Source organism: Curtobacterium sp. MCLR17_055 (assembly GCF_003234305.1).
GTDB lineage: Bacteria > Actinomycetota > Actinomycetes > Actinomycetales > Microbacteriaceae > Curtobacterium > Curtobacterium flaccumfaciens.
Genome location: NZ_QKSX01000014.1, coordinates 1 through 57671 on the forward strand (window position 1 = coordinate 1; position 57671 = coordinate 57671).

At 72.1% G+C, this 57671-nt stretch carries 49 protein-coding genes and 1 tRNA gene (1 of these 50 running past the window's edge); 11 read left to right on the forward strand and 39 right to left on the reverse strand.

Translation table 11 applies throughout. The annotated features are described in order from the left end of the window. The coding region (locus tag DEJ09_RS18180; protein WP_111088847.1) for an Ig-like domain-containing protein at window positions 1-2162 on the forward strand (2162 nt) is incomplete at its 5' end. Window positions 2163-2402: 240 nt separating this feature from the next. Further along, complete coding sequence (locus DEJ09_RS12815; protein WP_111088905.1) at window positions 2403-4124, forward strand: class I adenylate-forming enzyme family protein; 1722 nt, start codon at window positions 2403-2405, stop codon at window positions 4122-4124. Window positions 4125-4191: 67 nt separating this feature from the next. Here DEJ09_RS12815 and DEJ09_RS12820 read toward each other — a convergent pair whose 3' ends face one another. From DEJ09_RS12820 to DEJ09_RS12855, 8 genes are all read right to left on the reverse strand, one after another. After that, a complete protein-coding gene (locus tag DEJ09_RS12820; protein ID WP_027464496.1) occupies window positions 4192-5532 on the reverse strand; it encodes a threonine/serine exporter family protein in 1341 nt (446 codons plus the stop codon). A gap of 284 nt (window positions 5533-5816) precedes the next feature. After that, a tRNA-Leu gene (locus DEJ09_RS12825) sits at window positions 5817-5890 on the reverse strand. A gap of 71 nt (window positions 5891-5961) precedes the next feature. Then, the gene (locus tag DEJ09_RS12830; RefSeq protein ID WP_017886746.1) at window positions 5962-7437 is read right to left on the reverse strand and encodes an NAD(P)/FAD-dependent oxidoreductase; all 1476 of its coding nucleotides are present in this window, start codon (window positions 7435-7437) and stop codon (window positions 5962-5964) included. 40 nt (window positions 7438-7477) lie between these two features. Further along, window positions 7478-8026 carry a DUF501 domain-containing protein gene (locus DEJ09_RS12835; RefSeq protein ID WP_071406119.1) on the reverse strand — a complete coding sequence of 183 codons (549 nt, stop codon included), beginning with the start codon at window positions 8024-8026 and terminating at the stop codon, window positions 7478-7480. 76 nt (window positions 8027-8102) lie between these two features. Continuing rightward, complete coding sequence (locus DEJ09_RS12840) at window positions 8103-8636, reverse strand: septum formation initiator family protein (RefSeq protein ID WP_111056958.1); 534 nt, start codon at window positions 8634-8636, stop codon at window positions 8103-8105. Between the two features lie 341 nt (window positions 8637-8977). Further along, window positions 8978-10261, reverse strand: coding sequence for a phosphopyruvate hydratase (gene eno / locus DEJ09_RS12845; RefSeq protein WP_027464494.1), 1284 nt, complete (start codon window positions 10259-10261; stop codon window positions 8978-8980). A 123-nt stretch (window positions 10262-10384) separates the two neighbouring features. Further along, the gene (hisS, locus tag DEJ09_RS12850) at window positions 10385-11629 is read right to left on the reverse strand and encodes a histidine--tRNA ligase (protein ID WP_111088848.1); all 1245 of its coding nucleotides are present in this window, start codon (window positions 11627-11629) and stop codon (window positions 10385-10387) included. A gap of 270 nt (window positions 11630-11899) precedes the next feature. Next, window positions 11900-12625 carry a MazG family protein gene (locus DEJ09_RS12855; RefSeq protein WP_111088849.1) on the reverse strand — a complete coding sequence of 242 codons (726 nt, stop codon included), beginning with the start codon at window positions 12623-12625 and terminating at the stop codon, window positions 11900-11902. A 90-nt stretch (window positions 12626-12715) separates the two neighbouring features. Here DEJ09_RS12855 and nhaA point away from each other — a divergent pair, with 90 nt between their 5' ends. Continuing rightward, window positions 12716-13894 carry a Na+/H+ antiporter NhaA gene (gene nhaA / locus DEJ09_RS12860; RefSeq protein WP_111088850.1) on the forward strand — a complete coding sequence of 393 codons (1179 nt, stop codon included), beginning with the start codon at window positions 12716-12718 and terminating at the stop codon, window positions 13892-13894. A 159-nt stretch (window positions 13895-14053) separates the two neighbouring features. Here nhaA and mfd read toward each other — a convergent pair whose 3' ends face one another. The 15 genes from mfd to DEJ09_RS12935 form a co-directional block, all read right to left on the reverse strand. Continuing rightward, complete coding sequence (gene mfd / locus DEJ09_RS12865; RefSeq protein ID WP_111088851.1) at window positions 14054-17662, reverse strand: transcription-repair coupling factor; 3609 nt, start codon at window positions 17660-17662, stop codon at window positions 14054-14056. An 82-nt stretch (window positions 17663-17744) separates the two neighbouring features. Next, window positions 17745-18329: an aminoacyl-tRNA hydrolase gene (pth, locus tag DEJ09_RS12870; protein WP_111088852.1), complete on the reverse strand. Its 585-nt coding sequence runs from the start codon at window positions 18327-18329 to the stop codon at window positions 17745-17747. A 29-nt stretch (window positions 18330-18358) separates the two neighbouring features. Then, complete coding sequence (locus tag DEJ09_RS12875; protein WP_071405234.1) at window positions 18359-18982, reverse strand: 50S ribosomal protein L25/general stress protein Ctc; 624 nt, start codon at window positions 18980-18982, stop codon at window positions 18359-18361. Between the two features lie 328 nt (window positions 18983-19310). Then, window positions 19311-20285, reverse strand: a complete 975-nt coding sequence (locus DEJ09_RS12880; protein ID WP_111088853.1) for a hypothetical protein — start codon at window positions 20283-20285, stop codon at window positions 19311-19313. Between the two features lie 8 nt (window positions 20286-20293). After that, a complete protein-coding gene (locus DEJ09_RS12885) occupies window positions 20294-20950 on the reverse strand; it encodes a response regulator transcription factor (RefSeq protein WP_111088906.1) in 657 nt (218 codons plus the stop codon). Further along, window positions 20947-22200 (reverse strand): sensor histidine kinase, encoded by a 1254-nt coding sequence (locus DEJ09_RS12890; RefSeq protein ID WP_111088854.1) that lies wholly within the window; start codon window positions 22198-22200, stop codon window positions 20947-20949. Before DEJ09_RS12890 ends, DEJ09_RS12885 begins: the two co-directional genes overlap by 4 nt. Before the next feature lie 84 nt (window positions 22201-22284). Continuing rightward, the gene (locus tag DEJ09_RS12895) at window positions 22285-23193 is read right to left on the reverse strand and encodes a hypothetical protein (RefSeq protein WP_111088855.1); all 909 of its coding nucleotides are present in this window, start codon (window positions 23191-23193) and stop codon (window positions 22285-22287) included. A 31-nt stretch (window positions 23194-23224) separates the two neighbouring features. Then, window positions 23225-24577, reverse strand: a complete 1353-nt coding sequence (gene manD, locus DEJ09_RS12900; protein ID WP_241660452.1) for a D-mannonate dehydratase ManD — start codon at window positions 24575-24577, stop codon at window positions 23225-23227. After that, on the reverse strand, window positions 24574-25857 hold the full coding sequence (locus tag DEJ09_RS12905) for a mannitol dehydrogenase family protein (RefSeq protein ID WP_111088856.1): 1284 nt from the start codon (window positions 25855-25857) through the stop codon (window positions 24574-24576). Before DEJ09_RS12905 ends, manD begins: the two co-directional genes overlap by 4 nt. Next, the gene (locus DEJ09_RS12910; RefSeq protein ID WP_111088857.1) at window positions 25854-26741 is read right to left on the reverse strand and encodes a sugar phosphate isomerase/epimerase; all 888 of its coding nucleotides are present in this window, start codon (window positions 26739-26741) and stop codon (window positions 25854-25856) included. The genes DEJ09_RS12905 and DEJ09_RS12910 overlap by 4 nt, the downstream gene beginning before the upstream one ends. After that, window positions 26738-27949 (reverse strand): Gfo/Idh/MocA family protein, encoded by a 1212-nt coding sequence (locus DEJ09_RS12915; RefSeq protein WP_111088858.1) that lies wholly within the window; start codon window positions 27947-27949, stop codon window positions 26738-26740. The genes DEJ09_RS12910 and DEJ09_RS12915 overlap by 4 nt, the downstream gene beginning before the upstream one ends. Continuing rightward, window positions 27946-28782: a sugar phosphate isomerase/epimerase gene (locus tag DEJ09_RS12920; RefSeq protein ID WP_111088859.1), complete on the reverse strand. Its 837-nt coding sequence runs from the start codon at window positions 28780-28782 to the stop codon at window positions 27946-27948. Before DEJ09_RS12920 ends, DEJ09_RS12915 begins: the two co-directional genes overlap by 4 nt. Before the next feature lie 93 nt (window positions 28783-28875). Next, complete coding sequence (locus DEJ09_RS12925) at window positions 28876-29835, reverse strand: carbohydrate ABC transporter permease (RefSeq protein WP_206647628.1); 960 nt, start codon at window positions 29833-29835, stop codon at window positions 28876-28878. Beyond that, window positions 29832-30854, reverse strand: a complete 1023-nt coding sequence (locus DEJ09_RS12930) for a carbohydrate ABC transporter permease (RefSeq protein WP_111088860.1) — start codon at window positions 30852-30854, stop codon at window positions 29832-29834. Before DEJ09_RS12930 ends, DEJ09_RS12925 begins: the two co-directional genes overlap by 4 nt. Continuing rightward, window positions 30854-32209, reverse strand: coding sequence for an ABC transporter substrate-binding protein (locus DEJ09_RS12935; RefSeq protein ID WP_181433361.1), 1356 nt, complete (start codon window positions 32207-32209; stop codon window positions 30854-30856). The genes DEJ09_RS12930 and DEJ09_RS12935 overlap by 1 nt, the downstream gene beginning before the upstream one ends. A 120-nt stretch (window positions 32210-32329) precedes the next feature. On the opposite strand from DEJ09_RS12935, the gene DEJ09_RS12945 reads away from it, so the two are divergent. From DEJ09_RS12945 to DEJ09_RS12955, 3 genes are all read left to right on the forward strand, one after another. Then, window positions 32330-33454 carry a LacI family DNA-binding transcriptional regulator gene (locus DEJ09_RS12945; protein ID WP_258373894.1) on the forward strand — a complete coding sequence of 375 codons (1125 nt, stop codon included), beginning with the start codon at window positions 32330-32332 and terminating at the stop codon, window positions 33452-33454. Window positions 33455-33517: 63 nt separating this feature from the next. Next, window positions 33518-35014, forward strand: coding sequence for a glucuronate isomerase (gene uxaC, locus DEJ09_RS12950; RefSeq protein WP_111088862.1), 1497 nt, complete (start codon window positions 33518-33520; stop codon window positions 35012-35014). A gap of 119 nt (window positions 35015-35133) precedes the next feature. Then, window positions 35134-35742 (forward strand): class I SAM-dependent methyltransferase, encoded by a 609-nt coding sequence (locus DEJ09_RS12955; protein WP_111088863.1) that lies wholly within the window; start codon window positions 35134-35136, stop codon window positions 35740-35742. Between the two features lie 32 nt (window positions 35743-35774). Here the strand turns inward: DEJ09_RS12955 and DEJ09_RS12960 are convergent, their stop codons facing one another. From DEJ09_RS12960 to DEJ09_RS12970, 3 genes are all read right to left on the reverse strand, one after another. Further along, on the reverse strand, window positions 35775-36152 hold the full coding sequence (locus DEJ09_RS12960) for a type II toxin-antitoxin system death-on-curing family toxin (RefSeq protein WP_111039997.1): 378 nt from the start codon (window positions 36150-36152) through the stop codon (window positions 35775-35777). Continuing rightward, a complete protein-coding gene (locus DEJ09_RS12965) occupies window positions 36149-36406 on the reverse strand; it encodes a ribbon-helix-helix protein, CopG family (protein ID WP_254699648.1) in 258 nt (85 codons plus the stop codon). Before DEJ09_RS12965 ends, DEJ09_RS12960 begins: the two co-directional genes overlap by 4 nt. A 122-nt stretch (window positions 36407-36528) precedes the next feature. Next, window positions 36529-37068: a gluconokinase gene (locus DEJ09_RS12970; RefSeq protein WP_111088864.1), complete on the reverse strand. Its 540-nt coding sequence runs from the start codon at window positions 37066-37068 to the stop codon at window positions 36529-36531. A gap of 112 nt (window positions 37069-37180) precedes the next feature. Here DEJ09_RS12970 and gndA point away from each other — a divergent pair, with 112 nt between their 5' ends. Continuing rightward, window positions 37181-38638, forward strand: a complete 1458-nt coding sequence (gndA, locus tag DEJ09_RS12975) for an NADP-dependent phosphogluconate dehydrogenase (RefSeq protein ID WP_111088865.1) — start codon at window positions 37181-37183, stop codon at window positions 38636-38638. 79 nt (window positions 38639-38717) lie between these two features. On the opposite strand, the gene DEJ09_RS12980 is transcribed toward gndA, so the two are convergent. After that, window positions 38718-39473: a hypothetical protein gene (locus DEJ09_RS12980; protein WP_146245721.1), complete on the reverse strand. Its 756-nt coding sequence runs from the start codon at window positions 39471-39473 to the stop codon at window positions 38718-38720. Between the two features lie 109 nt (window positions 39474-39582). On the opposite strand from DEJ09_RS12980, the gene DEJ09_RS12985 reads away from it, so the two are divergent. Further along, window positions 39583-41217: a molybdopterin-dependent oxidoreductase gene (locus DEJ09_RS12985; protein ID WP_111088867.1), complete on the forward strand. Its 1635-nt coding sequence runs from the start codon at window positions 39583-39585 to the stop codon at window positions 41215-41217. A gap of 540 nt (window positions 41218-41757) precedes the next feature. Here DEJ09_RS12985 and DEJ09_RS12990 read toward each other — a convergent pair. The 10 genes from DEJ09_RS12990 to DEJ09_RS13035 all read right to left on the reverse strand — a co-directional run bounded on the left by DEJ09_RS12990 (window position 41758) and on the right by DEJ09_RS13035 (window position 53616). Next, window positions 41758-42537: a putative protein N(5)-glutamine methyltransferase gene (locus tag DEJ09_RS12990; RefSeq protein WP_111088868.1), complete on the reverse strand. Its 780-nt coding sequence runs from the start codon at window positions 42535-42537 to the stop codon at window positions 41758-41760. Then, window positions 42534-43511: a ribose-phosphate diphosphokinase gene (locus tag DEJ09_RS12995; protein WP_027464468.1), complete on the reverse strand. Its 978-nt coding sequence runs from the start codon at window positions 43509-43511 to the stop codon at window positions 42534-42536. The genes DEJ09_RS12990 and DEJ09_RS12995 overlap by 4 nt, the downstream gene beginning before the upstream one ends. A 61-nt stretch (window positions 43512-43572) precedes the next feature. Beyond that, a complete protein-coding gene (glmU, locus tag DEJ09_RS13000; RefSeq protein ID WP_111088869.1) occupies window positions 43573-45000 on the reverse strand; it encodes a bifunctional UDP-N-acetylglucosamine diphosphorylase/glucosamine-1-phosphate N-acetyltransferase GlmU in 1428 nt (475 codons plus the stop codon). A gap of 150 nt (window positions 45001-45150) precedes the next feature. After that, the gene (locus tag DEJ09_RS13005) at window positions 45151-46533 is read right to left on the reverse strand and encodes an MFS transporter (RefSeq protein ID WP_071405221.1); all 1383 of its coding nucleotides are present in this window, start codon (window positions 46531-46533) and stop codon (window positions 45151-45153) included. Between the two features lie 665 nt (window positions 46534-47198). Further along, window positions 47199-48230, reverse strand: coding sequence for an NAD(P)-dependent alcohol dehydrogenase (locus DEJ09_RS13010; protein ID WP_111088870.1), 1032 nt, complete (start codon window positions 48228-48230; stop codon window positions 47199-47201). After that, window positions 48227-49495, reverse strand: a complete 1269-nt coding sequence (locus DEJ09_RS13015) for an ROK family transcriptional regulator (RefSeq protein WP_111088871.1) — start codon at window positions 49493-49495, stop codon at window positions 48227-48229. The genes DEJ09_RS13010 and DEJ09_RS13015 overlap by 4 nt, the downstream gene beginning before the upstream one ends. Window positions 49496-49534: 39 nt before the next feature. Further along, a complete protein-coding gene (locus tag DEJ09_RS13020) occupies window positions 49535-50584 on the reverse strand; it encodes a sugar phosphate isomerase/epimerase (RefSeq protein ID WP_111088872.1) in 1050 nt (349 codons plus the stop codon). A 34-nt stretch (window positions 50585-50618) separates the two neighbouring features. Continuing rightward, entirely contained in the window at window positions 50619-51731 is a 1113-nt protein-coding gene (locus tag DEJ09_RS13025; RefSeq protein WP_111088873.1) for a Gfo/Idh/MocA family protein, read from the reverse strand. Beyond that, the gene (locus tag DEJ09_RS13030; protein WP_111039984.1) at window positions 51716-52423 is read right to left on the reverse strand and encodes a ThuA domain-containing protein; all 708 of its coding nucleotides are present in this window, start codon (window positions 52421-52423) and stop codon (window positions 51716-51718) included. Before DEJ09_RS13030 ends, DEJ09_RS13025 begins: the two co-directional genes overlap by 16 nt. Beyond that, window positions 52420-53616, reverse strand: coding sequence for a Gfo/Idh/MocA family protein (locus DEJ09_RS13035; RefSeq protein ID WP_246521439.1), 1197 nt, complete (start codon window positions 53614-53616; stop codon window positions 52420-52422). Before DEJ09_RS13035 ends, DEJ09_RS13030 begins: the two co-directional genes overlap by 4 nt. 97 nt (window positions 53617-53713) lie before the next feature. Here DEJ09_RS13035 and xylA point away from each other — a divergent pair, with 97 nt between their 5' ends. From xylA to DEJ09_RS13050, 3 genes are all read left to right on the forward strand, one after another. Continuing rightward, entirely contained in the window at window positions 53714-54907 is a 1194-nt protein-coding gene (xylA, locus tag DEJ09_RS13040) for a xylose isomerase (RefSeq protein WP_111088910.1), read from the forward strand. Beyond that, window positions 54900-56384 (forward strand): xylulokinase, encoded by a 1485-nt coding sequence (xylB, locus tag DEJ09_RS13045; protein WP_111088911.1) that lies wholly within the window; start codon window positions 54900-54902, stop codon window positions 56382-56384. Before xylA ends, xylB begins: the two co-directional genes overlap by 8 nt. An 82-nt stretch (window positions 56385-56466) precedes the next feature. Beyond that, window positions 56467-57468 carry an acetylxylan esterase gene (locus tag DEJ09_RS13050; RefSeq protein ID WP_111088874.1) on the forward strand — a complete coding sequence of 334 codons (1002 nt, stop codon included), beginning with the start codon at window positions 56467-56469 and terminating at the stop codon, window positions 57466-57468. Here the strand turns inward: DEJ09_RS13050 and DEJ09_RS13055 are convergent. Next, window positions 57461-57655, reverse strand: a complete 195-nt coding sequence (locus DEJ09_RS13055; RefSeq protein WP_111039981.1) for a hypothetical protein — start codon at window positions 57653-57655, stop codon at window positions 57461-57463. The genes DEJ09_RS13050 and DEJ09_RS13055 overlap by 8 nt on opposite strands. Before the next feature lie 10 nt (window positions 57656-57665). Then, window positions 57666-57671: the final stretch of a helix-turn-helix transcriptional regulator gene (locus DEJ09_RS17955; protein WP_146245722.1), read on the reverse strand. The gene runs 957 nt beyond the window's last position; the window shows 6 of its 963 coding nt (coding positions 958-963); its start codon lies off the right edge, out of view — the gene reads right to left on this strand; its stop codon occupies window positions 57666-57668.

Below are 57671 nucleotides of genomic sequence, written 5' to 3' on the forward strand. Positions count from 1 at the left end.
GCGATGGTGGGCCGAACGGCCGGCCGGGCGCCCCGACGCCCACCCCCACGCGTCCGGCCGTTCGGCCCACCATCGCCGACCCGGGTGACGTCACGACGGGGACGACGCGCTTCCACGGCACCGGCACCCCCGGGCACACCGTCCGGGTGACCGGCCCGGCCGCGACGGGCTCGTCCGGGTGCACGACCCGGGTGGCCCCGAACGGTTCCTGGGCCTGCCTCGGCACCGTCCGCTCCGGCCCGCAACAGGTCTTCACGGTGCGCGACCTCGTCGCCGCACTGCCCGTCGCGAGTGCACCGGCCTCGGACGTCATCGTCCCGCCGACCCTGGCAGCCGCCGGGCCCACCGGCGGCACGGTCTCCGGCACGGGGTATCCCGGATCGACGGTGCTGCTGTCGGTGTCCGGCTCCTCGGCCCAGCAGACCGCCCGGGTCGGTGCGGACGGCCGGTGGGTGGCCGCCCTCGGGTCGCTCGCCGACGGCCGGTTCACCGTCACCGCGTCGCAGACCGCCAGCACGGCGCGCGGCTACCGGTCGGACCTGCGGAGCGCGGCCTCCGCTCCCGTGACGATCACGGTCGACCGCACGGCGCCCGCTGCCCCGCGCATCACGACACCGGACGACGGCCAACGGATCGGCACCCGCTCGACGACGGTGGCCGGGACCGGTGAGCCGGGCGCCCGCGTGACCGTGTACGTCGACCGTGCGCCGGTGTGCGGCGTGGTGGTCGCGTCGGACGCCTCGTGGACGTGCTCCACCGCGGGGTCGACGCTGCGCGCCGGCGGGCACCAGCTCACCGCGACGCAGCACGACGTCGCCGGTAACTACTCCCGGTCGTCGGCCGCCGTCCGGGTCACGGTGTGGTCCACCACCACGGCCCCGACCGCCACACCGACCCCGGGCGCCACGGACACCCCGGGGACGCCGGGCACGTCGACGCCGGGATCCGGCGCGACGACGGGCACCCCCGGCGCGACCGGCCACGGCGGAACCGGCACCGGTACCGGCACGAACGCCGCCGGCCACGGGGGCGACGGCGGCAACGGCAACGGCAACGAGGACGGCGGCGCAGCAGGCAACGCCAACGGCAACGGGTCCAACAACGGCGACGGCACCGGCACCGGCACCGGCAGCACCCCGGCCGGCGTCGGCAGCGCCGGAGGCCACCCCGACTGGTCCGGCCCCGCCGGCGACTGGACCGCGGCGACGACGTACGACCGCACCGTCCCGACCATCCAGGCCGCGTTCTCGTGGCGGACCGTCCTGGTCGCCACCGCCGTCGCCGCCGGGTTCCTCCTGCTGATCGCCGCGCCGCTCGCCCTCGTGGCCGCGGTCACCCGGGGTCGCCTCCGCTCGCCGTTCGCCGGGCTGCTCGGCCGCAACCGCTCGCGGTCGGACCGCGCACGCGGCGACGACGTCCTGCCGACCTGGGCGTCGATCACCATCGCGGTGTCCGTCGCGGCGCTGTGCACCCTGCTCGGGGTGGGCGTCGAGCTCGAGGCGCGGTACGCCCGTCTGGCGATCGCCGTCCTCGCCGGGACCGGCGTCCTGACCGCCGCCGTCGTGTTCGCCACGCGGTGGGCAGCCGGCAGCGACCACCGCACGATCGGGTTCCGGGTGTCGCCGTGGCTCGTGCTCGCAGCCCTCGTGGCGTGCGGCGTCACCCGCGCGGCGGACCTGTCCCCCGCACTCATCGTCGGGGTCGTCCTCGTGCCGTCCGTCCGCCCCGGTCTGGGGACCGGACCGCTCCGCCTCGGTACCGGGATCGCCGCGAGCGCCCGGGGTGCGACCTGGCGGGTGCTGGCGCTGCTCGGACTCGCCGCGGCCGGCTGGGTGCTGCACAGCCTGCTCACGGGCAGTGGCTTCTGGGTGTCGCTCGGGTCGGAGTTCGCCATCACGCTGTGCGTCGGCGGCCTCGGTGCCGTCGTCGCGACCCTGCTGCCCGTCGCGGGGTCCGCCGGCAGCGCGCTGCTCGCCGCCTCCCGCGGTCGGTACGTCGCGCTCGCGGTGGTCGCCGTCGCGCTGACCACCGCGGTCTACTCGGGGACGACCGGCACGCACGCCGCACCGGCCCTGCTCGTCGGCATCGCCGCGGCCTGCGTGGCGGCCGCGATCGCGGCCCTGGTCTGGCTGCGCACCGACCGGCGCGCGGCCCGCGTCTGACCCGCGCCGGGCCTCCAGAGCGGCGCACCGCACCGCCCCCGGGACAGAAGACGCACTTCCGGGCCGGTTCGCGGACAGCGGGCTAGTGTGACGATCGGTGCTGGTCGCACCGCACGGAGGACGCTCGCCGTCCCGCACGGACGACCGACGCCGCACCGGACCAGCGGTGCAGCAGTGCCGCGCGACCGGTGCCCGCGCAGCATCGACGGTGTGCACCGCACGACCGCGGCAGGAGCGATGATGACCGACACCCGACCCGACCCGGAACCCCACGCCGACACCCGGTCCGATTCTGAACCCCGCACCGACACCCGGTCCGACTACGACGCGACGCGCTTCCGCGAGGTGTTCGAGGGCAGCTTCACCTACGCGAACGGCTTCGCCCGCAACACCCACCGCTTCGCCGGCCGACCCGCGCTGCGCGAGCCGGAGACGGACCGCTCGTGGACCTACGCCGAGCTCGGCGACGCCGTCGACCGGGTCGCCGGGTGGCTCGTCCGGCACGGTGGCGGACGGGGTTCGGTCGTGATGGTCGAGCTGTTCAACACACCCGAGTTCGCGATGCTCTACCTGGCCTGCCACCGCATCGGCGCGGTGTTCTCGCCGACGAACTTCCGGCTCGCACCGGACGAGGTCGCGTTCATCATCGAGGACTCCGCACCCGCCGTCCTGGTGCACGACACCGAGCGGACGAGTGCGATCACCGCCGCGATCGAGTCCTCGCCGCACCGGCCCGACCACGTCGTCCCGGTCGGCGGCGACCACGACCGGTTCGTCGAGCTGCTCGCGTCCGATCCCGTCTCCCCCGAGGAACTCGCGGCGATCGGCCCGCGCAGCACCTACGACGAGTCCACCCGGCTCTACACCTCGGGCACCACCGGTCGGCCGAAGCCCGTCCCGCTGCCGAGCCTGGTCGAGGTGCTCAGCGCGCACGACGTGGTCATGCACTTCCCGCTCAGTCCGTTCGACAAGACGCTCAACATGTCGCCGCTGTTCCACCGCGGCGGCCTGTACTCCGGCGGCCCGAACCCGGTGTTCTACGTCGGCGCGGAACTCACGACGCTGCGGCACTTCGACGCCGACCGGGTGCTCGACCTGGTCGAGTCCGAGCGCCTGACGTTCCTGATCGGGGCCCCGCCGAACCTGGTGCAGCTCGCCGACGCGCAGGAACGCCGGGCGCGGGACCTGTCGAGCCTCAACGGCATCGTCACGATGGGCGCACCGCTCGACCGAGCCGCGGCGCTGCGGTACCAGGAGCTGCTGTCGCCGCGGATCTTCAACGGCTACGGCACCACCGAGACCTTCTGGAACACGTTCCTGCGCCCCGAGGACTTCCCGGACGGCGCCGGCTCCACCGGTCGCGCATCGACCGACGACGACGTCGCCGTCGTCCGCGTGCACGACGACCGTCTGGCCGACCCCACCGACACGGTGGCGAAGGACGGCACCGAGATCGGCGAGTTCGCCGTGCGCACCGTGAAGTCCGGCTACTCGTACCGGAACCCCGGGCTCGAGGCCGAGAAGTTCGCGAACGGCTGGTTCTACCCCGGCGACCTCGCCACGTGGGACGAGCACGAGCGTGTGACGATCGTGGGCCGCAAGGACGACATGGTCATCTCCGGCGGCGAGAACGTGCACCCCGTCCAGGTCGAGGCCGCGCTGCAGGAGCACCCCGGGGTCGCCGACTCCATCGTGGTGGGCGTGCCGGACCCGCGGTGGGGCGAGGTCGTCACGGCGTACGTCGTCCGTGCCGGCGACCGGCTGCCGGCCGACGACGCCGAGGCAGCGGCCGCGCTCGAGGAGTGGACCGGCTCCCACCCGGGCCTCGCCCGCTACAAGCGCCCGCGGCGGTACCGCTTCGTCACGGACCTCCCCTACAACGCCACCGGCAAGAAGGTGCACTACCTGGCGAAGGACACGGCCGCGGCGGACCAGGCAGCCGGCCGGCTGATCGAGCCGTAGCGGGCCCGGTACCCGGCCGGTGACGGCCTGGAGGCCCGTGGCGGCGCCGCCACGGGCCTCCCGTCCGTCAGCTGGTCGCGTCCACCGCGCGCCGGGGCGCGTTGCGGGCGAAGAGGCCGGGCAGGAGCCCGCCGATCTTCGTCCCGATGCACAGGCTGACGAAGGTCGCGAGCGGGGTCGCGAGCGCCTCGGGATCGAAGGTGGCCACCGCCACCAGCCCGACCGTCCCCGGCACGAGCAGCAGGAACGCCGGGAAGAACGACACCGTCGCCGGGATCGCCGGCACGAGCCGCTCGAGCAACCGGGTCGCGACGAACAGCAGCGCCGCTGCGGCCCCGGTCGCGACGACGCTGCCCCAGAGCGGCGTCGTCGTGCTCACCACGGCGTAGGCGGTGACCATGACCGCCACCGACACGAGCGTCAGCCGCCACCCGGACCGGAACACCAGACCGAGCCCGACCGCGAGCACCACGACGGCCACCCACGACACCCAGTACGCGGGCACGGACTCCCAGCCGGCCAGGTCGGTGCCGACCCCCGCGACCTCGCCGACGAGCGCGGCCGACGACGGGTCGACGTGCAACCCGGTCAGGGCGCTGCCGGACGCGATGCCGGCGGCCATGAACCCGAGCATGATGAGCCCCTGCACCAGTCGCGACGACCCGGTGACGATGTCGGCGGCGGTGAGTTCGAGCAACGCGTTGGTGATGAGCGCGCCCGGGACGAACACCGCCACCGGGGCGCAGACCGCGAAGAGCGGGACCTGCTCGAACCCGGTGCCCGCGGCGACCAGGCCGACGATCGCCGTCGACACGAACGCGGCCAGGAACGGGATGATCGCCACGGCCTCGCGGAAGCGCCGGAGGACCAGTCCGATCACGCCGACCAAGCCGCCGACGACGAGCGCCAGGACGATCGCCCACCAGGGGCAGCGGAAGACGACGGCCAGGCCGGCCGAGGTCAGGGCGTTGCCGAGGATCCACGGCAGCGCGGGCGGCGGGACGGTGCCGGCCCGGATGGCCCGGACGCGGGCGGGGATCTCGGCGAGGGCGATGGAGCCGCTCTCGAGCCCGAGCACGACGCGGTTGGCGCGGGCGGCCTGGCGGGAGGACAGTTCGACACCCTCGGCGTTGACGATGGTGGCGGCGCCCGTCGAGACCTCGCTCACCATCACCAGGGCGGGCAGGACGCCGATCGCGAGCGTCGGTCCGACCCCGGCGGCGTCCCGGGCCTTCTCGAGCGCCGACCGGACGTCGGTGACGGAGCTGCCGGCGTCCAGGAGCAGGGCTCCGAGGGTGCCGAGGAGCATGCCGACCGGGACGCTCTCGCCGTCGACGACCTCGACGTGGGCCTCCGGTCGGCGAAGGGCGTTCTGCAGGTTGGCGAGTGCGCTTCCGAGTCCGACCACGATCGTCGATGCTACTGGGCGGCGAGCCGGTCGTGCAGTCGCGCCGTCTTCGCGGGAAGGCGACGGTCCGCGGGCCGGGAGGCACGTGGCGGGCCGGTCCCGCGCCTCCAGTCCGATGCCCAGGGCGACCCGATCCCACCGTCGAAGCGACAGATGGCAGGACCATCGCTCGGACTGTGCGGCCGGAGCGACAGAACGACGCGAACTGTTCGCAGAGTTCTGTCGCTTTCGCAGCGGCACGCGGCGGGCGCCACGCGGCGGGCGCCGCGCCAGAGCCTCGGCGGTACCCCCGGTGGGACTCGAACCCACAACTCAGCGATTTTAAGTCGCGTGCCTCTACCGATTGGGCCACGGGGGCGGGCCGCAACAGCCTACCGATGCACGAAGGCGGCCACCCTTCGCAGGTGACCGCCTTCGTGACGAGCGTTGCTACTTGGCGTCGGCCGGGGCCGTCACCGGCTCGGGGGCGTTGGAGACGTCCTTCGCGGGCTCGCCGTAGACGGGGCCGGCGGCACCGGCGACCTTGCCCTCTTCCGGAGCCGGGGCTGCGGCGGGCGCGGCCGGGGCCTCGGCAGCGGGCTTCGGACGGGACGCGAACGCCTCGAACGCGGCGCGCGGGGTCTCGCGGTCGTCGAGCGACACGATGTCGCGGCCCAGGAAGAAGCCACCGACCCAGTCGCCGATGACGCGCCACTTGCGCTCCCACGACGGCATGGCCAGGCCGTGGTAGCCGCGGTGGGCGCCCCAGGCCAGGAAGCCCTTCATGGCGAACTTGCCGGACTGGAACACACCGGTGCCGAGGCCGAGACCCGCGACGGCGCCGAGGTTCTCGTGCTTGTAGTCGGTCGTCGCCTCGCCACGGATGGTTGCGACGACGTTCTTCGCGAGCTGCTTGGCCTGGCGCACGGCGTGCTGGGCGTTCGGCACGCAGAACCCGCCGACACCGCCACCGGTCAGGTCCGGCACGGCTGCGACGTCGCCGCAGGCCCATGCGTCGGCGATCACGCCGTTGTCGTCCACCACGCGCAGGTCGGGCTGCACGCGAATGCGGCCACGCTGCTCGAGCGGGAAGTCGGTGCCCTTGACCATCGGGTTCGCCATGACGCCGGCGGTCCAGATGATGAGGTCGGACGGGATGGTCTCGATCGCGCCGTCGCTCGTCTTGAGCTCGCAGACGCCACCGACGGCCGAGGCCAGCTGGGTCTCGAGGTGCACGGTCGCGCCACGCTCGGCGAGGTTCTTGAGCACCCAGTGCGAGGTCTCGAGCGAGACCTCGGGCATGATGCGGCCCATCGCCTCGACCAGGTGGAAGTGCGTGTCGTCGAAGGACAGCTGCGGGTGGCTCTTCAGCAGGTCGGTGACGAAGGAGCGGAGCTCGGCGAACACCTCGATGCCGGCGAAGCCACCACCGACGACGACGACGGTGAGCAGGCGGTCGCGTTCGGGACCGGCCGGCAGGTTCGCCGCCTTGTGGAAGTTGCTGAGGATGCGGTCACGGATCGACGCGGCTTCCTCGATGGTCTTCAGGCCGATGGCCTCGTCCGCGACGCCCGGGATCGGGAACGTGCGCGACACCGCGCCGGCGGTCATGACGATCTGGTCGTAGGACTCCTCCCACGCCTCGCCCTCGGTCGGGGTGATCGTCGCCGTCTTGGTGGCGTGGTCGACCTTGGTGACCTTCGCCGTGACGACGCGGGTCTTCTTGAGGTGACGACGGTGCGCGACGACCGCGTGACGCGGCTCGATGGAACCGGCGGCGACCTCGGGCAGGAACGGCTGGTACGTCATGTACGGCAGCGGGTCCACCATGACGACCTCGGCTTCGCCCTGGCGAAGGTGCTTCTCGAGCTTCCATGCGGTGTAGAAACCGGCGTAACCGCCGCCGACGACGAGGATCTTGGGCACGGGGGATGATCTCCTTGGATGGGGGTGTGCGGGAGTCGGGTCAGACTTCGCCGCCACCCGCCCCGACTCCAGCGTCTGCACCGTCATCATACGCCCGGCACTCACACCGGGAGGGCGACCAGTCCGCGCGCTCGAGCGCGAGGTCGCCGATGGGGTTGACGCCGGGTCCGGCGGCGAGGGCGTGGCCGACGAGGGCGTGCAGGCACTTCACGCGGGTGGGCATGCCACCGGCGCTGATGCCGTCGATCTCGTCGACGTGTTCGATCGACTCGCGATCGGCCAGGTAGGACTCGTGGGCCGCGCGGTACTGCGCGGCGACTTCGGGGTCCTCGAGCAGGGCTGCCAGCTCGGGCATCACCTGGTTGGCCTCGAGGGTGCTGACCGCAGCGGTGGCCGCGGGGTGGCACAGGTAGTAGAACGTCGGGAACGGGGTGCCGTTCGACAGCCGGGGCTTCGTGGAGACGACGGTGGGGTTGCCACAGACGCAGCGTGCCGCGATCCCGATGACGTCACGTGCCGGTCGGCCGAGCTGCGCCGACACGACCTGGACGTCGCGGTCGGAGGGCGGGTCGAAGGGAGGGGTCGTCACGGGAACGTGAGCCTACCGGAGAAGCGGAACCCCTCGCACCGTCGGGCCGGACGGCTCCGCGCCCTGCGGTCCGGGACTACTTGCTGTCGCCCGTGCCGGAGACGTCGGGGGCGACGAGGTCGGCGGCACGCTCGTCCGTCAGTCCGGACTGCAGCACCGACGAGAGCATCGCCTGCACCCAGTCGACCTTGGGCGTCTGCACCTTCGCGCTCACGGGGGTGCCCGAGTCGGTGGTCGGGGTCTTGTCGGCGGCCTCGTCCTCGGCGCCCATCACGAGGTAGCTCTCCTCGCCCGGGTACACGTAGAGCAGTCGGTCGCGGGCCTGCGCCTCGATGTACGCCGGGTCGTCCCAGCGTGCGACGTCCTGCTTCTTCTGCGCGACGTCGGCCTTCTGGCTCGCGACCTCGTGCTGCTGCTGGGCGATCTGCTCCTGCTGCTGGATGAGCGTCCGGAGCGACGGCGCGAGCACCACCACGAACAGCACGATGATCGCGAGCATGAGCAGGCTGAACCCGGAGAAGTGGATCGAGCGGTACCAGGGCTGCGCGGGCGTGCTGCCGTCGGGCATCGCCACGGGGACGCGGCGGACGCGGGGCTTCTGGCTGGGCACGGTCCGACGATAACCCGGCACGGTCGGTCGGTGCGCCCGGCACGCGGCCGTTCGGCGCCCTCTCAGCGTCTCGCGTCGTGACGTCGAGGCAGCCGGGAGGCACGGCTCCGGCCCGCCCCCTCCGTCCCGCACCCGGAGTGGTCACCACACACCGCCAGACGCACGTCCGGTGGTCACGTCCTGTCGGCCGGGCCCGGGCCAGCCGACGACTCGTGACCACTCGACGCAGCGCGCGCGGCACGTCCTGACCGCTCGGCGCTCCGGGGCGGCACACACGACGAAACGCCGTCCTCCTGGAGGAGGACGGCGTCTCGGTGGTGCGGGTACTGCTGAGCGGCTGGTTACAGCGACGCGGCGCGCGGGAAGGCCGAGCGACCGGCGTACACCGCGGCGTCGCCGAGCTCTTCCTCGATGCGGAGCAGCTGGTTGTACTTCGCGACGCGGTCCGAGCGGGCCGGGGCGCCGGTCTTGATCTGACCACCGTCGACCGCGACCGCGATGTCCGCGATCGTGGTGTCCTCGGTCTCGCCAGAGCGGTGCGACAGGATCGAGGTCAGGCCGTGACGGTGCGCGAGCGAGACCGCGTCGAGGGTCTCGGTGAGCGTGCCGATCTGGTTGACCTTGACGAGGATCGAGTTCGCGGCCTTCTCGTCGATGCCCCGCTGCAGACGCTTCGGGTTGGTGACGAACAGGTCGTCGCCGACGATCTGGACCTTGTCGCCGAGCTCGGCGGTCAGGTGCGACCAGCCCTCCCAGTCGTCCTCGGCCAACGGGTCCTCGATGGTGACGAGGGGGTAGTTCGCGACGAGCTCGGCGAAGTAGGAGGTGAACTCCTGGCTCGAGAGCTGCTTGCCCTCGAACTGGTACTTGCCGTCCGAGAAGAACTCGGTGGACGCGACGTCGAGGCCGACGGCGATGTCCTTGCCGGGCGTGTAGCCGGCCTTCTCGATCGCGGTGAGCAGGAAGTCGAGCGCAGCGCGGTTCGACGCGAGCTCCGGCGCGAAGCCGCCCTCGTCGCCGAGGCCCGTGGCCAGGCCCTGCTTCTTCAGCTCGCCCTTGAGGGCGTGGTAGGTCTCGACGCCCCAGCGGAGTGCCTCGGAGAAGGACTCGGCGCCGTAGGGCACCAGGAAGAACTCCTGGATGTCGACGTTGGTGTCCGCGTGGGCACCACCGTTGACGACGTTCATCAGCGGGACGGGCAGCGTGTGCGCGTTCGGGCCGCCGAGGTAGCGGAAGAGCGGCAGGTCGACCGAGTCGGCCGCGGCACGGGCCACGGCGAGCGAGGCACCGAGGATCGCGTTCGCGCCGAGGCGGGACTTGTTCTCGGTGCCGTCGAGCTCGATGAGCGCGGCGTCGACGAGGCGCTGGTCGGTGGCGTCGAAGCCCTCGAGCGCCGGGCCGATCTCGTCGAGGACGGCGTCGACGGCCTTGAGGACGCCCTTGCCGCCGTAGCGCGAGGCGTCGCCGTCGCGCAGCTCGTACGCCTCGAACGCGCCGGTGGATGCACCGGACGGGACGAGCGCGCGGGACACGACGCCGTCGTCGAGGAGGACCTCGACCTCGACCGTCGGGTTGCCTCGGGAATCGAGGACTTCGCGTGCGCCTACGGCATCGATCAGGGCCACGGGGTACTCCCTACACATTGGTTGTGGTGATTGCGGTGTCGATCCTAGCGAGCGGAGGTGAACACGACGTCGGCCGTGACGCCCCGCTGTGGACGAGTCCGTGCTGGAACGAGGACTGGGTGCTCAGTCGAGCGGGCGGAACTCGACGCCCTCGAGCGACGCGGTGTCCGCCGAGACGGTCGCGAACGCCGTGAAGCCCTGGGCGGCGAGGCCGGCGAGCAGGTTCTTGGTGTTCTTCGTGCGGCGCTCGAGCCGGACGCGTCGGTGGGACGCCAGCGCCTCGGTCTTCAGCGCGGCGAGCCGGACCGGGTCGACGTCCTTGTCGTACACGAGCACGACGGCGTCGGCCTCGGCGGACTCCGGGAGGGTCACGAGGTCGACGAGCCGCTCGAACCCGAGCGAGAACCCGACCGCGGGGACGTCCTGCCCGAGGAACCGGCCGATCATGCCGTCGTACCGGCCGCCGCCACCGAGGCTGTAGCCGAAGTCGGGGTGCGCGACCTCGAAGATCGTGCCCGTGTAGTACCCCATGCCGCGCACGAGCGTCGGGTCGAAGCGCAGGTCCACCCCTGGGAGCGCCTCGCGCAGGCGGAGCAGGTCGGCGAAGGCCTCGGCGTCGAGCCACGGTGCCCCCTCGACGGACGTCCAGTCGGCGGCCTCGAGCGCACGGATGGTGTCCTCGAGCCCGGGCAGGTCGGCGCCCACGGTGCTGCGGAGTTCCGCCGCGACGCCGTCCGCACCGATCTTGTCGAGCTTGTCGATCGTGATGAGCGCGCGGTCGGCGGCGGCGGGCTCGGTGATCCCCCACGACGCGAGGAGCGCCAGCAGGATCCGGCGGTCGTTGATCCGGATCGTCGTGCCGCGGACCCCGAGGGCGTCGAGGGCCGCGGTCGTCGCGCGGATGAGCTCGATCTCGGCGAGCTGCCCGGACTCCCCCAGGATGTCGATGTCGCACTGCACGAACTGGCGGTAGCGGCCCTTCTGCGGGCGCTCGGCACGCCAGACCGGCGCGATCTGCACGGACCGGAACACCGACGGCAGCTCCGCACGGTGCGAGGCGTAGAACCGGGCCAGCGGGACCGTCAGGTCGAACCGGAGACCGAGGTCGGCGAGGTCCAGCGGCGCTTCGGCCGCCTGCAGGTCCTCGGTCGTCAGCCCGCGCTTCATCACCGCGAACGCCAGCTTCTCGTTGTCACCGCCGAGCCCGGAGTGCAGCCGCGCGGCGTCCTCCACCACCGGGGTCTCGATCTCGTCGAAACCGTGCCGCGAGTAGACGTCCCGCACGACACCGAGCACGTGCTCGCGCCGGGCCTTGTCCGCCGGGAGGAAGTCACGCATGCCACGGGGTGCCGTCACGGTCGTTGCCATGCGGTCAATTCTGGCAGACGGGCGTCTCCGGCTTGCGCGCCTACCGACCCACTGGCATACTGCATGCAGAACCTCGGTCCGGATCGTGCCTGATCCACGCTCCGGACCGATTCGCGGGGCGACGTGCTGCAGTGCGTCCCGCGGTTCGAGCGGGCTTCCCTGTCGGCCCCTCTCCCTGGTGGAGCCGACGCCCGCTCACGGGCGCCCTCTCTTTTTCGGGTTGGGAGGGCGCCCGTTCTCCCCTGCCCGGAGCGATCTCCCGACCGGGGATCACTCCACGGCGCGACCGGCCTCCTCGAGCGCCGACACCGCGGCACGCAGACTCGCGACCGCGTCCACCCCGCGTCCCGCCGCAGCCGCGACCTCCCCGAGCACCGCCCGCCCCCACTCGGCGTCGACCGTGCCCACCCCGTCGTCCGCAGCGGGCAGGGCGGACGCACCACGGGCCTCCAGGCCGGCGCCGGAGCCGGCCCCAGCCCCGAACCCGCCGCCGGAACCGGCCCCGACGACGGACGCGACGACCGCGTCGGCGTCCCCACGCTCCTCCAGGCGTTCCAGCAGCTTCACCGCGCGCTCCAGCGGCGGCATCGCCCGCGGCACCCCGTCGAACGCACTCCGCCGACTCGCCTTCTCGGCCGCCTTGGCCGCACGCCAGACCCGCACGACGTCCTCGACGGTGTCCGCCGTCTCGTTGCCGAACACGTGCGGGTGCCGCCTGGTCATCTTGTCCCGGACCCCGGCGGCGACGTCCTCGAGGGTGAAGTCCCCCGCGCGGGCGGCGATCCCCGCGTGCAGGACCACCTGGTAGAGCAGGTCGCCGAGTTCCTCGCGGACGTCGTCCGGGTCGCCGTCGTCGATCGCGTCGACGAGTTCGTACGACTCCTCGACGGCGTAACGGGCGAGCGAGGCGTGGGTCTGCGCCCGGTTCCAGACGCACCCGCCGTCCTCGGCGAGCAGGCGGTCGACGACGGTCACGAGGTCCGGTACGGCGGTCATCACGTCATCGTGCCACCCGCGTAGACTGGTCGTGGTGTGTCGGGAAGTCTGGTCGACGGACACTCACCCGACCCCTCGAGACGGAGATCCATGTCGTCCCTCGTCCGCTCCCCCCGCTTCAGCGCCATCGCGCTCCTCACCGCCGCCGTGCTCGGCCTGGTCGTGGCGAACTCCCCGATCGGCCCCGGCCTCGAACGGCTGCTCGACGCGCACCTGCCGCTCGGTGCCCTGGGCCTCGATCTGTCGATCGCGCACTGGATCAGCGACGGCCTGCTCGCGGTGTTCTTCCTGCTCGTCGCGATCGAGCTGAAGCAGGAACTCGTCGACGGCGAGCTGTCGAACCCCAAGACCGCGATCATCCCCGCCATCGCGGCGGTCGGCGGCGTGCTCGTCCCGGCCGGCATCTTCCTGCTCGTCACCGCGGGCACGCAGTACACGCACGGCTGGCCGATCCCGACGGCGACGGACATCGCGTTCGCGCTCGGGGTGCTCGCCATGTTCGGTCGCGGGCTGCCGAGCGGCATCCGGGTGTTCCTGCTCGCGCTGGCCGTGCTCGACGACCTCATCGCGATCATCATCATCGCCGTGGTGTTCGCCCACGACACCGACTTCCTGGCCCTCGCCGGTGCCGTCGTCACCCTCGCGGTGTTCTGGCTGCTCGGCCGGATGCTCCGTCCGGGGCGCAGCGGGCAGACGTTGATCATCGTGGCCATGATCGTGGTCGGGCTCCTGACCTGGTGGCTCGTCTACCACTCCGGTGTGCACGCCACCATCGCCGGCGTCGCCCTCGGGCTCGTGCTGACCCGCCGCCCGGGCCACACCCTGCACGAGAACATCGAGCCGTGGTCGAACGCCATCGTGCTGCCGGTGTTCGCGTTCGCGTCGGCAGCCGTCATCATCCCCTCGGTCGGCATCAGCGAGCTCTCCCCCACGTTCTGGGCGGTCGTCCTCGCCCTGCCGGTCGGCAAGGTCATCGGCATCACGCTGTTCGGCACGATCGCCACGCGGATCTTCCGCTCGCCCGGCCGCTCGTCGCTGTCGTTCTTCTCGATCATCACCGTCGGTGTGCTCGGTGGGATCGGGTTCACGGTGTCGCTGCTCATGAACGAGCTGGCGTTCGCCCGCAACGAGGAGATCCTCGACGAGGGCGTCCTCGCCGTGCTCGTCGGCTCGGGCATCGCCATCGTCGCGTCGGCGGTCGTCGTCACGCTGCGGGCGCGGGCGTACCGCGCGCGCCGCGAGCTGTCCGAGGCCGAGGACACCGAGTAGCGGCTCGCGGGCCGGGGTTCACACCCGTTCCGCGACAGGGCACGCGTCGTTCGACGCGTGGATCGTCGCGAAGGGCGTGCGTGCCGTGGACGTGGCCATGGACGGCCTGGAGGCACGGTGCGGGCCCGCACCGTGCCTCCAGGCCGTCTCCGCTCGCGTCTACGCGGCCGGCGCCTCGGCCGGGGTCGTCGCCCCGTACACGGCGGTGAGGATGCTCTCCACCCACTGGATGAGGGCGTCGTCCGGCAGCGCCTGGTCGTGCGGACGCGGCATCGGGATGCTCGTCGCGTTCTGCTGCGGGAACCAGCGCGCGCCCGGGAACATGCGCTTCAGGCGCACCTGCGACGAGTCGGCGAGCTCCTTGCCGGCGACCCGCAGGTTCGAGCCCATGACCACGACGTCGGACAGGCCGACCTGCTGCGCCATGCGACGGAGGCGGGAGACCTCGACCAGGGTCTGCACGGCCTGCGGCGGCTGCCCGTAGCGGTCGGTGAGCTCGTCGAGCACCATGTCGATCGCGTTCGGCTGCGCCGTCGGGGCCGAGGCCGCCGAGAGCTTCTGGTACGCCTCGAGCCGGAGTCGCTCGGACTCGACGTAGTCCTCGGGGATGTGCGCGTCGACGGGGATCTCGAGCCGGAGCTCGGTCTGCCCCTCGGCGACGTCGCCACGGAACTGCGACACCGCCTCGCCGATCATCCGCAGGTACAGGTCGAACCCGACGCCTGCGATGTGGCCGGACTGCTCCCCGCCGAGCAGGTTACCGGCCCCGCGGATCTCGAGGTCCTTCATGGCGACCTGCATGCCCGCGCCGAGCTCGTTGTTCGCGGCGATGGTCTCGAGGCGGTCCTGCGCGGTCTCGGACAGCGGCTTCTCGGAGTCGTAGAGGAAGTACGCGTACCCGCGCTCCCGCCCGCGGCCGACACGACCACGCAGCTGGTGCAGCTGCGACAGGCCGTACTTGTCCGCCTTGTCGATGATGAGCGTGTTCGCGTTCGCGATGTCCAGGCCGGTCTCGATGATCGTCGTCGAGACGAGGACGTCGAAGCGGCGCTCCCAGAAGTCGACCATCACCTGCTCGAGGGCGGTCTCCGACATCTGCCCGTGCGCCACGGCGATGCGGGCGTCCGGCACGATCTCGGCCAGGTGCGCGGCGACCGACTGGATGTCCTTCACGCGGTTGTGCACGTAGAACACCTGGCCCTCGCGCAGCAGCTCGCGGCGGATCGCCGCCGCCACCTGCAGGTCGGACTGCGGTCCGACGAAGGTCAGGATCGGGTGGCGGTCCTCGGGCGGGGTGGCCAGGGTCGACATCTCACGGATGCCCGTGACCGCCATCTCGAGCGAGCGCGGGATCGGGGTCGCCGACATCGCCAGGACGTCGACGTTCGTCTTGAACTTCTTGAGCTGGTCCTTGTGCTCGACCCCGAACCGCTGTTCCTCGTCGATGATGACGAGCCCGACGTCCTTGAAGGTGATGCCCTGCGACAGGATCCGGTGGGTCGCGATGACGATGTCGACCGTGCCGTCGGCGAGCCCGGCGATGGTCTCCTTCGACTCCTTCTCGGTCTGGAACCGGCTCAGGGCGCGCAGGTGGACGGGGAACCCGGCGAAGCGCTCCTGGAACGTCTCCATGTGCTGGCGGACGAGCAGGGTCGTCGGGACGAGCATGACGACCTGCTTGCCGTCCTGCACGGCCTTGAACGCGGCACGGATCGCGACTTCGGTCTTGCCGTAGCCGACGTCGCCGGAGAGCAGGCGGTCCATCGGGATCGGGCGTTCCATGTCGCGCTTGATCTCGTCGATCGTGGTGAGCTGGTCGGCGGTCTCGGCGAACGGGAACGCCTCTTCCAGCTCGCGCTGCCACGGGGTGTCCGGACCGAACGCGTGCCCCTTCGACGCCATGCGCGCCGAGTACAGCTTGACCAGGTCGACGGCGATGTCGCGGACGGCCTTGCGGGCCTTCGACTTGGCGGCGGACCAGTCCGATCCGCCCATCTTCGACAGGGTCGGGGACTCCCCACCGACGTAGCGCGACAGCTGGTCGAGCTGGTCGGTCGGCACGAAGAGCTTGTCGCCCGGGTAGTTGCGCTTCGACGGCGCGTACTCGAGCACGAGGTACTCGCGCTGCGTCTTCACGGCGTTGCGGCCACCGCTGGAGACCTCGCGGCTGACGAGCTCGACGAACTTGCCGATGCCGTGGGTCGCGTGCACGACGACGTCGCCCGGCTTGAGCTGCAGCGGGTCGACGACGTTCTTGCGGCGGCTCGCGAGCTTCTTGACGGTGCGGGCACCCTGCTGGACGCTGCGGCCGTAGAACTCCGCCTCGCTCAGGACCACGATGCGGGGGTCGGGGATCGCGAAGCCGTGCTCGACGGTCGCGGTCGTCACGACGGCGAACCCCGGCTCCGGCGGCGCGTCGACTACTGCGGCACGGGCGGCGACCCCGGCGTCGGCGAGCACCTGCACCGCCCGCTCGACGAGGCCCTGGCCCTGCGCGGTCACCACGACGGCCCACCCGTCGTCGGTCAGCGACTTGACGTGCGCGATCGCCCCGTCGGCGCTGCCGGCGAAGCTCGGGACCGCCTCGGCCCGGACGCGGATGTACTCGCCGGCCTCGGCAGCGGCCTCGGCGTCGGTGAGGACGCGCTCGGTGTCCCCTTCGTCGAGGCCGGAGTCGAACGGCGACACCGTCCACCAGGTGCGCTGGCCGCGGGTGTTCTTGAGCTGCTGCACGGTCAGGAAGTTGCCGGCGTCGAGGTCGATCGGGGCCTGGGCACCGGCGACCGCTGCACTCCAGGCCGCCTGCAGGAACTCGGTGTTCGTCTCGGCGAGGCTGTTCGCGCGGCCGTTCACCCGCTCGGGCGAGAACACCGCGATGGTGGCGTCGTCCGGCAGGTAGGAGGTCATCGGCACGAGGTCCTGCACGAGCGCCGGGGCGAGGGACTCCATGCCCTCGACCGGGATGCCCTCGGCGATCTTCGCGAGCATCTGCGACAGGTTCGGGAACTCGTGCAGCATCTCGCGCGCCCGCTGCCGGACGTCGTCGCTGAGCAGGAGTTCGCGCGAGGCCGTCAGCTCGACCGAGCCGAGGTCGTCCTCGGTCGTGCGCTGGTCGGCGACGGAGAACGCCTTGATCGCCTCGATCTCGTCGCCGAAGAAGTCGACGCGTGCCGGGTGGTCGGCCGTGGGCGGGAAGACGTCGAGGATGCCGCCGCGCACCGCGAACTCACCACGGCGGGTGACGAGGTCGACGCGCGAGTAGGCGAGGTCCACCAGCTGGGACGCGATCGCCGCCAGGTCGTTGCCCCGCGAGTCGGTCCGCAGCACCACGGGTGCCAGTGAGGTCAGGTTGCTCGCGATCGGCTGCAGCGCGGCGCGGACGCTGGCGACGACGATGGTCTGGCGACGCTCGGCCGGGTCCGCCGCCTGCCACGCCGCGAGCTTCCGGAGCGTCGCGATGCGCGTGCCGACGGTCTGGGCACTCGGGCTGAGGCGTTCGTGCGGCAGGGTCTCCCACGCCGGGAACTCGAGCACGTCGGCGTCGGGGACGTAGCTGCCGAACGCTTCACGGACCGCCTCGGCTTCACGCCCGGTCGCCGTGATGACGAGGACGCACTGCGGACCGTTGCGCTCGGCGAGCAGCGCGCCGAGCAGCGGCACGCGCAGGCCGTCCACGACGGAGAAGTCGGCGTCGCGCGGTGCGGCGCGCAGCACGCGATCGAAGGCGGAGGCGCGCGAGAGCGCAGGGATGATGCCCGAGATCGTCACTCAGGAGATGGTACCGGCCGCCACCGACACCGGCCGCGACGTGCGCGACGGGCGAACAGCGCCGACGCCCGGCACGGAGCGCTCAGGACGGAGCGTGCACGCGCTGCTGTGCGGCGAGCAGCCCGACCTCGGCGATCGCCTCGACCGCGTCGGCGGCGTCGGCCAGCAGGATCGGCAGCGTCTTCTTCTCGGCTGCGGAGAAGTCACGCAGCACGTAGTCGGCCGGGTCCTGCCGACCGGGCGGACGACCGATGCCCACCCGGACGCGCATGAACTCGTTCGTCCCGGTGGCCTTGATGATGTCGCGCAGCCCGTTGTGCCCGCCGTGCCCGCCACTGCCCTTCAGGCGGACGGTGTCGAACGGCAGGTCGAGCTCGTCGTGCACGACGACGAGGTCGGCCGGGGTGGCGCCGTAGAACCCGAGCACCGAGGAGACCGGTCCGCCCGAGGTGTTCATGAACGACCCGGGCTTCGCCAGCACGAGTCGGGTGCCGCCAGGCACCAGGCGCCCCTCGGCGACCTGGTTCGGCGTCTTGTGCTTCTTGAACGTCGCTCCCATGCGGGAGGCGAGTTCGTCGAGGACCATCTGGCCGACGTTGTGACGGTTGCCGGCGTAGTCGGGCCCGGGGTTCCCGAGCCCGACCACCACGAGGATGTGATCCGTCACAGCGTCGACCAGATGTCTTCGAAGGGGTGTTACTCGGAGTCCGCGGCGCCCTCGGCACCCGACTCGGCGCCGGCCTCGGCCGAGGCCTCGTCGGCAGCGTCGTCGTCAGCGGTGCCACGCGGGGTGACGATCGCGACGACCAGCGCCTCGGGGTCGGTCTCGAGCTCGGCACCCTCGGGGAGCTCGAGCTGCGCGGCGTGGATCTGCACGCCGTCCTCGAGGCCCTCGACGTTCACGGAGACGTGCTCCGGGATGTCGGTGGCGAGCACGAGCAGCGAGATCGTGTTGAGGTCCTGCACGTGGATGGTGCCGGAGAAGGACTCGCCCTCGATGACGACGGGCACGTCGACCGTGACCTTCTCGCCGCGGCGGAGGACCACGAGGTCGATGTGCTCGATGATCTGGCGCACCGGGTCACGCTGGACGTCCTTGACGAGGGCGAGCTGCGCAGCACCCTCGATGTCGAGGTCGACGACCGCGTTGGCGGTACGGACGAGCAGCATGGTCTCGTGACCGGGCAGCGAGATGTGCTTCGGCTCGGTGCCGTGGCCGTAGACGACCGCGGGGATCTTGTCGGCCGCGCGGAGCTTGCGAGCAGCGCCCTTGCCGAACTTGGTGCGGACTTCCGCTGCGAGCTTGGTGTAGTCGGCCATGGTGCCTCCTGGTGTCGGGGACGACGCCGGGGTGCCGGCATCGTGGGGGTCTGTGGTGTTGCAACTCGAACGCGTGTACGCGTGAGGAACGATCCCAGGGTCTTGCCGGGTATCCCACCGCGTCGATCACGGCCGCGCGTACGCAGCCCTCGCCGAAGTCAGGGACTGAGTCTAGCAGGGCTGTCCGGGCGTGTCGCGCGTCACGATCCGGACGCACACCGGGACGGACGGGAGGCCCGTGGCGGTCCTGCCACGGGCCTCCCGTCCGTCGTCCCCACGCGGCGGGCGCGGGGCGCTCCCCCCAGGACCGCTCCCCGCGACCGCCGCGTCAGTCGACGTCCGTCGGTGCCGCCGGCGCGAGCCGCGCGATCACCCGGTCGAGGCGGGCCTCCACCTGCGGCTGCCGCGTCGAACCCTTCCGGAGCACGGCCGCGTCGGTCGCGGTGATGTGCAGCAGCCGTTCCCACTCCGCCGCGTACAGCGCGCTGCGGTAGCCGGATGACTCCTGGCACGCGACGTCCCGTTCGGCGACGGCGACCTCGGCCTTCCCCGGATCGTCCGAGAACAGGACGACCTGGTCGCCGTCACGGGCGCTGACGTGCATCGAGGGGGTCGGCATGCCCTCCGGACCCTCCGGCAGGTCCGGCACACCGGACGGCGCCATGCAGGTGCGCCACCCGGCCGCGGCCGTGCGGACCGGGTCGTCCTGGCGTGCGTCCAGCGCCGCCAGGTACGTCAGGCGCTGGGCGAGTTCGGACGCGGTCTGCTCGGTGCCGCGCAGCGTGGTGCCGAGCGTCTTCCGGGCCGCCTTCCAGCAGCGGGCGGCCACGTCGTCCGGGAGCGCGGCGAACGCGGCCTGGCGGTCTGGGTCGTACCCCCACTTCCGCATGCCCTCCTGGTTCGCACCGGCGACGGACGGCCCGTGGTAGCCGCGGGCCTCGGCGAGCGCCGTGGTGAGGGGCCGGGTGGTCGCGAGTGCGGGTGCGGGGTTCGCCCGGGCGGCGGTGTCGGCCGCGTCGTCGTCGGCCTGCAGCCCGGCCGCGGTCGCCCAGGGAGCCGGGTCGTCGATGCCGGCCTTCCGCAGGCAGGGCTCAGCCACGAGGTCCTCCGCGTACGTGGTCTTCGACGAGGCCGGTGCGACGAAGGCGTCGAGCGGCATCGCCCACGCCGTGCTGTCCTGTTCGACGGTGGGTGCGACCGCGACGTCGGCACGCTCGGGCAGGCCGTGGACGACGGCGGTGGCCAGTCCGGCGAGGACGACGACGAGGGTGCCGGTCTTCGCGACGCGGTTCGTGATCTGCATGGATCCCCCTAGGCGCGGACGAGGCCGCGTTCGTGTGCGGTGATGACGACCTGGATCCGGTTCCGGAGTCCGAGCTTCGTCAGGACGGCGCGGACATGGGTCTTCACGGTGGCGTCGCTCAGGAAGACCGACTCGGCGATCTCGGCGTTGCTGAGCCCCTTCGCGACGAGCAGGAAGACCTCGCGCTCGCGAGCCGTCAGCGCGTCGAGCACCTCGTCGCGTCGGTCGGTGACGGCCGGGGTGCCCTGGGCGCGCAGCAGCTCGAGCGCCTCCGCTTCCGTCGGTGCCGGTCGACCGGCGTGCACGTCGCGGATGGTCGCGGTGACGACGTCGGGCAGGGCGTCCTTCGTCAGGAACGCGGCGGCTCCGGCGCGGAGTGCTGCGAGGACGGCGTCGTCGCGGCGGATGGTCGTGAGCGCGACGACCCGCGGGCGGTCCTGGGTCGACGCGGCGAGACGGGTCAGGGTCTCGATGCCGTTCATGACCGGCATCCGCAGGTCGAGCAGCAGGACGTCGGGGTGTTCGGCGGCGCAGAGCTCGAGGGCGGCGGCACCGTCGCCGGCGGTCCCGACGCAGGTCATGTCGTCCTGGGCGTCGACGAGCATCTGCATCCCGGTGGCGAACAGCCGCTGGTCGTCGACGACGGCGACGCGGACGGCGCTCATCGGACGTGCTCCGGCCGGACGGCCTCGGTGTCGGTGTCCGCCGTCGCCGTGGTCGGCCCGGCGGCGGTCGTCGGCAGCCACGCGGTGACGACCCACTCGTCCGGGGTGTCGCCGACACCGGCACGCAGCCAGCCGCCGGCCAGTCGGGCACGCTCCTGCATCCCGGCGACACCGGACCCGACACCGTCGAGCTCGACGAGGGGTTCGGTCCCCCGTGACGTCACGACGACGCCGAGCCCCGGGCCGCGCCAATCGAGCGCCACCCTGGTCGTCGCTGTTCGGCCCTGGTGCTTCAGCACGTTCGTCAGGCTCTCCTGCACGATCCGGTGCACCGCGCTGGCACTGCCCGCGGGCAGGAGTCCGGCGCCGTGCTCCTCGAACGTCGCGGTCATCCCGAGCTCCCGCATGTCCTCGACCAGGTCGGGGACGTCGGGCAGCCCGTGGCGGTCGGCGTCGTCGCTCGCCTGGATGCGTTCCACCAGGGACCGGACGTCACCGAGTGCCGAGCGGCTCACGTCGGCGATGTCCTGCAGCGCCCGGGCGGCGTGTTCGTCCCGCACGGCGATGGCCGCGGCGCCCTGGGCCTGGGACACGACGACGGCCAGTGAGTGGGCGAGCGAGTCGTGCACGTCGCGGGCGATCCGCGCGCGGTCCTGCTCGGCCCGGAGTTCGGTGGTGGTCACCTCGGTGCGGCGTTGCGCCTCGACCACCCGGACCCGGGCGAGGCCGATCCGCCACGCGGCACCGATGGCCACGCCGACCGCCCAGGCGACACCGCTGACCCCGACGAACGCGAAGGTGATCGTGACGAGGTCGGAACGGGTCCCGCCGGAGTTCCCCACCCAGCTGCCCCAGACGTCCTGGTCGGCAGCGGTCGGGACCGCCATCGCCCAGGCAGCTGCCGCACTCGCGAGCAGGAGCACGGGGACCGCCACGTAGCGGAGCAGGTCGGACCGACCGGCGCCGACGATGCCGACGACGATCGCGATCGCCAGGTACTCCGGCCAGGTCGTGTCGGTCGGTCGGGTGAGCAGCCGGGCCGCCTGCAGGAGCGGGATGCCGACGACCAGTCCGAGCGCGGTCGCGGGCATCCACGCGGCGAGGCCGATGGCGACGGCGAAGGCCGACACCACGACGACGTGGTCGGCGAGCCCCGCGCGTCCGGCTTCGGCGACGATCCAGAGCACGAGGTACACGGCGCCGGCGGCGGGGGCCAGCCGGTGCCGGTACCGGCGGAGGAGGGAGGTCATGACGCGAGCGTATGGGCCTCGCCGGACGGGGACCGAGCCGTGCGGCCGCTTTTCATCCGAGGTGATGAGGTCGCGCCGGACGGCTCAGCGGCCGACCTCCCGCCGGTGCTCCTGCGCGGCGTGGAGGACGTCGCGCGCCCGGTCGCTCGCCGCCTCAGCGTCGTCGCGGGCTGCCTCGAGCCGGGTGATCTCGGCCTCGGCCTGCTCGAGGGCACGCTGGAGCTCCGCGCGCCGCTCCTCCGCCTGTTCGAGATCGGCCTCGGCGGTGTCGAGTGCTGCGTCGGCGTCGCGGGACTCAGTGCGCGCGGCGGTCTCGGCCTGGCGCGCGGCCTTCCGGTCGGCGGCCGGGTCGCGCTTCGGTTCGGGTTCGGCGTCCGGCTCCGACTCCGGGGCGTCGCGCTGCGCGGGCCTGGAGGCACGGCTCGCCTTCCGCGCACCCCTCGCCTGGGAGATGGGGATGGGTGGGGCATCGCTGCCGGACCAGGCATCGGGCACCGCGTCCGGATCCGCGAGCGCCCCGTCGAGGTCGACCGCGTCGAACCCCACGCTCTCGAGCGCCGTCACGAGCAGCCCCGACCGGACGGCCGCGCCGGCGTGCGGGTCCGCCATCGCCGCCTCGATCGTCGACCGGACCTGCTCGAGCACCGCCGGGGTGACGGGGTGTCCGGCGTCGGACGCCAGGTCCGCACCGGCCTGCGCGAGGGCGTCGACGACCTCGGTGCGCTGCCGACGGAGGGTCCGGATCGCGTCGGGGTCGGCGTCGGCTTGGGCATTGCGGAGCGCCGGTCCGAGGTCGACGGCGTCGTCGAGGGCACCGTCGTGGGCGAGCAGGTCGATCACCCATGCAGCCGGTGAGGGCTTCCGGAGCTTCCCGACCGCCGTGGCGAGGGCACGGTCGTCCTTCCGCACCGCGCGCTGCCGTGCGGTGCGCTCGGCGACGAAGTCCTGCGGCGCGACGAGCAGCAGCTCCCTGGCGACGTCCGCGAACTCCATGCGACCACTGTGCCAGCCAGGATGCCAGGGACTACCAGTCGTGGACGGTGCCGTCGGCCAGGCGGTTGAAGGGCAGGTACGCCTGCTCGTAGGGGTACTTGCCGGCTTCGTCGACGTCGAGGCTGACCCCGAGGCCCGGCTCGTCACCCGGGTGCAGGTAGCCGTCGGTGAACGTGAACGTCTGGTGGAACACCTGGTTGGTCTGCGGTCCGTGCTGCATGTACTCCTGGATGCCGAAGTTGTGGATCGCGAGACCGAGGTGCATCTGCGCGGCAAGGCCCACCGGGGAGATGTCGGTCGGCCCGTGGAAGCCGGACTTGACCTGGTACAGCGCCGCGTACTCCATCGTCTTCTTGAGCGGCGTGACGCCACCCATGTGCGTGACGGCACCGCGGACGTAGTCGATGAGCTGGTCGCGGATGATGTCCTTGAAGTCCCAGATGGTGTTGAAGACCTCGCCGATCGCCAGCGGCGTCGTGGTGTGCTGCCGGACGAGCTTCAGGGCCTCCTGGTTCTCGGCGGGGGTGCAGTCCTCGAGCCAGAACAGGTCGTAGGGCTCGAGCGACTTGCCGAGCTTGGCGGCCTGCAGCGGGGTCATCCGGTGGTGGCCGTCGTGCAGCAGCGGCAGTTCGGGGCCGAACTCGTTGCGGACGGCCTCGAACACGGTGGGCACGTGGCGCAGGTAGGCGCGGGTGTCCCAGTCCTCCATCGCCGGGTACGCACCGCGCTGCGCGGGCTCGAAGTCGTAGCGGACGCCGGCGTTGCCCTCGGTGGTCCTGTTCGAGGCGATGCCGTAGATGGACTCGAGGCCGGGGACACCGGTCTGCACCCGGATGGAGCGGTAGCCCTCTTCCTGGTGCTCGCGGATGGAGTCGAACAGCTCGGGCAGCTCCTTGCCCGAGGCGTGGCCGTACGCCATGAGCCCGGTGCGCGATGCCCCGCCGAGCAGCTGGTAGAGCGGCATCCCGGCGACCTTCGCCTTGATGTCCCAGAGGGCCATGTCGACGGCGGCGATCGCGGCCATCGTGACCGGACCACGGCGCCAGTACGACGACCGGTACAGGAACTGCCAGGCGTCCTCGATGCGGCTGGCGTCACGGCCGACGAGCAGCGGGACGACGTGCTCGGACAGGTACGCGGAGACCGCGAGCTCGCGGCCGTTCAGGGTGGCGTCGCCGAGCCCGGTGACGCCGTCGGCCGTGGTGAGCTTGAGCGTCACGAAGTTCCGGTTCGGGCTGGTCACGATGACCTCGGCCCGCTCGATCAGCTGGCCGCGGTCCGCCGAGGCCCAGGTGTCCGGACGGCCGGCGGTGGTCTCGGCCGGCCCGCTGTCGGTGGCACCGGGGACCGGGGCCGCGGGGTTGGTGGTGGTCGTGTCGGTCATGCGTGGACTCCTCCGTTGGAGCGTTCGCGGGCGCGTGCCGCGGCGGTGCGGATGCGGTCGGCCGCCGCCGTCACGGCGGCGACCACGGGGGTGGTGTCGAGTTCGGGCGCGACGACGGCCAGGACGTCGTGCACGTCCGAGTCTGGCCCGGGGGCACCGGGGTCGTCCACCAGGTCGGACTGCTCGGTGACGTGCAGCCACCACGCGGCGAGGGCGGTGGCCGCTCCGGTGCCGATGCCGGCCGAGGGGTCGCGGGCGAGCCGGTGCCGCACGACGTCGACGACACGGACGGGCAGCTTCTGCGAGCCGCCGGACGCGATCTGCCGCAGCGTGTGCCGGATGCGCGGGTTGGCGAACCGTTCGACCAGGGCCGTGCGGGCGTCTTTGACCTCGGCCTCGGGCAGCGGGAGTTCGAGCGCGGCTTCGTCCCAGAGCTGCTCGACGGCGGTGCGGCAGACCGGGTCGTCCATCGCCTCGGCCACGGTGTCGTGGCCGAGCTGCAGCCCCAGGTAGGCGAGGAGCGAGTGCGAGCCGTTCAGCAGCCAGAGCTTCCGCTGCTCGTACGGGGTGACGTCGTCGACGATCCGGACGCCGGCCGTCTGCCACGCGGGCCGGTCGGTGCCCGCGAAGGCGTCCTCGAGCACCCACTCGGCGAACGGCTCGGTGACGACGGGGACCCGGTCTCCGGCGAGCGCACCCGGCAGTTCCGACAGGCGCGCGACGTCGTCGTCGGTGGTGGCCGGGGTGATCCGGTCGACCATCGAGCTCGGGAACGTGACGTTCGCCTCGATCCAGTCGTGCAGGGCGTCGTCGGTGACGGCGTCGAGCACGGCGTCGCGCAGGACCGCCCCGTTGTGCGTCAGGTTGTCGAGACTGACCAGCGCGATGCGCCCGGACCCGGCGGCACGGCGGGCGTCGAGCCCCGCGACCAGCCGCGCGGGCACGTCGGAACCGGGCCGGTAGCCCTGCTCGGTGACCGTCAGCGTGACGATGGTCGTCCCCGGGGACGCGACCACGTGCCTCCAGGCCGTGTCGTCGCTGCCCGGGTGGGCGGCCACGATCGTGTCGACCACCTCGGCTCCGTCGCCGGACGCGGCTCGGGTGACGAGCGTGTACCGGCAGTCCTGCGCGGTCAACGCGTCCGCGGCGGCGGGCGAGCGGCCAGTGAAGGCGGTGATCCCCCACGGCTCCCCCGTGGTGTGGGCGGTGTACCAGGCGAGGTGGGCACGAGCAAAGGCCCCCACCCCCAGGTGGACGATGCCCGGACGCCGATCGGTCATGCCGACACCGGTACGAGGGAGCGGAGGTACGCCAGGTTGTCGGCGGTGCGGGCCTCGAGCGGGAGGTCGGTGGAGAAGTCCTCGATGGTGACCCATCCGTCGTACCCGACCTGGCGGAGCGCGTCGACGTACTCGGACACCGACGCCTGGCCGGTGCGCAGGGGTGCCCACTCGTGCTGCCAGATCGAACTGCCGTCGGCACGGGTGTCGCCGGTGTCGACCCAGCGGGCGTTCTTCACGTGGGCGTGCGCCAGGTACGGCCCGAGCAGTTCGAACGCGGCCAGGTGGTCCTCGTACCCCTCGATCACGAGGTTGCCGAGGTCGTGGATGACGCCGACGTGTGCGGGGTCGAGACCGTCGATCAGTCGCAGTGCCGCGGAGGCCGACGGCGTGATCGTCATGTGGTGCAGCTCGACGAGTGCCTTCACGCCGAGCTCCGACGCACGCGACGCGACCCACTCGAGATCGGCGCGGGTGCGGTCGAAGAGCTGCGGGTAGGTCTCGCCGGTGCGTTCCTTCTCGGCACGGTAGTGCGGCATCGTGACGCGGACCTGCCGGGCGCCGAGTTCGCTGGTCACGCGCAGCATCGTCTCGACGCCGTCGTGGTCGGCGGCCGGCTGGTAGCCGCCGATGCCCGAGTACTCGAGCCCGGCGGCGTCGGTGGCCCGGGCGATCTCGCCGACCCGGTCGCGGATGCCGGTGTACTGCCAGGTCGAGTTGTTGCCCGCCCAGAACGACCGCTCGGCGGGGACCTCGGTGCCGTCGGCCGGGCGGTCGTCGACGATGCGCCACTCGATGCCGTCCCAGCCCTGCGCCGCCAGGGTCTCGGCGGCTTCGGACGGGGTCCAGTCGGGGGTGGAGGCGGTGAACACGGAGAACTTCATCGGGTGGCTCCTTCGGTCGCGCTTGCGGTGGCGGGTGTGCCGACGACGGGCACCACGTCGTCGTACGTTCCCTCGATCACGTCGTCGATGCGCACGGGTCGCCCGAGCGTCGCGCTGACGTAGAGCCCGCGGACGGTGGCGAGCGACACGAGGGCCGCGTCGACGGTGACACCCGGTTCGCGTCCCTGCCGGATCGCGTCGGCGATGTCCGTGTACTGCCGAGCGTGCCCCGCGGCGAAGTGGTCGGGTTCGGCCGGGCCGCCGACGACGTGCTCGGGCGGGACGACCTGGTCCTTCTGGTCGACCGCTCCGGCGACCGCGGTGGCGTTCGACGTGGTGGACGCGGACTCGAGCGTGGCGGTGTCCGGGGCGATGTGGAAGTACGCGAGCCGGTCGTCGTCGACGATGGCGGAGCCGTGCGTGCCGTACACGGCGTACCGGGCGGAGAGCCCCGGGTACGCGGCGGTCGTGCAGTGGACGACCCCGAGCGCCCCGCCGGCGAACCGGACGGTGGCGACGGCGGTGTCCTCGACCTCGATCCGGTCGTGGGCGAGGAGCCCCGTCTGGGCCGAGATCTCGACCGGACGGCCGAGCGCCCAGACGAGCAGGTCGACGGTGTGCACGCCCTGGTTCATCACCGCGCCGCCGCCGTCGAGCGCCCAGGTGCCGCGCCAGTCACCGGAGTCGTAGTACCCCTGCGACCGGTACCACGCGACGCTCGCGAGCCCCGAGGTCACGGTGCCGAACCCGCCGTCGTGCGCGGCCCGGGCGACGGCCGCCGACGCCGGGTCGAAGCGGTGCTGACTGATGACGCTCGTGACGAGCCCGCGGTCGCGCGCGGCTGCGGCGAGTGCCGCGATCTGCCGTGCCCGGGGCATCGTGGTGTCGAGCGGCTTCTCGATGACGACGTGCTTGCCGGCGGCCAGGGCGGCCTCGGCGAGCTGCACGTGCATGCCGGACGGCGAGCAGATCGCGACGACGTCGATGTCGGTCTGGTCGATCGCCTCCTCGATGGTGGACGTCGTGATCGGGCGGGCGACGCCCATCGCCTCGATCGCGTCGGCTGCGCTCGTGGCGGCTTCGGGCACGGCGTCGACGAGGGCGACGACCTGCAGGTCGGGGTGGTGGACGGCGACGGTGGCGTGGTGGCGTCCGATGACACCGGCGCCGACGACGGCCAGGCGGAGCGGGTTGGTGGGTTCGGTCATCGCAGGGTGACTCCGATCTGGTCGGTGAGGGTGCGGAAGGCCCGGCCGGCACGACCGAAGGCCGCGGGGCCGGAGAACCCGCCGAGGGAGGTGAAGTCGCTGAGGTGCGGTTCGAGCGAGGCGTACCCGGAGTAGCCGGCGTCGCGGAGCGCGGTGAGGGTCTGGAGCAGTTCGCCGTCACCCTCGCCCGCGGGGACCACCGACGAGTCGGCGGCGAGGGCGTCCTTGACCTGCAGGTAGTCGACGTACGGGGCGAGCTGCTCCCAGCCGTCGGTGAAGGGCCGGACGCCGCACTGCACGTAGTTCGCGTTGTCCCAGGCCAGGCGGAGCGCGGACGAACCGACGCTCTCGACGATGTCGAGCACCCGCGCGGGGACGTCGCCGTAGATGTCCTTCTCGTTCTCGTGCAGCAGCGTCATGCCTTCGCGCTCGGCGAGGTCGGCCAGCGCCCGCATCCGGACGAGGACGTCGTCGCGGACGTCGTCGGGGCTGCGGCCCTCGAAGTAGAACGAGAAGATCCGGATGTTCGTCGTGCCGAGGGCGTGCGCGGCACGGATCGCACGGGCGAGCCGTGACACCTCGTGCTCGACGGGTTCGTCGACGGGCACCTTGCCGATCGGCGAGGCGATCGCGGACACGGTCTGCCCGCGCTCGTCGAGCAGCCGGTGGAGTCCGGCGAGCTGGTCCTCGTCGAGGTCGACGACGTTGACGCCCCAGGCGCTGCGGACCTCGATGGCGCTCGCGCCGAGCGCCTGGAGGACCGCGACCTGGACGACCGGGTCGGCGTCGATCTCGTCGCCGAAACCGGAGAGTTCCCAACTGGGCTGGGTCATTGCATTCCCTTCATGCGACCAGACTGGAGGCGCGGGGCGGGCTGGCACCGCGCCTCCAGGCAGTCTGTGGACAAGTCGGCAGACTGCACAGCGCTACTTGACGGAGCCGGCGGTGAGCCCGCCGACCAGGTAGCGCTGGAAGATCAGGTACAGGGCGACGACGGGGACGGCGCAGACGATCGAGGCGGCCATCATCTGGCCGTAGATCGGGACGGCGCCGCCCTCTTGGGTGGTGCCGAGCACCTGCAGGACCACGGCGACCGTCCGGGTGTTCGGGGTCGTCATGATCGTGGAGAACAGGACGTCGTTCCAGCCGAGCAGGAAGGCGAAGATCGCGGACACGACGATGCCCGGCCACGACAGCGGGAGGACGATCTTCGTCAGGATCTTCGTCGAGCTGGCGCCGTCGATGCGCGCCGCTTCCTCGAGTTCCTTCGGCAGGCCGCGCAGGTACGTGACCATCACCCACGTCGAGAACGGCAGGGCGAAGGTCAGGTAGGTGACGAACAGGCCCCATCGGGTGCCGATGATCTGCACGCCGGTGGCACTGGCGATGTTCGAGAACACCACGAAGACCGGCAGGAGCAGGAGCGTGCCCGGGATCGACTGCAGGGCGAGGAGCCCACGCAGGATCGTCAGCCGCCCGAGGAACCGGAACCGGACGAGCACGTAGGCCGTGGACACGGCGAGCGCGGCACTCGCGACGGCGACGGCACCGGCGGTGAGCATCGAGTTCACCAGTCCCTCGCCGAGGGCGACCGTCGACCAGATCTCGACGTAGTTCGACAGCGTGAACTCCGACGGGAAGTACTCGCCGCGAGCGACCGCGACGTCGGAGTTGACCGAGCCGAACAGGATGTAGAGCACCGGGACGGCGATGAACGCGATGATCACCGCGATGACGGTGACGAGCAGCCAGCGCGGCAGCAGCCGGGTGACGTCGGTGTCGTAGGGACGCTTGCTCCGTCGGCCGCCGCTGCCGGTCGTGATGCTCTCGGTGAGCGTCGCGGTGGGGCGGGTGCGGGTGCTGAAGGACGTGCTCGGGGTGGTCATGCGCGTGCTCCGTCGATGTCGGCGGCGGTCGGGGCGGCTGCGAGCGTGGCGCGGTCGGCGCGACGCTGCTTCCGGTTGGGGCCGGCGTCGTCGCCGGTGTCGAGCTTGACCGCCCGCAGGTAGACGAACAGCGGGATCGCGACGATCACGAGCGAGCAGATCGCCATGGCGGCGGACAGGCCGAAGCGGAACGACTGGAAGCTCGCGATGTACGTCAGGACGGGCATCACCTCGACGCTGGACGGCAGCGGGATGCCGAACAGCACGAACGGCAGGGTGAAGTTGTTGATGTTGTGCAGGATCGAGATGATCACCGCGAGGCTGAGGGGTCCGCGCAGGTACGGGAAGATGATGTACCGCAGCTTCGCCCACCAGGTCACCCCGTCGAGCGCGGCGGCCTCGTGCACCTCGTTGTCCACGGCCTGCAGTCCGGCCAGGGACAGCAGGTAGACGAAGGGCCAGCTCGTCCAGATCATCACGCCGGCGAGCGCCCAGTACGACGCCGAGCCGTTCAGCCACAGCACGTCGGTGTGCAGGATCGAGTTCACGACCCCCTGCGGCTGGAGCATCGTGCGGAAGAACGTGCCGACGACGAATGCGGGGAGCACGTACGGGATCAGGTAGACCGATCGGACGAGCCCGCGACCGGGGAACCGGTTCTGCGTCGAGATCGCGGCAGCGACCCCGATCGGCACGGTCACCGCGGTGACGAGCACCGACAACGACACCGAGATCCAGATGGAGTGCAGCAGCGGCGAGTTCGTGAACGCCTCGGTGAAGTTCGCGAACCCGACGAACGGGGCGCTGAACCACTGGCGGAGCGTGTACTGGTCGAGGTCGAGCATCGCGATCCAGAAGCCCACCAGGAGCGGCACCACGATGACGGCGAGCATGAGGACCCCGCCGGGCAGGAGCATCCACAGCGGGCGCTCGCGTTTGTAGAGGGGCGTCTTGCCGGCCGGGCGGACCGGCCGGGGCGGCGCCGCGTCGGTGCGGGGCCTGGTCTGCGTGCTGGTCATCACAGACCTCCGTTCTTCTGACGGTCGAGGGTGGCCTGGGCGTCCTTCTGGGCGTCCTGCAGTCGCTTGCGGAGCTGGTCGTCGGTGACCTCGCCGGACTTCAGCGACGGGATCGACTGCACGACCACGTCGACCAGGGCGAGCTGGATGTCGGACCAGGCGCCGGTGAAGGCGGTCGGCTTGGACAGGCGGCCGGCGTCGATGATCGGCTTGAGCTGCGGGTTGTCGGCTGCCAGGTCGGCGGCGGCCGACGCGTTGGTCGGCAGGTTGCCGAACAGGTCGTAGTACTCGAGCTGGGCCTTCGGGGCGCTGAGCTGCTTGACGAACGCGAACGACAGCTCCTGCTTGCTGCCGTAGTCGGCGACGACCCAGTTGTCGCCGGACAGGATGCTGGCGGCCTCGATGCCGTCGGACGGCCGCTCGGACGCCCCCGGCGGGACGGTGGGCAGCAGTGCGAACTCGTACTTGCCGTCGACCTTGGTGTCCTGGAAGGAGTTGATGGCGGTGGTGGTCGTCATCGGGAAGAACGCGGCCTTGCCCTCGGTGAACTGCGCGAGGGCCTGGGCGTTGTTCCAGCCGATCGCGGCCGGGTCGACGACACCGTCCTTCGTGACCCAGTCGAAGTAGGTGCGGTAGGCGTTCTCGACGGCCGTGCTGTCGATCTCGGCCTTCGAGCCGTCGACGATCGTGTTGCCGGCGTTCTGGGCCATCCCCCACACGAACTTCCAGGGGTCGAAGCCGTCGGCGTAGGCGATCGCCATGCCGTGGCGTCCGTCACCCGTGGTGGCCTTCGCGTCGGCGGTGAGCTCGTCCCACGTCGTGGGCATGTCGGTGATCCCCGCCTTGGCGAGCAGGTCCTTGTTCACCGCCATCACGAACGGACGGCTGGCGAACGGGATCCCGATCTGCTTCGACGCACTCGGACCGGAGATGCCGAAGGACGCGGGGTCGAACTGGTCCTTGCCGCCGATCGCGTCCCACTCCTTCGTGCCCATCTCGACGAAGGCACCGGTGGCGTACGCGGTCGGGGTGAAGGTGGTGCCGATCGCGTAGACGTCGGGGCCCTGCCCGGAGATGACGCTCGTCTGGATCGCGGTCAGTTCCTCCTGCGCGGACGAGTAGGTCTCCCACTGGATGTCGGCACCGGTCGTGCGCTTGAACTCGGCGGCGGTCTCCCGCTGCCACTGCTTGCGTTCCTTGGGGTAGGTGGTGTCCGCGCCCATCATCACGCGGAGGGTGTTCGGGTCGTCGCCGCTGCCGTTCACCACGGCACATCCCTGCAGGGACAGTGCGGCGAGGGCGACCACGGCGACGGCACCGACGATGGTGCGGACTTGCAGTCTTCGCGTCTTCACGGGGGTTTCCTCCTCGAGACCTCCTCCGAGCGGCGCTGCTCGGTGGCACCACTGTTCCGCCGTTGGCAACATGCGGCAACCGGTTGCCACTTGTTGCCAGACGCGAATACGTTCGGCCTCGTGAAGGACCTCTCGACGGACGGCGGCGGGCGCACGGGCGGTGCCGCAGGCACTGCTGGTGGCGCCGCCGCTGGTGCTCGCGCTGCCGGCGCCGCCGCTGGTGCCGCGCGTCGCGTCACCATCCGCGACATCGCCGACGCCACCGGGGTCGCCGCGTCCACCGTCTCCCGCGCCCTGTCCCTGCCCGACCGGGTCAACCCCGTCACCCAGGAGCGCATCCAGCGGGCAGCCCGCGAGCTCGGCTACGTCGCCAACTCGCAGGCACGGGCGCTGACGTCCGGGCGCACCCGCGCCGTCGCCGTGCTCGTGTCCGACATCACGAACCCGTTCTACTTCGACGTCATCCGGGGCACGCAGCACCAGCTCGCCGGGGCCGGCTGGACGCAGCTGCTCGTCGACACCGAGGAGTCCGCCGACGCCGAGATGGCCGCACTCACCGCCGTGGGGGCGAAGGCCGACGGGGCCGTGCTCACGGCGTCGCGACTGTCCGACGCGCAGATCGCACGGTTCGCCGAACGGATCCCCCTGGTCGTCGTGAACCGCCGACCCACCGGCGTGCCCTCGGTGCTCATCGACACCCCCGGCGGGGTGGAGCAGGCGGTGCAGCACCTCGTGTCGTTGGGACACCGGGAGATCCTGTACGTCGCCGGGCCGGACAGCTCGTGGTCGAACGAGCGTCGGTGGCGCGCGCTCGTGCAGGTCGCCAAGCGCCTGGGGATCCGCGTCGCCCGGGTAGGCCCGCACGCACCCTTCGTCGACTCCGGCGCCGCGGCCGCCGACGCCGCCGTGCACGCCGGTGCGACCGCGTGCATCGCCTTCAACGACCTGATCGCCATCGGGATGCTCGCCCGGCTGCGGGAGCGCGGGGTCCGCGTCCCCGAGGACATGAGCATCGTGGGCTGCGACGACATCTTCGGTGCCGACTTCTGCAACCCGCCGCTCACCACGATGACCTCGCCGATCGAACGTGCCGGCCGGGTCGCGATCCGGATGCTGCTCGGACGGCTCGGCGCGCTGCCCGCCGACGAACTGCCCGGGGAGCACATGTCCGGCGCCGTCGCCCTGCCCACCCACCTGACCGTGCGCGAGTCGACCGGACCGGCGCCCCGTGCCGGAACCGCCTGATCCGGAAATCCCGCCGCCCCACACTCGCACCACCCGAACTCGCCGTCCCCGAAGGAGTCGATGATGACCCGCACCAGCACCCCCACCCGGCTCGCACCGCACCCCGACCGGCTGTTCCCCGCCGATCCCGGAGCGCGATCCGTGGCACGCACCGTGTACGAGGCGGTCAAGGACGCCCCGATCATCTCGCCGCACGGGCATGTCGATGCGGCGCTGATCGCCTCGGACCAGCCGTTCAGCGACCCTGCGTCGCTGCTCATCACGCCCGACCACTACGTACTCCGCCTGCTGCACGCGAACGGGGTGGACCTGGCCGCGCTGGGACGCGCGGACCTGTCGGGGCCCCGCCCGGGCTCGCAGGCTCGCCCGGCGGCGTCGGCGCATCGCTGGCGCGATGCCGCTGAGCCGACGCCGCCAGGCCGTGCCATCTGGCGGCAGCTGGCGGAGCACTGGGACGACTTCCTCGGAACCCCCGTGCGCTACTGGTTCGAGACGGAGCTGCACGACGTGTTCGGGCTCGACCAGGCGCCGTCCGCCGCGAACGCGGACGACCAGTACGACCACATCGCCGGCCTGCTGGCGTCGCCCGCCTTCCGGCCACGCGCGCTCTTCGACGCCTTCGGCATCGAGGTCCTCGCCACCACGGACGGCCCGGCGGACGACCTCGCTGCGCACGCGCAGCTCGCCGCGGACCCCGGCTTCACCGGCCGGGTGCTCCCCACGTTCCGCGCGGACGCCGTGTTCGACCCGACGCGGTCGGACTGGAGGCCCGTGGTCGCGTCGATCGGCGAGGCTGCCGGCATCGACACGGGCACCCACGCAGGGCTGTTGGCGGCTCTCCGCGCACGTCGCCACCACTTCATCGAGCACGGTGCGACCGCCACGGACACCGGGGTGCTCGACGCGGGCTCCGCTCCCCTGCCGTCGAGCGAGCGGGAACGCATCCACGCCGCGGCGCTGCGCGATGCGTCCTCGGTCACCGAGGCCGAGGCGACGGCGTACCGGCACGACATGCTCTACCGCTGGGCGGAGATGAGCGTGGAGGACGGCCTCGTCATGCAGCTGCATCCCGGGGTGATCCGGAACCACCACACCCCGACGCTCGAGCGCTTCGGGCCGGACACCGGGCACGACCTGCCGGCCGTCGGGTCCTTCACCGAGCCGCTCCGGCCGCTGCTCGAGTCCTTCGGCACCGCTCCCGGGTTCCACCTCGTGCTCTTCACTGTCGACGAGACCGTCTTCTCGCGCGAGATCGGGCCGCTCGCGGGCTTCTACCCCGCCGTGTACGCGGGCGCACCGTGGTGGTTCATCGACACCCCGGCGGCCATCGGGCGCTACCGGTCGGCCGTCACCGACTCGGCGTCGTTCACCAAGACCTCCGGGTTCATCGACGACACCCGTGCGTACTGCTCCATCCCCGCGCGGCACGACATGGCGCGGCGGGCGGACGCGGCGTACCTGGCGTCGCTCGTGGTCACGCACCAGGTCTCCGAGGAGGACGCCGTCCGCACCGCCCGGCGCATCGTGTCCGACATCCCGAAGGCGACGTTCAAGCTCTGACGCTGGCGGGCGCCGCGCTGCCGCGTGGTGCGAGGTTCCGTGCCTGGTGCGAGGGTTGCCGGGTCGCACGGAACACGGAACCTCGCACGGTTCGGCGCTGCGGCGGTACGGTCGGGCGCATGACGGAGCGGGTGACGGCGGCGTACAGCGCTCGAGCCGACGAGTACGCGGCGCTGCTCGGGTCGATGGACGCCGTCCATCCCGACGACCGAGCCCTCGTCGAGGCCTGGGCAGCCGGTCGCAGCGGTCCCCTGGTCGACGCCGGGTGCGGCCCCGGTCACTGGACGGCGTACCTCGCACGGCAGGGGCACCGTGTCAGCGGCATCGACGCGGTGCCGGAGTTCGTCGAGCACGCACGACGGACGCACGGCGCGGTGGACGCGGACATCGACTTCCGGGTCGGGTCGCTCGACGCGCTCCCGCTCGCGGACGGCAGCGTCGACGGGGTCCTGGCCTGGTACTCGGTGATCCACCACGAACCGTCGCGGATCGGTGGGGCACTCGCCGAGTTCCGTCGGGTGCTCACCCCCGGCGGTGGGCTGCTGCTCGGGTTCTTCGAGGGCGCCGCGGTCGAGGCCTTCGACCACGCGGTCGTCACCGCGTACCGCTGGCCGGTCGCGTCCCTGGCGGTGCTGCTGGACGAAGCGGGGTTCGACGCCGTGGACGTCCACACCCGCACGGATCCGGGGCACCGGCCGCACGGGGCGATCAGTTCAGTGCGCCGCTGATCGGCGACGGCTGACGGCCGCCGCCCTGTCGATCAGGCGTCCGAGACCATCGAGGTCAGAGCAGCAGCGATCTCCGGCACGGCATCGAGTTCCCCCTCGGCGATCGCGACGATGAAGTCGTACGCCTGATCGTTCGAGGCGTGGAGCCGGACGCCGTTCACGCCGAGGAAGACCACGAGCAGCATCAGCCCGAGGCGCTTGTTGCCGTCGACCAGGGCGTGGTTCCGGACGGCGGAGTGGACGAGCGCCGCCGCCTTCTCGACCAGCGTCGGGTAGGCGTCGTTCCCGCCCACCGACGCGGCGGGTCGCGCGACCGCCGCTTCGAGCAGTCCGACGTCGCGGATCGCGTAGTCAGTTCCCAGGGTCCGACGAGCGACGTGCAACGCCTCGTCGGTCGTGAGGTGGATCACTTGCCGAGTCGTTCGAGCGCCTCGGCGTAGCGCGGGAGTTCTCGGTCGAGGATGCCGTCGATCAGATCGCTGCGGCTGTGCTGCTCGACGTACTCGCGGATGGCGGCGCGCGCGACGTCCTGCATCGAGCGCTCCTCGAGGTCAGCACGCTTGCGCAACGCCGCTGCCTCGTCGTCGTCGAGTCGGAGGGTCATGGCCATGGGGTCGATGGTATCAAGAGTGGTATCTGAACGGGCGGCAGTGATCGTGGTCATGGAGCGACGGTACGAGCGTCCCCCTCGACGCGGACGGGACCGGGGATCGGTTGGGGACGGCGACGACCGCGCTGCGCCCTGTGGAGGAACTGCCCGGATCAGTCGCAGGTCGTCGACGTCCGTCAGCCGGTGGTGACCGTGAGCGCGGCGAGGATCTCCCGCACGGTGTCGTCGACCGAGCCGTCGATCGACACCGCGACGGCGGCCTCATCGGGCTGCGGCCGCTCGAGGGTCGCGAACTGCGAGTCGAGCAGCGTCGTCGGCATGTACTCGTGCTGGCGGTGGGACTGCCGTTCGGCGATCAGGTCGCGCGACCCGTCGAGGAAGGCGATGACGAGACTCGGCGCGGACTCGCGCAGCCGGTCCCGGTAGGCACGCTTCAGCGCCGAGTTCGCCATCACGCACCGGGAGCCGTCCGATTCGACCGCGGCGATCCGCTCGGCGCAGGCGTCGAGCCACGGCCAGCGGTCCTCGTCGGTGAGCGGGATCCCCTGCCGCATCTTCTCCTTGTTGGCGACCGGGTGCAGGTCGTCGGCGTCGACGAAGACGCACGGTTCGCCCTGCGCGACCAGGGCGTCGGTGAGCGCCTGGCCGATGGTGGACTTGCCGGAGCCGGAGACCCCCATCACGAGGACGGGCGGGTGGACAGCGAGCTCGCTCATCCCTCCACAGTATTGATCCGGTGAACTCTGGTCCCCAGTTCCCGCAACACCTGTGCGATCCCAGACCGCCGGTCGTAGGTTGGGCGCCAACGTCAGGACAAAGGAGGCCCTCGTGGCAGACAACAACGGTCAGGCGAACATCGGAGTCGTCGGACTCGCAGTGATGGGCTCGAACCTCGCCCGCAACCTCGCATCGCGCGAAGGCAACACGGTGGCGGTCTACAACCGCACCTACGCCCGCACCGAGGAGCTGCTCCAGGAGCACGGCGACGCCGGGTTCATCGCGTCCGAGGACATCGACGGGTTCGTCGCCTCGCTGTCGAAGCCCCGGACCGCCATCATCATGGTGCAGGCCGGCAAGGGCACCGACGCCGTGATCGGTCAGCTCGCCGAACGGTTCGAACCGGGCGACATCATCGTCGACGGCGGCAACGCGAACTTCCACGACACCATCCGACGTGAGCACGACCTGCGCGAGAAGGGTCTCAACTTCGTCGGCACCGGCATCTCCGGTGGTGAAGAGGGCGCGCTCAAGGGCCCGTCGATCATGCCCGGTGGCTCGAAGGAGGCCTGGGAGACGCTCGGGCCGATCCTGAAGTCGATCGCCGCGGTGGCCGAAGGCGAACCGTGCGTGACCCACATCGGCACCGACGGCGCCGGGCACTTCGTCAAGATGGTGCACAACGGCATCGAGTACGCCGACATGCAGCTCATCGCCGAGTCGTACGACCTGCTCCGTCGCGTCGGCGGGCTCTCGGTGGAGGACCTGGTGCAGGTCTTCGACGAGTGGAACAAGGGCGACCTCGAGTCCTACCTGATCGAGATCACCGGCGAGGTCCTCAAGCAGCGCGACGCCGACACCGGCAAGCCGCTCGTCGACGTCATCCGTGACGCGGCCGGCTCGAAGGGCACCGGCGTCTGGACCGTGCAGAACGCCGTGGGCCTGGGCATCCCCGTCTCGGGCATCGGCGAAGCCGTGTTCGCCCGCGCCGTGTCGTCGAAGCCGACGCAGCGTGCCGCGGTGCAGCAGTCGGTCAAGAACCGTCCGCAGATCGCCGAGGTGCCGGACACCTTCGCCGACGACGTGCGTGCGGCGCTGTACGCCTCGAAGGTCGTCGCGTACGCACAGGGCTTCGACCTCATCATCGCCGGGGCGAAGGAGTACGGCTGGGACATCGACCTCGGCAACGTCGCGAAGATCTGGCGGGGTGGCTGCATCATCCGCGCTCAGTTCCTGAACCGCATCGTCGAGGCGTACGCCGAGAACCCGAAGCTCGAGTCGCTGCTGGTCGACCCGTACTTCGCGAACGCGGTGGCCGAGGGCGAAGCCGCCTGGCGCCGCATCGTCGGCATCGCGGCTGCGTCGGGCGTCCCCGCTCCGGGCTTCTCGTCCGCGCTGTCGTACTTCGACTCGCTCGCGTCCGACCGTCTGCCCGCGTCGCTGATCCAGGGCCAGCGCGACTTCTTCGGCGCGCACACCTACCAGCGCATCGACAAGGACGGCACCTTCCACACGCTGTGGTCCGACGACCACCGCCGCGAGGTCGAGCAGGAGCCGTCCACGCACTGACGACCGCACCCCCAGCCGATCACGGAGGTCGGTGCGGGTTCTGCAAGGAGGGCCTCGCTGACCGGGGCCCTCCGTCGCGTCAGGCGACGATGCGTTCCCGTGCCAGGTCGGCGACGAGCCGGTCCAGCCGTGGACCGCGCCCGAGCAGCCGACGCGAACCGGGGGCGGTCCGGACGAAGAACGTCGCCACCGCGGGGGTGTCGTCCGGTCGCACGTGGTGGATCGCCACCGCACACGCGCGGCGAGCGCCAGCGGAACGGCCAGGGCGCTCGGAGCCACCGTCTCGCCCCGAGCCGTCCGAGCCGTCGACGCCGTCCACCACGTCTTCCAGTCCGACGTGCACGACACGACTCCACCGGATCACGAGCAGCCGGGTCGCCCGCCGTTCGTCGAGTTCCCACAGGGAGGCCTCGGTGGCGCCGAAGGCCCACGTCACGCGCGAACCGAGGTGGGTGTCCGGGCGGACCTCGTCGACGATGCCACGGAGTTCCGGTGTCGGCGCCGCCGGGACGAGCCACACCGTCGGGTCGATCCGCCGGATGGCGAGCGCGAGGGCCTCGTCCGCCTGCCGCCGCCGTGCCGTCGCGGTCCGCACGACGGCGACCACGATGACCACGACCCCGAGGGCGATCGCGCCGAACTCCACGATGCCGTACCAGGAGAGGTCGACGCCCGGCGCCGTCGAGACCACGACGATCCGGGTGATCAGGAGGACCAGCCAGACGACGACGATGACCCAGCGCAGGGTGGCGAGTCGACGTGCCGGAGACATCGGTGTCCGCCCGGCACCGCGGGCACGACCGGACCGCGGGACACCATCCGGACGCTGCAGCACGGTCCGATCCTCCCACGAGCCGCGCGCCACCTGCTGGCCGAACCCGATGAACGCGCGGGGAAGCGCGCACACACAGCCCACGAGCGGCCGGGCGACCTACGCTCGGGCGGTGACCACCGAGACGACGGACGAACCGATCGGTCGACCGACGGCGGGTCCGTCGGACGGCCCGGGCGGGCCCGATGCCCCTTCGACCCGACGTTGGACGCTGATCGCCGCGATCGTCGGCGTCGTGGCCGCCGCCGCGTTCCTCGGTGTCGCCGAGTTCGGCGCGCTGCTGCTCGGCGGAGCGGGCAGCCCCCTGGTCGCCGTCGGGTCCGCCGTCATCGACCTCGCTCCCCCGGGTGCGAAGGACTTCATGGTCGCCGTGTTCGGCACCGGGGACAAGGTCGCCCTGTTCGTGCTCATGACGGTGATCGTCATTGCGATCAGCGCCGGTGCCGGTGTCCTCGAACGTGCACGACCGCCCTTCGGTGCCCTCGTGTTCGCCGCCGGTGGTGTGCTGGCGCTGCTTGCCGTCAGCACCCGCTCGGGCAGCGGGACCCTCGACGGCGCCCCGACGGTCCTCGGCATCGCGGCAGCGGTGGTCGTCCTGCGCCTGCTGCTCCAGCGGCTGCGCCGGTGGGAGGCCGCGGCGACCGTGCCGACGGCGGCACCGCGACCCGCGTCGACGGAGCGCCGCACGTTCCTGGTCTGGGGCGTCGCGACGGCGACCGTCGCGGTCGTGGTGGGCACCGCCTCCCGGCTGGGGTCGTCCGCGATGCAGGCGGCCGCTGCTGCCAGGCGGGCCATCCGGCTGCCCGCCGCGGCGACCCCTGCACCGGCGGTCCCCGCGGGTGCGTCGCTCGACGTCGACGGCATCACCCCCTACATCACGCCGAACGCCGACTTCTACCGGATCGACACGGCCCTTCGCGTGCCGCAGGTCGACCCCGCCGATTGGTCGCTCCGCATCCACGGCGCGGTCGAGAACGAGATCACGCTGACGTGGGACGAGCTGCTCGCACTGCCACTCGAGGAGCACGTGGCCACCCTGAGCTGCGTGTCGAACGAGGTCGGCGGTGACCTCATCGGCACGGCCCGCTGGCTGGGCTACCCGATCCGGGAGCTCCTCGCCCGGGCGCGTCCGACGGGCGACGCCGACATGGTGCTCTCACGGAGCATCGACGGGTTCTCCGCCGGCACCCCGCTCGACGTGCTGCAGGACGACGGCACCGCGGCGCTGCTCGCGGTCGGGATGAACGGCGAGCCCCTGCCGACCGAGCACGGGTTCCCGGTGCGGATGGTCGTGCCGGGCCTGTTCGGGTACGTCTCGGCGACGAAGTGGGTCACCGAGCTCGAGGTCACCCGGTTCGCCGACGCGCAGGGCTACTGGACCCCGCGTGGCTGGTCGGAGCGTGGCCCGGTCAAGCTCGAGTCCCGCATCGACACCCCGCGGAACGGGTCGACCGTGAGCGCGGGCAAGCCAGTGGCGATCGCGGGGGTCGCGTGGCAGCCGCACAAGGGCGTGAAGGCCGTCGAGGTCCGCGTCGGAGGCGGCGACTGGCAGCGCGCCGAACTCGCCGACTCGGTCTCCGCGGACACCTGGCGGCAGTGGGTGGTGCGGTGGACGCCGACCGCCGGCTCGCACCGCATCGAGGTGCGCGCGACCAGTGCGGACGGCGAGGTGCAGACGAGCGTGGACCGGCCGCCGGCTCCCAACGGTGCGACGGGCTGGCACACGGTGACGGTCGACGCGCGCTGACGCTTCGGTGCAGGATCGCGCGACACGCCCGCTGACTGCCGTCGAGGTGGCAGAAAGCGTCGGTTCGCGGGCGCGCAGGCGACACTTCGTGCCGCCTCGGCGAAGCTGAGCGGCATGTCGTGACCGCTCGGTGCCGGCGCGCTCCGGTCACCCGACGGCCTGGAGGCCCGGTGACAGCCCGCCCCGCCCCTCGCCCCGGTCGCGCGACACGCCACGTGCGTCACGCCGGGGTCGCAGAAAGCGTCGGTTCGCGGACGCGCAGGCGACACTTCGTGCCACCTCGACGAACCTGAGCGGTGTGTCGTGACCGCTCGGCGCCGACACGCTCCGGTCACCCGACGGCCTGGAGGCCCGGTGACACCCCGCCCCGCCCCTCGCCGTGGTCGCGCGACACGCCACGTGCGTCACGCCGGGGGCGCAGAAAGCGTCGGTTCCCGGGCGCGCAGGCGACACTTCGTGCCGCCTCGGCGTACCTGAGCGGTGTGTTGTGACCGCTCGGCACCACGGCCAGGCAGACCGGACCAGGCAGGCAGACCGGGGTCAGGCGGGCAGGGTCGCGACGACGCAGGTGCCGTCGACCTCGGCGTCCCGCTCGACCACGGCGGAGAAGCCGGCGGCCGTGAACGCAGCGGCGGACGCCTCGGCCTGGGCCTCGGACACCTCGATGACGACAGCACCACCGGGACGGAGCCACTCCTCCGCACCCGCGGCGATCCGGCGGTGCAGGTCGAGGCCGTCCGCACCACCGTCGAGGGCGACACGGTGCTCGTGCTCGCGGGCCTCGGTCGGCATGAGTTCGATCGAGGCCGTCGGCACGTAGGGGGCGTTCACCGCGATGACCGCCACGGCCCCGCGGAACCGATCGGGCAGCGGCGCGAACAGGTCACCGGCGACGACGATGCCGCGGTCGCCGATGTTCTCGGCCGCGACGTCGACGGCGTCCGGGTCGATGTCAGTGGCGACGAGGTCGAGCGCGCCGACCCGACCGAACAGGGCCACCGAGATCGCGCCGGCACCGCAGCACAGGTCGACCACCCGGTCGTAGCGCTGCAGCCGACGCGCAGCCTGCTCGACGACGACGGTGGTGCGGGCTCGCGGCACGAAGACCCCGGGGGTCACCCGGATGCGGTGCCCGTCGAAGGCGGCCCAACCGAGCACGTACTCGAGCGGCTCACCGGCCAGCCGACGCTGCACGAGGCTCCGGAGTCGCACCGGCTCACCGTCACCGGCCTCGAGCAACAGGTCGGCTTCGTCCTCGGCGAAGACGCTCCCCGCGGCCCGGAGCCGGGCCGCGAGGGCGTTACGCGCGGGATGTGTCAAGCGGCGCCGTCGAACATCGACGTCACGGAACCGTCGTCGAAGACCTCGTGGATGGCACGGGCGATGAGCGGGGCGATCGGCAGGACCTCGAGGCGGTCCCAGCGCTTGTCCATCGGCAGGGGCAGGGTGTCCGTCACGACCACGCGGTCGATGAACTCGCTCTGCAGCAGCTCGGTGGCCGGGTCGGAGAACACGGCGTGGGTCGCGGCGACGACGACTCCCGTGGCGCCGGCGTTCTTCAGCGCCTCGGCAGCCTTGGCGATCGTGCGGCCGGTGTCGATGAGGTCGTCGACGAGCAGGCACACGCGGCCGCTGACGTCTCCGACGATCTCGTGCACCGAGACCTGGTTCGGCACGAGCGGGTCGCGGCGCTTGTGGATGATGGCGAGCGGGGCGCCGAGCTTCTCGGACCAGATGTCGGCGACACGGACGCGGCCCATGTCGGGCGACACGACGGTGAGCGTCTTCGGGTCGAGGATCTGGCGGAAGCGCTCGAGCAGCACCGGCATGGCGAACAGGTGGTCGACGGGGCCGTCGAAGAAGCCCTGGATCTGCGCGGCGTGGAGGTCGACGCTCATGATGCGGTGCGCGCCGGCGGCCTTGAACAGGTCGGCGACGAGGCGTGCCGAGATCGGCTCGCGGCCGCGGCCCTTCTTGTCCTGGCGCGCGTAGGGGTAGAACGGCGCCACGACCGTGATGCGCTTCGCCGAGGCACGCTTCAGCGCGTCGACCATGATGAGCTGCTCCATGAGCCACTCGTTGATCGGCGCGGTGTGCGACTGGATGACGAAGGCGTCGCAGCCACGGACCGACTCGTCGAAGCGGGCGTAGAGCTCACCGTTCGCGAAGGTCCGGGCATCGGTCGGCACGAGGTCGACCCCGAGCTCCTCCGCGATCTCGGCAGAGAGCGCCGGGTGTGCTCGCCCCGAGACGAGGACGAGTCGTTTCTGGCCGGTTGTCTTGATTCCGGACAAGTGCGGTGCTCACTCCCTGACCCACGAGGGGTCGATGTCGGCGACGGGTGGTCGCCGGGATCTATTCGCCGTTCGCGAGCCGAGCAGCCTCGGCCGCCGGTGTGCCGGGTCGGTGTTCCTCGACCCATCCGTCGGTGTTGCGCTGTGGGGCGTAGCTGATCGCGAGCGATCCTGCCGGAACGTCCTTGCGGACGGTGGTCCCGGCACCGGTGTACGCACCGTCACCAATCCTAACGGGGGCGACGAACACGTTGTGCGAGCCTGTACGGACGTTCGAGCCGACCTCGGTGCGGTGCTTGTGCACGCCGTCGTAGTTCGCGGTGATGGTGTTCGCGCCGATGTTCGAGTCCTCGCCCACCTCGGCGTCGCCGATGTAGGACAGGTGCGGGACCTTGCTGCCCCGGCCGATCCGGGCGTTCTTCGTCTCGACGAAGGTGCCGATCTTGCCGTCGTCACCGAGGATCGTGCCCGGCCGCAGGTAGGCGAACGGGCCGACCGAGGCGGCGTCCCCGATCACGGCGAGGGTGGCGTCGACGCGGTTCACGGTGGCGCGGGCCCCGACCTCGGTGTCGCGCAGCGTGGTGTCCGGCCCGACGACGGCACCGGCGGCGATCGCGGTGGCACCGATGAGCTGGGTGCCAGGCAGGACTTCGGCGTCGGGCTCGATGGTGACGTCGAGGTCGATCCAGGTGGACGCCGGGTCCTGCACGGTGACGCCGGCGAGCTGGTGGCGGCGGACGATGCGGGCGTTGAGCTCCCGCGCGGCGTCGGAGAGCTGGGCACGGTCGTTGATGCCGGCGACGAGCCACGGGTCGGTCAGGGTGACCACGTCGATGCGCCCGCCGCGCTCGCTGATCAGCGCGGGAGCGTCGGTGATGTACTTCTCGCCCTGGGCGTTCGCCGTGGTGAGCGACGGCAGGGCCGCCCGGAGGCGTGCCACGTCGAACGCGTAGATGCCCGCGTTCGCCTCGGTGATGGTCAGCTGCTCGGCCGTCGCGTCCTTGTGCTCGACGACGCTGACGAAGGCGCCGGAAGCGTCGCGCACGATCCGTCCGAGGCCGGTCGGGTCCGGGGCGATGGCACTCACGAAGGTCGCGCCGTTGCCGCCGCCGACGTGGGCGTCGACGAGGAGCCGGAGCGATGCGGCGTCGAGCAGCGGGACGTCGCCGGAGAGCACCACGACGGCACCGTCGAAGTCGGCGGGCAGCGCTTCGACCGCCACCTCGACCGCACGGCCGGTGCCGGGGACGTCGTCCTGGTCGACGACGATCGCGTCGGGGGCGCGCTCGACGACCTCGGCCGCGACGCGGTCACGCTCGTGCCGCACGACGACGGCGACGTACTCGGGGCTGAGCGACGACGCCGTGCGCAGGACGTGCCCGATGAGCGGCAGTCCGGCGAGCCGGTGCAGCACCTTGGGCGTGGACGACTTCATGCGCGTGCCCTGCCCGGCGGCGAGGACGACGACGGCGATGCGCTGGTCGGTCATGCACCCATCCTGGCGCACCGCAGCCCGGGCCGCCCGACGCGACCACGGCCCTGTGCGGAACCGTGCGCACAACCGCAGCCTGTGGACGGACGGGAACCGCGCCTCCAGGCCGCCTGACGGGGACCTATGGCAGACCCCGCACGCCGTGGATCAGGCCCGTGCGCCCTGCGGTTCCCGCTTGACGAACGCCATCAGCACCAGCCCGGCGATGAGCACGACGACCACGCCGAGGATCCCGAACCGGGTCGACCCACCGACGGTCACCGCCACGCCGAACAGCGCCGGCGCGAGGAACGACGCGGCCCGGCCGGTGGTGGCGTAGAGGCCGAAGAGCTCGCCCTCGCGGCCGGGGGTCGTCAGCCGCGCCAGGTACGCGCGAGACGACGACTGCACCGGGCCGACGAACACGGCCAGGGTCAGCCCGAGCACCCAGAACCACTGCGTCTCGTTGCCGGCGGCGAAGACCCCGACCCCGCACACGGCGAGGCCGACGAGCGAGACCATGATGAGCGCACGCGACCCGAACCGGTCGTCGAGGCGTCCGGAGACGAACGTCGCGATGCCGGCCACGACGTTCGCGGCGATGGCGAACAGGATGACCTGCGACGGCGTGAACCCGAACACCTGCGCGGCGACGATCCCGCCGAACGTGAAGACGGCCCCGACACCGTCGCGGAACACCGCGCTGGCGAGCAGGAACGCGAGGACGTTGCGGCGCTCGCGCCACAGCCGCGCGATGTCCCGGCCGAGGTCCGCGTAGGCGCTGAACACGCCGCCGCCACGGGTGCGGTCGGGCACCGCCTCGGGCACGGTGAGGAACAGCGGGATCGAACTGACGGCCAGCCAGACGGCGGCGATGCCGATCGCGACGCGGACGTCCCACTGCCCGGTGGCGACGGTGGCTGGCAACTGCAGGAGCCCGCCGACGACCCCGTCGCCCCGGAAGTCCTGGATGCAGAGCACGAGCAGCAGGACGAGCAGCACGATCCCGCCGAAGTACCCGGCCGCCCACCCGATGGCGGAGACGCGGCCGGTGCGTTCCCCGGAGGCGACCTGCCCGATCATGGCGTTGTAGCCGACGCTCGCGATCTCGTAGGCGACGGTCCCGATGCCGAGCAGGGCTGCGCCGAGCAGCAGGTACGGCTGGCTCGGCGCGACGAAGACCATGCCCCCGATCGACAGCGCGACGCCGATGGTGGCGATGAGGACCGACCGGCGGCGGTGTCCGGACGAGTCCGCGAGCCGCCCCATGGCCGGTGCCACCAGGGCCACGACGATCCCCGCGATGGTCAGTGCGGTGGACACGACGGCCGCGTTGTGCGCGAGCTCCCGCTCCACGATCGCCTTGCCGGCCGCGGACGTGTCGCCGACGAGCGCCGGGTCCACGAACGCCCGGCTGGCCAGGTACGTGCTGAACACGAAGGTGGTGACGACCGCGTTGAACGCGGCGGAACCCCAGTCCCAGAGCGCCCAGGAGACGAGCGCGCGCCGGTCGGTGCGCTGCGGCACGACGGCGGCCGGTGAAGCGGTCATGCGCGAACCGTAGCGCGTCCCGGTGACGCGGCGGTGGCCCCGTTCCGGGTCACGTGCCGGACGGGAGGCACGGGGCGGGCCTGGCCCCATGCCTCCCGTCCGCACCGTGCCTGCGTCGCCACCCGGTGCGCGCTTCCACGCACCGTGCCCGGCTGCAACGCCGCACCACGCGCCAACACCGCACCGTCCGACAGACCGTGCACCGTGCCGGACGGGAGGACCGTGGCGGGCCTGCCCTGCGCCTCCCGTCCGCACCGTGCGTGCGTCGCCACCCCGTGCGAGCTTCCACGCACCGTGCCCGGCTGCAACGCCGCACCAGACGGCCGACACCGCACCATCCGACAGGCCGCGCACCGTGCCGGACGGGAGGCGCGGGGAGGCCTGGCCCCGCGCCTCCCGTCCGCACCGTGCGTGCGTCGTCACCCGGTGCGCGCTTCCACGCACCGTGCCCGGCGACAACGCCGCACCAGGCGGCCAACACCGCACCATCCGACAGGCCGCGCACCGTGCCGGACGGGAGGACCGGGGCGGCCTGGCCCCGCGCCTCCAGTCCGCACCGTGCGTGCGTCGCCACCCGGTGCGAGCTTCCACGCACCGTGCCCGGCTACAACGCCGCACCAGCCGCGCAACGCGGCCCGGGCCGGCGAAACCCGCACCGTGCCCGCTCAGGCGGGGACGCCGCCGGGGTAGACGACGGACTTGAGCGACTCCGGGTCCGTGTCGCTCTCGAGGGCCTCGCGGACGTCGTCCAGCCCGAAGCGACCGGTGACGAGCGAGTCGAGGTCGACCTGCCCGGACGCGACCAGCTCGATGGCGACCGGCCACGTGTTCGTGTACCGGAAGATCCCGGTGACCGTGACCTCGAGGTTCTGGATGTGCTCGACCGGCAGTGTCATCTCGGAGTTGCCGAGCCCGACCAGCACCGCGGCACCCGCCGGACCGACCGCCTTGATGCCGTCCGACACCGCTCGGGGTGCACCGCTGGCGTCGATGAACGCGTCGACGGGGACGATGTCGGACGCGACGGACACGGCGGTGGGGTCGACGACCTCGGTGGCGCCGTACTCCAGGGCCCGCGCACGGCGCTCCGGCACCAGGTCGCTGACGACGATGCGCGAGGCACCGAAGGCCTTCGCGACCTGGGCGCAGATGATGCCGATGGGACCGGCGCCGGCGATGAGCACCGACGAACCGGGGACGATGCCGGCCTTGCGGACGGCGGCGATGCCGACGGACAGGGGCTCCAGGAGCGCGCCGGCCTCGAACGAGACGGCGTCGGGCAGGACGTGCGCGAACTCGGCCTCGATGGTGACGAACTCGGTGAAGGCCCCGTCGACCGGCGGCGTCGCGTAGAAGCGCATGTGTGGGCAGAGGTTGTAGCGGCCGGCCAGGCACTGCGCGCAACGGTGGCAGGGGCGCTGCGGCTCGATGGCCACGCGCTCCCCCACGCGGGACGGGTCGACGCCCTCGCCGACGGCCTCGATCGTGCCGGACAGCTCGTGCCCGAGGACGAGGGGCTCCTCGACGACGAAGTCGCCGATGCGGCCGTGGCGGTAGTAGTGCACGTCGGAGCCGCAGACACCCACGGCGGCGACCCGGACGAGCACGTCGCCGGGGTCGACGGCGGGGACGGGGCGGTCCTCGACGGTGAGGTCCTGGGTGCCGAGCAGGACGCTGGTGCGCTGGGTGGAGGTCATGCGGTTCTCGCTTCCTCGGCCGCGTCGTCGCGGCCGGACGTGTGGGTGGTGGAAGGGGCGGCTGCGGGCGCCGCGGACATGGTCGCCGGTGCCGGTGCCGGTGCCGCGGGCATGGTGGCGTCGCGCAGCAGCTCCGCGAAGCCGATCTCGGCGGCGCCACGGACCAGGACGTCGCGGCCGAGTGCCGCCGGGACGATGCGGAGCCGATCGGTCATGGCGGCCATCGTCTGCGCCCGGACGTCGGTCTCGACCCGGTCGCCGACGTGCCCGAGCAGTGCACCGAGGAACCCGCCGAGCACGACGACCTCCGGGTCGACGGTGTGGATGGCGTTCCGCAGTGCGGTCGCGAGTGCGGTGACCTGTCGGTCGACGACCCGCTCGATCTCGGGGCGGCCCTCGGCGAGCGCCGCGGCGAGCGCATCGAGGTCGTCCGGCGGGGTCCCGGTCACCGCGGTGAGGGCGGAGCGTGAGGCCTCGGTCTCCAGGCAACCGACCGCACCGCAGTGGCAGCGGATCCCGTTCGCCGCGACGAAGGTGTGCCCGAGCTCGCCCGCGTACCCGTCGGCGCCGCTGAAGGGTCGACCGGCACTGACGATCCCGCCACCGATGCCGCTCGCGCCACCGTTCAGGTAGACGAGGTCGTCGACGCCGCGGGCGCTGCCGTACAGCCGTTCCGCCCAGGCACCGAGGTTGGCGTCGTTCGCGGCCCGGACCGGCAGCCCCAGGCGTTCCGCGAGTGGTGCGGCGAGGGGTTCGTCACGCCAGCCGAGGTGCGGGGCGCCGCGCACGGTGCCGTCCTCGACCCGCACGATGCCGGGCACGGCGACGCCGACCCCGACGATCCGGGCCGCCGGTCCGGTGCGGGCGAGGAGTGCTGCGAGGACCCGGGCGACGGCGTCGATGGCCTGCGCCGCGGTCGGCACGGTGGTCTGCGGCTCGACCAGTCGGTCGCGGACGGTGCCGTCGAGGCCGACGAGGGCGACCCCGACGGCGTCGATCTCGACCGTGACCGCGGCGGCGAGGACGTCGGCGGACGCCCGGACGACCCCGCTCGGCCGTCCGACACCGGCACCCGGGGTCCCCGCGGCGGGGGTCTCCTCGTGCACGAGCCCGGCGTCGACGAGTTCCCCGACGAGCGCGAGGATCGTCGAGCGGTTCAGGCCGGTGCGCCGGGTGAGCTCGGCGCGGGTGACGGGGCCGTCCTCGTGGACGAGCCGGAGGACGCGCGCGGCGTTGCCCGGCGTCGCCGTGGGCTGCCGTGCCATGGGTCCTCCTCGGTGGTGGGTGGGGTCGTGGTCGGCCGGTCAGCGCGACCGCGAGAACGCGGCGTCGAACGAAGCGTCCGGCGGCGCGATGGTACCGAGCTGCCGGACGAACGCCAGCGCCTCGGGCCCGCCGACGAGCCGGTCCATGCCGGCGTCCTCCCACTCGACGCTGGTCGGGCCGGCGTACCCGATGTGGTTCAGCACGCGGAACACCCGCTCCCACGGCACGTCCCCGTGGCCGGCGGTGACGAAGTCCCACCCGCGCCGGGGGTCGCCCCACGGCAGGTGGGAGGACAGCCGACCGTTGCGCCCGTCGAGCTGCTTCACCGACTCCTTGCAGTGCACGTGGTACACCCGGTCGGCGAAGTCGAGCAGGAACGCCGCGGGGTCGAGGTCCTGCCAGACGAAGTGCGACGGGTCGAAGTTGAACCCGAACGCCGGCCGGTCGCGGAACACCTCGAGGGTCCGCGCAGCGGTCCAGTAGTCGTAGGCGATCTCGGACGGGTGCACCTCGAGTGCGAACCGGACCCCGACCTCCTCGAAGACGTCGAGGATCGGTGACCAGCGGTCGTGGAAGTCCTGGTACCCGGCGTCGATCATCCCCGGGGGCACGGGCGGGAACCCGGCGACGGTCTTCCAGATCGACGAGCCGGAGAATCCGGTGACGGTGTCGACGCCGAGCGCCGCGGCGGCACGGGCGGTCCACTGCAGTTCCTCGGCCGCACGCTGCCGCACGCCCTCGGGGTCGCCGTCGCCCCACACGTGCGGCGGGACGATGTCCTCGTGCCGCTGGTCGATGGGGTCGTCGCACACGGCCTGGCCGACCAGGTGGTTGGCGATCGTCCAGACCTGCAGCCCGTTGCGTTCCAGGATCGCCTTGCGCTCGGCGACGTACGAGGGGTCCGTCGCGGCGCGGCGGACGTCCAGGTGGTCACCCCAGCAGGCGATCTCCAGCCCGTCGTAGCCCCACTCGCCGGCGAGCCGGGCGACCTCCTCGAAGGGCAGGTCGGCCCACTGTCCGGTGAACAGGGTGACCGGCCTGGAGGCCCGGGTCGTCTCCGTCGTGTCGCTCGCGTCCGTCGTCGTCATCGTCGTCGTCCTTCTTCGCGGTGGTCGGGTTCCGTCACCAGGATCCGGGTGCGGACCCGGCGGGGACGGTGGCGGGTCGCTCGACGCGCGAGTGCACGTCGACGACCGAGTGGTCTCGGGCGGCGGCGGAGACCGCCTCCATGACCTCGAGCACGTGGAACGCGAGGTCACCGGAGGCTCGGTGCGGCCGGTCCGTCGCGATCGCGTGCGCCATGTCGGCGAGGCCGTAGCCGCGGCCGGCGTCGGCGTACCCGGCGGCGACCGGCAGGTCGCGCCAGGAGCGGTCGTCGGCGGTGGCGATCGACACGGTGTCCGAGAACCGGTTCGGGTCCGGGACGCCCAGGGTGCCGGTGGTGCCGTACACCTCGAACAGCGGGGCGCGGGTTGCCCAGACCTCGAACGAGACGGTCACGGTGGAGACCACGCCGCCCTCGTGCTCGAGGATCGCGACGACGTGGGTGTCGATGTCGACCGGGATCGACGTGCCGGCGTTCGGTCCGGTGGCGATCGTCCGTTCGCGGGTGGAGCGGGTGGCGCTGCCGCTGACCCGGACGACCGGCCCGAAGAACGTGACGAGGCTGGTCAGGTAGTACGGCCCCATGTCGAGGAGCGGTCCGCCGCCAGGCTGGTAGTAGAACGCCGGCGCGGGGTGCCAGAGCTCGTGCCCGGGTGCGCTCCAGGCGACGGCGGCACCGACCGGGGTGCCGATCGCGTCGTCGTCGAGGGCGGCGCGTGCGGTCTGGATGCCGGTGCCGAGGACGGTGTCCGGGGCACTGCCGACGCGCAGGCCGGCGGCGCGGGCGGCTTCGAGCACCGGTGCGGCCTCGGCGGTGGACATCGCGAGCGGCTTCTCGCCGTAGACGTGCTTGCCGGCGGTGAGGGCCCGGGTGGCGATGTCCGCGTGCGCGGCCGGGATCGTCAGGTTGAGCACCACGTCGACGTCGTCGGCGGCGAGCAGGTCGTCCACGGTGGTGCCGCGAACGCCCTGTGCAGTACCGACCTGCTGGGCACGGGCGACGTCGAGGTCGGCGACCGCCACGAGCGACAGCCCGGGCAGCGCCGGGAAGTGCTCGAAGTACTGCTGGCTGATGACCCCGACGCCGACGACACCGACGCGGAGCACCCCTTCGTTCACCGTGCTGCCCACAGGAGTCCCCGTTCGATGATGGTGCGGAGTGGCTGCGACTCGACGACCTCGAGGCGGTGCCCTGGTGCGGAGACGAACACGCGGCCCTCGCCCCACTGCCGTGTCCAGATCGCCGGTGCGGTGACCGGTCGGTTCCAGGCGTCGAAGTCGCGCGCGTCCTGGGTGGTGGTCGCGAGGACGTCGTTGTACTCGTCGGACAGCACCCAGTACTGCTCGGTGACGAGGTCGAAGTCCTCGATGCCCTGCGTGATCGGGTGTTCGTGCCCGAGGTCGGTGATGTGCACCGTGTAGGGGATGTAGTTGTCGGACTGTTCCCCGACGCGCTCGTCGGGGTGCTTGCCGGCGTGGTGGGCGAACTGGCCACCGACCATGTGCAGGTAGTCGGCGGTGTTCCGGAACGCGTCCGCGATGCCGCCGTGCCAGCCGGCCAGTCCGGCGCCGCCCAGGACCGCGCGCTGCAGCCCGGCGAACTCGTCGTCGGCGATGGTCGACATCGTGACGACCTGCACGATCAGGTCGACCTCGTCCATGACGGCGGCGTCGGCGTAGACGGCCGTCGAGTCCGACACCCGGACCTCGAACCCGTTCTCGCGCAGGAACGGGACGAACAGGTCGGTGGTCTCGACGGGCTGGTGGCCGTCCCACCCGCCGCGGACGACGAGCGCCTGGCGGGTCTGCTCGGCGGCGCTCACGAGGTCGCCGTCCAGGTGCTGCCGGCGGCGGCGCTGCGTTCGACCGCGTCGAGGACCCGCTGCACGTGCAGGCCGTCGGCGAACGACGGCGACGGGTCGGTGCCGGCGACGATCGCGTCGACGAAGTCCTTCACCTGGTGGCTGAAGGTGTGCTCGTACCCGATGAGGTGCCCGGTCGGCCACCACGCGGCCATGTAGGGGTGCTCGGGCTCGGTGACGAGGATGCGGCGGAACCCCTGCTCCCCCGCGGGGGCGTTCGACTCGTACAGCCGGAGCTCGTTCATCGCCTCGAGGTCGAACTGGATCGCGCCCTCGGACCCGCTGATCTCGAGCGTCAGACCGTTCTTCCGCCCGGTCGCGTAGCGCGTGGCCTCGAACGTGCCGATCGCACCGTCGGCCGCGCCGCCACCCAGGCGGGCGGTGAAGAACGCGGCGTCGTCGACGGTGACCTGCCCGCGCTCGCTCGACGCGGTGCCGGAGAGCCCGACCCCCTCGGCCATCAGTGGACGCTCCGTCACGAAGGTCTCGAGCGTGCCGGAGACGGTGGCGAGCGACGCGCCCGTGACGTGCTCGACCAGGTCGATGGCGTGGGCGCCGATGTCCCCGAGGGCCCCGGAGCCGGCGAGCGACTTGTCGAGGCGCCAGGTCATCGGGCCGTCCTCGTCCGCCAACCAGTCCTGCAGGTAGAGCGCGCGGACCTGGCGCACGGTGCCGATCCGGCCGTCCTGCACCAGCTGGCGCGCGAACGCGATGGCCGGCACCCGGCGGTAGCTGAACCCGACCATCGCCCGGACACCCTGTGCACGGGCGGCGTCGGCGGCGGCGGTCATCGCCTCGGCCTCGGCGACGGTGTTCGCGAGCGGCTTCTCGCACAGGACGTGCTTGCCGGCCTGGAGCGCGGCGATCGCGATCTCGACGTGCGAGGACCCCGGGGACACGACGTCGACCACGTCGATGTCCGGATCGGCCACGACGGCGCGCCAGTCGGTGGACGCCGCCTGCCAGCCGTACTGCTGCCGAGCGGCCTCGGTGCGTTCGGGATCACGCCCGACGATCACCGCCATCTCCGGCTCGGCTCCGAGGTCGAAGAACCTGGGGGCGGTCCGCCACGCCTGTGAGTGTGCGGCTCCCATGAAGCCGTGCCCCACCATCGCGACCCGCAGTCGTTGCTGCACCGTCGACTCACTTGCCATCCGCTCGCTCCTTTGCGATCACGTGCTTGCCACAGCCAACACTACCGCTTATGTTGGGCGCGGCAACATTTTGTTTCGACGACGAACGGTGACCACCATGGCAACGACGCCCACCCGTGCAGACAAGTTCTCCTTCGGTCTCTGGACCATCGGCTACAACGGCTCCGACCCCTTCGGCGGGCCGACCCGACCCGCCCTCGACGTGGTCGAGGCGGTCGAGAAGCTCGACGAGCTCGGGGCCTACGGCCTGACCTTCCACGACGACGACCTGTTCGCGTTCGGTTCCACCGACGCCGAACGCCAGACCCAGATCGACCGCCTCAAGGGCGCGCTCGAGTCGACCGGGCTCGTCGTGCCGATGGTCACGACGAACCTGTTCTCCGCCCCGGTCTTCAAGGACGGCGGCTTCACCTCGAACGACCGCCAGGTCCGCCGCTTCGCGCTCCGCAAGGTGCTCCGCAACATCGACCTCGCCGCCGAGCTCGGCGCGTCGACGTTCGTGATGTGGGGTGGCCGCGAAGGCTCCGAGTACGACAGCGCCAAGGACGTGCAGGCCGCGCTCGAGCGCTACCGCGAGGCCGTCAACCTGCTCGCCCAGTACGTCACCGACAAGGGCTACGGCATCCGGTTCGCCATCGAGCCGAAGCCGAACGAGCCCCGCGGCGACATCCTCCTGCCGACCCTCGGCCACGCGATCGCCTTCACCGAGACGCTCGAGCGACCGGAGATGTTCGGCATCAACCCCGAGGTCGGCCACGAGCAGATGGCGGGCCTGAACTTCACGGCCGGCATCGCCCAGGCGCTCTACCAGGGCAAGCTCTTCCACATCGACCTCAACGGCCAGCGCGGCATCAAGTACGACCAGGACCTGGTGTTCGGTCACGGCGACCTGCAGAACGCGTTCTCGCTCGTCGACCTGCTCGAGCACGGCGCCCCGCAGGGCGGCCCGGCGTACGACGGCCCCCGCCACTTCGACTACAAGCCCAGCCGCACCGAGGACATCACCGGTGTCTGGGACTCCGCATCGGCCAACATGCGCATGTACCTGCTCCTCAAGGAGCGTGCGCAGGCGTTCCGTGCCGACCCCGAGGTGCAGGCAGCGCTCGAGGCCTCCAAGGTCGGCGAGCTGTCGACGCCGACGCTCAACGACGGCGAGTCGTACGACACGTTCCTCGCCGACCGTTCGGCCTACGAGGACTTCGACGCCGACGCGTACTTCGGCGGCAAGGGCTTCGGCTTCGTCCGCCTGCAGCAGCTCGCGATGGAGCACTTGATGGGTGCTCGTGGCTGAGAACACGGACGAGCGCCAGCTCGTCGCCGGGGTCGACTCGTCGACCCAGTCCTGCAAGGTCACCATCCGTGACGCCGCGACCGGTGCGGTCGTCCGCGAGGGACGCGCGTCCCACCCGGACGGCACCGCCGTCGACCCCCGTCACTGGTGGGACGCGCTCGGTGCCGCCGTCGCGGACGCCGGCGGCCTCGACGACGTCGGCGCCGTCGCCATCGCCGGGCAGCAGCACGGCATGGTCGCGCTCGACGCCGACGGTCACGTGGTCCGCGACGCCCTGCTCTGGAACGACGTCCGCAGTGCGGACGCGGCCGCGCAGATGGTCGACGAGCTCGGCCAGGAGGCGTGGGTCGCCCGGACGGGGCTGGTGCCGGTCGCGTCGTTCACCGGTACCAAGCTGCGGTGGCTCCGCGACGCGGAGCCCGAGAACGCGGCCCGCGTCGCGGCCGTGGCGCTCCCCCACGACTGGCTGTCGTGGCGGCTCCGCGGGTACGGACCGGCGCACGAGAGCCTGCTCGGCCCCGACCTCGACGCCCTGGCGACGGATGCGTCCGACGCCAGCGGCACGGGGTACTGGGACCCGGTGCGCCGCGAGTACGACCCGGAGCTGTTCGAGCTCGCGCTCGGGCGACCGATGCGTCCGGCGTCGATGGGTGACGACGACGCCGTGGTCGTGCCGCGCGTGGTCGCTCCCGACGAGGCGATGGGCACCCTGTCCACCGACGTCGAGCTGCCCGGCGGCGCGGTCGCGCGGTCCGGCCTCGTCGTCGGTGCCGGGCTCGGCGACAACGCCGGGGCAGCGCTCGGCCTGGGTCTCGGCCCGGGTGACGTCGCGGTGTCCCTCGGCACGAGCGGCACGGTCTTCGGGGTCAGCGACGCCGAGGTGCGTGACCCGAGCGGGACCGTGGCGGGCTTCGCCGACGGGACCGGGTCGCGCCTCCCGATCGTCACGACGCTCAACGCGGCCCGCGTGCTCGAGGTGATCGGCGGCCTGCTCGGCGTCGACCACGACGCACTCGGCGAACTGGCGCTGCAGGCGCCGGCCGGGTCCGACGGCCTCGTCCTGGTGCCGTACTTCGTCGGCGAGCGCACGCCCAACCGCCCGGACGCGACCGCTTCGCTGCTCGGCATGACGCCGGCGACCACCGACCGGGCGCACCTGGCCCGGGCGGCCGTCGAGGGGATGCTCTGCGCCCTCGCCGACGGACTGGCCGCGGTGCAGGACACCGGCGTGACCGTCGAGCGGCTGCTGCTCATCGGTGGCGCTGCGCGGAACCCGGCGGTCCGCGCCGTCGCCGCGCAGGTGTTCGGCCGTGACGTCCTGGTACCCGAGCCCGGCGAGTACGTCGCCGCGGGTGCTGCGAAGCAGGCCGCGTGGGCGCTCACCGGCGCACTGCCGACGTGGGACACCGCGACGACCACCGTGCCGTCCGACCCGCGCCCCGAGGTGCTCGAGCAGTACCGCGCCGCGGCGCGCTGACCGACGCACCGGATCCGACACTCCCCGCCCCCGGCGCCCTCCACCAGGGCGCCGGGGGCATCATCGTCCCCGGAGGACACCCATGCCACTGACCGACCTGCCCCTCGACGCGCTCCGCGCCCACCGCTCGGACGTCCGTCGTCCCGCTGACTTCGACGCCTTCTGGGCGGACACGATCACCGCCGCCCGGACCGCGGGCGAGGGCGTCGAGGTGACCCTCGTGCCGGCCGAGACCCCGGTGACCGGGCTCGTCGTCGAGGACCTGACGTTCCCCGGGTTCGCCGGTGACCCGGTGCGGGCGTGGGTCAACCGTCCCGTGACCGACGACCCGGGCGCGCTGCCGGTCGTCGTCGAGTTCCTCGGCTACGGCGGTGGCCGTGGTCGCCCGGGCGAGCGCGTGCACTGGGCCCTCGCCGGCTACGTGCACGTCGTGATGGACACCCGCGGCCAGGGCTCCGGGTGGGCCGGCGGCGACACCCCGGACCCGCACGGCTCCGCACCGCACGCCAGCGGCTGGATGACGAGCGGCATCGGCTCGCCCGCCGACCACTACTACCGCCGCGTCTACACCGACGCCGTGCGGCTCGTCGCGGCGGTGCGCACGCTGCCCGGGGTCGACCCCGAGCGCATCGCCCTGACCGGCGGCAGCCAGGGCGGCGGCATCACGATCGCCGCAGCGGCCCTGGTCGAGGCACACGTCGGACCGGTCGCCGCGGTGCTGCCCGACGTGGCGTTCCTGGCCGACTGGCGGAACGGCACCGACGTCGCGGTCGGCGGGCCGTACCTGGAGCTCGCGCAGTACCTCGCCGTCCACCGCGACGCGGCTGACACCGTGTGGGAGACCGCCGCGTACCTGGACGGGGTGAACCACGCCGCCGGCATCACCGCCCCGGCGCTGTTCTCGGTCGCGCTGATGGACGACGTCGTGCCGCCGCGCACGACCTTCGCCGCGTTCAACGCCCTCGGCTCCACCGACCGCGAGATCGTCGTGTACCCGTACAACGGGCACGAGGGCGGCGGCTTCCGGCACTGGGAGCGTCAGGCGGCGTTCCTGGCGGACCGGCTGCAGCGCTCCGTCAGATGAAGTAGTGGTGCCGGTGGTGGGGGCCGGCGCTCCCGCCACCGACGTCGTAGTGCACGGTGAGGGTCTGCTCCCAGTCGCGTCCGCGGTGGTCGCCCCACTCGAACAGGATGCTGTCCGGCACGACGTCCGGCTGGTGGAGCAGGACCCGCTCCGCCAGCCCGATCAGCCGCTGGTGTCGGGTACGCACGGATCGGCGCTCAGGT

Excerpts from the sequence above, each read along its gene's own strand:
- DEJ09_RS13050 (WP_111088874.1), top strand. The coding sequence starts at position 56,467 with ATGCCACTGACCGACCTGCCCCTCGACGCGCTCCGCGCCCACCGCTCG.
- hisS (WP_111088848.1), bottom strand. The coding sequence starts at position 11,629 with ATGGCAACGACCGTGACGGCACCCCGTGGCATGCGTGACTTCCTCCCG.
- DEJ09_RS12890 (WP_111088854.1), bottom strand. The coding sequence starts at position 22,200 with ATGACCTCCCTCCTCCGCCGGTACCGGCACCGGCTGGCCCCCGCCGCC.
- DEJ09_RS12875 (WP_071405234.1), bottom strand. The coding sequence starts at position 18,982 with ATGGCCGACTACACCAAGCTCGCAGCGGAAGTCCGCACCAAGTTCGGC.
- DEJ09_RS13015 (WP_111088871.1), bottom strand. The coding sequence starts at position 49,495 with ATGGCACGGCAGCCCACGGCGACGCCGGGCAACGCCGCGCGCGTCCTC.
- manD (WP_241660452.1), bottom strand. The coding sequence starts at position 24,577 with ATGACCGACACGACCACCACCAACCCCGCGGCCCCGGTCCCCGGTGCC.
- DEJ09_RS12815 (WP_111088905.1), top strand. The coding sequence starts at position 2,403 with ATGACCGACACCCGACCCGACCCGGAACCCCACGCCGACACCCGGTCC.
- DEJ09_RS12915 (WP_111088858.1), bottom strand. The coding sequence starts at position 27,949 with ATGACCGAACCCACCAACCCGCTCCGCCTGGCCGTCGTCGGCGCCGGT.
- xylA (WP_111088910.1), top strand. The coding sequence starts at position 53,714 with ATGGCAACGACGCCCACCCGTGCAGACAAGTTCTCCTTCGGTCTCTGG.
- glmU (WP_111088869.1), bottom strand. The coding sequence starts at position 45,000 with ATGACCGACCAGCGCATCGCCGTCGTCGTCCTCGCCGCCGGGCAGGGC.
- DEJ09_RS12905 (WP_111088856.1), bottom strand. The coding sequence starts at position 25,857 with ATGACCGATCGGCGTCCGGGCATCGTCCACCTGGGGGTGGGGGCCTTT.
- DEJ09_RS13035 (WP_246521439.1), bottom strand. The coding sequence starts at position 53,616 with ATGGCAAGTGAGTCGACGGTGCAGCAACGACTGCGGGTCGCGATGGTG.
- DEJ09_RS12910 (WP_111088857.1), bottom strand. The coding sequence starts at position 26,741 with ATGAAGTTCTCCGTGTTCACCGCCTCCACCCCCGACTGGACCCCGTCC.
- DEJ09_RS12920 (WP_111088859.1), bottom strand. The coding sequence starts at position 28,782 with ATGACCCAGCCCAGTTGGGAACTCTCCGGTTTCGGCGACGAGATCGAC.
- DEJ09_RS13020 (WP_111088872.1), bottom strand. The coding sequence starts at position 50,584 with ATGACGACGACGGACGCGAGCGACACGACGGAGACGACCCGGGCCTCC.
- DEJ09_RS12885 (WP_111088906.1), bottom strand. The coding sequence starts at position 20,950 with ATGAGCGCCGTCCGCGTCGCCGTCGTCGACGACCAGCGGCTGTTCGCC.
- uxaC (WP_111088862.1), top strand. The coding sequence starts at position 33,518 with ATGACCCGCACCAGCACCCCCACCCGGCTCGCACCGCACCCCGACCGG.
- DEJ09_RS12880 (WP_111088853.1), bottom strand. The coding sequence starts at position 20,285 with ATGCAGATCACGAACCGCGTCGCGAAGACCGGCACCCTCGTCGTCGTC.
- DEJ09_RS12925 (WP_206647628.1), bottom strand. The coding sequence starts at position 29,835 with ATGACCACCCCGAGCACGTCCTTCAGCACCCGCACCCGCCCCACCGCG.
- DEJ09_RS12970 (WP_111088864.1), bottom strand. The coding sequence starts at position 37,068 with ATGAGCGAGCTCGCTGTCCACCCGCCCGTCCTCGTGATGGGGGTCTCC.
- DEJ09_RS12930 (WP_111088860.1), bottom strand. The coding sequence starts at position 30,854 with ATGACCAGCACGCAGACCAGGCCCCGCACCGACGCGGCGCCGCCCCGG.
- DEJ09_RS13005 (WP_071405221.1), bottom strand. The coding sequence starts at position 46,533 with ATGACCGCTTCACCGGCCGCCGTCGTGCCGCAGCGCACCGACCGGCGC.
- DEJ09_RS13010 (WP_111088870.1), bottom strand. The coding sequence starts at position 48,230 with ATGACCTCCACCCAGCGCACCAGCGTCCTGCTCGGCACCCAGGACCTC.
- DEJ09_RS12965 (WP_254699648.1), bottom strand. The coding sequence starts at position 36,406 with ATGACCACGATCACTGCCGCCCGTTCAGATACCACTCTTGATACCATC.
- DEJ09_RS12895 (WP_111088855.1), bottom strand. The coding sequence starts at position 23,193 with ATGGAGTTCGCGGACGTCGCCAGGGAGCTGCTGCTCGTCGCGCCGCAG.
- DEJ09_RS12955 (WP_111088863.1), top strand. The coding sequence starts at position 35,134 with ATGACGGAGCGGGTGACGGCGGCGTACAGCGCTCGAGCCGACGAGTAC.
- DEJ09_RS12855 (WP_111088849.1), bottom strand. The coding sequence starts at position 12,625 with ATGACCGCCGTACCGGACCTCGTGACCGTCGTCGACCGCCTGCTCGCC.
- nhaA (WP_111088850.1), top strand. The coding sequence starts at position 12,716 with ATGTCGTCCCTCGTCCGCTCCCCCCGCTTCAGCGCCATCGCGCTCCTC.